At 60.6% G+C, this 53,104-nt stretch carries 59 protein-coding genes and 5 tRNA genes (2 of these 64 cut by a window edge); 45 read left to right on the forward strand and 19 right to left on the reverse strand.

Features of this window, described 5'->3' with window-relative positions:
* On the reverse strand, positions 1-2,937 hold the 5' portion of the coding sequence (gene rne / locus JGZ97_RS02880; protein WP_207061101.1) for a ribonuclease E. 12 nt of this gene lie to the left of the window's left edge; 2,937 of the gene's 2,949 nt are visible here — the first part of the coding sequence; its start codon is at positions 2,935-2,937; its stop codon lies off the left edge, out of view.
* A 562-nt stretch (positions 2,938-3,499) separates the two neighbouring features.
* Here rne and rluC point away from each other — a divergent pair.
* The 4 genes from rluC to thrH all read left to right on the forward strand — a co-directional run bounded on the left by rluC (position 3,500) and on the right by thrH (position 7,413).
* Positions 3,500-4,459, forward strand: coding sequence for a 23S rRNA pseudouridine(955/2504/2580) synthase RluC (gene rluC, locus JGZ97_RS02885; RefSeq protein ID WP_207061236.1), 960 nt, complete (start codon positions 3,500-3,502; stop codon positions 4,457-4,459).
* Between the two features lie 87 nt (positions 4,460-4,546).
* Complete coding sequence (locus JGZ97_RS02890; RefSeq protein WP_207061102.1) at positions 4,547-5,653, forward strand: DNA-binding protein; 1,107 nt, start codon at positions 4,547-4,549, stop codon at positions 5,651-5,653.
* 90 nt (positions 5,654-5,743) lie between these two features.
* Complete coding sequence (gene cysB / locus JGZ97_RS02895; RefSeq protein ID WP_207061103.1) at positions 5,744-6,718, forward strand: HTH-type transcriptional regulator CysB; 975 nt, start codon at positions 5,744-5,746, stop codon at positions 6,716-6,718.
* A gap of 74 nt (positions 6,719-6,792) precedes the next feature.
* Positions 6,793-7,413 (forward strand): bifunctional phosphoserine phosphatase/homoserine phosphotransferase ThrH, encoded by a 621-nt coding sequence (gene thrH / locus JGZ97_RS02900; RefSeq protein ID WP_207061104.1) that lies wholly within the window; start codon positions 6,793-6,795, stop codon positions 7,411-7,413.
* A gap of 74 nt (positions 7,414-7,487) precedes the next feature.
* Here the strand turns inward: thrH and mnmA are convergent, their stop codons facing one another.
* The gene (gene mnmA, locus JGZ97_RS02905; RefSeq protein ID WP_207061105.1) at positions 7,488-8,597 is read right to left on the reverse strand and encodes a tRNA 2-thiouridine(34) synthase MnmA; all 1,110 of its coding nucleotides are present in this window, start codon (positions 8,595-8,597) and stop codon (positions 7,488-7,490) included.
* A gap of 40 nt (positions 8,598-8,637) precedes the next feature.
* On the reverse strand, positions 8,638-9,102 hold the full coding sequence (locus tag JGZ97_RS02910) for an NUDIX hydrolase (protein ID WP_207061106.1): 465 nt from the start codon (positions 9,100-9,102) through the stop codon (positions 8,638-8,640).
* Positions 9,103-9,201: 99 nt separating this feature from the next.
* On the opposite strand from JGZ97_RS02910, the gene moaE reads away from it, so the two are divergent.
* The gene (moaE, locus tag JGZ97_RS02915) at positions 9,202-9,660 is read left to right on the forward strand and encodes a molybdopterin synthase catalytic subunit MoaE (protein WP_370583983.1); all 459 of its coding nucleotides are present in this window, start codon (positions 9,202-9,204) and stop codon (positions 9,658-9,660) included.
* 28 nt (positions 9,661-9,688) lie between these two features.
* Here the strand turns inward: moaE and JGZ97_RS02920 are convergent, their stop codons facing one another.
* On the reverse strand, positions 9,689-10,132 hold the full coding sequence (locus tag JGZ97_RS02920) for a hypothetical protein (RefSeq protein ID WP_207061107.1): 444 nt from the start codon (positions 10,130-10,132) through the stop codon (positions 9,689-9,691).
* 149 nt (positions 10,133-10,281) lie between these two features.
* Between JGZ97_RS02920 and rapA the strand changes: the two genes are divergently transcribed.
* The 4 genes from rapA (at position 10,282) to JGZ97_RS02940 (ending at position 14,486) form a co-directional block, all read left to right on the forward strand.
* A complete protein-coding gene (gene rapA / locus JGZ97_RS02925; RefSeq protein ID WP_207061108.1) occupies positions 10,282-13,119 on the forward strand; it encodes an RNA polymerase-associated protein RapA in 2,838 nt (945 codons plus the stop codon).
* A gap of 83 nt (positions 13,120-13,202) precedes the next feature.
* Positions 13,203-13,580 carry a group 1 truncated hemoglobin gene (locus tag JGZ97_RS02930; RefSeq protein WP_207061109.1) on the forward strand — a complete coding sequence of 126 codons (378 nt, stop codon included), beginning with the start codon at positions 13,203-13,205 and terminating at the stop codon, positions 13,578-13,580.
* Positions 13,567-13,956 carry a cupin domain-containing protein gene (locus JGZ97_RS02935; RefSeq protein ID WP_242521493.1) on the forward strand — a complete coding sequence of 130 codons (390 nt, stop codon included), beginning with the start codon at positions 13,567-13,569 and terminating at the stop codon, positions 13,954-13,956. The genes JGZ97_RS02930 and JGZ97_RS02935 overlap by 14 nt, the downstream gene beginning before the upstream one ends.
* On the forward strand, positions 13,956-14,486 hold the full coding sequence (locus JGZ97_RS02940; RefSeq protein WP_242521494.1) for a mechanosensitive ion channel domain-containing protein: 531 nt from the start codon (positions 13,956-13,958) through the stop codon (positions 14,484-14,486). The genes JGZ97_RS02935 and JGZ97_RS02940 overlap by 1 nt, the downstream gene beginning before the upstream one ends.
* 24 nt (positions 14,487-14,510) lie before the next feature.
* Here the strand turns inward: JGZ97_RS02940 and JGZ97_RS02945 are convergent, their stop codons facing one another.
* Positions 14,511-15,212, reverse strand: a complete 702-nt coding sequence (locus tag JGZ97_RS02945) for a response regulator (protein WP_207061111.1) — start codon at positions 15,210-15,212, stop codon at positions 14,511-14,513.
* 7 nt (positions 15,213-15,219) lie between these two features.
* Entirely contained in the window at positions 15,220-16,842 is a 1,623-nt protein-coding gene (locus tag JGZ97_RS02950) for a sensor histidine kinase (protein WP_207061112.1), read from the reverse strand.
* 188 nt (positions 16,843-17,030) lie between these two features.
* On the opposite strand from JGZ97_RS02950, the gene JGZ97_RS02955 reads away from it, so the two are divergent.
* The 3 genes from JGZ97_RS02955 to JGZ97_RS02965 all read left to right on the forward strand — a co-directional run bounded on the left by JGZ97_RS02955 (position 17,031) and on the right by JGZ97_RS02965 (position 20,129).
* Positions 17,031-18,020: a tripartite tricarboxylate transporter substrate binding protein gene (locus JGZ97_RS02955; RefSeq protein WP_207061113.1), complete on the forward strand. Its 990-nt coding sequence runs from the start codon at positions 17,031-17,033 to the stop codon at positions 18,018-18,020.
* Positions 18,021-18,110: 90 nt separating this feature from the next.
* Positions 18,111-18,584, forward strand: coding sequence for a tripartite tricarboxylate transporter TctB family protein (locus JGZ97_RS02960; RefSeq protein ID WP_207061114.1), 474 nt, complete (start codon positions 18,111-18,113; stop codon positions 18,582-18,584).
* A 3-nt stretch (positions 18,585-18,587) separates the two neighbouring features.
* Positions 18,588-20,129, forward strand: a complete 1,542-nt coding sequence (locus tag JGZ97_RS02965) for a tripartite tricarboxylate transporter permease (protein ID WP_207061115.1) — start codon at positions 18,588-18,590, stop codon at positions 20,127-20,129.
* Between the two features lie 228 nt (positions 20,130-20,357).
* On the opposite strand, the gene JGZ97_RS02970 is transcribed toward JGZ97_RS02965, so the two are convergent.
* On the reverse strand, positions 20,358-21,431 hold the full coding sequence (locus tag JGZ97_RS02970) for a 3-deoxy-7-phosphoheptulonate synthase (protein WP_207061116.1): 1,074 nt from the start codon (positions 21,429-21,431) through the stop codon (positions 20,358-20,360).
* A gap of 299 nt (positions 21,432-21,730) precedes the next feature.
* On the opposite strand from JGZ97_RS02970, the gene JGZ97_RS02975 reads away from it, so the two are divergent.
* The 3 genes from JGZ97_RS02975 (at position 21,731) to JGZ97_RS02985 (ending at position 24,878) form a co-directional block, all read left to right on the forward strand.
* Positions 21,731-22,252: a TIGR04211 family SH3 domain-containing protein gene (locus JGZ97_RS02975; RefSeq protein ID WP_207061117.1), complete on the forward strand. Its 522-nt coding sequence runs from the start codon at positions 21,731-21,733 to the stop codon at positions 22,250-22,252.
* A 130-nt stretch (positions 22,253-22,382) separates the two neighbouring features.
* Positions 22,383-24,173, forward strand: a complete 1,791-nt coding sequence (gene dsbD, locus JGZ97_RS02980) for a protein-disulfide reductase DsbD (protein ID WP_207061118.1) — start codon at positions 22,383-22,385, stop codon at positions 24,171-24,173.
* Between the two features lie 90 nt (positions 24,174-24,263).
* The gene (locus tag JGZ97_RS02985; RefSeq protein ID WP_207061119.1) at positions 24,264-24,878 is read left to right on the forward strand and encodes a hypothetical protein; all 615 of its coding nucleotides are present in this window, start codon (positions 24,264-24,266) and stop codon (positions 24,876-24,878) included.
* 76 nt (positions 24,879-24,954) lie between these two features.
* Here the strand turns inward: JGZ97_RS02985 and JGZ97_RS02990 are convergent, their stop codons facing one another.
* Complete coding sequence (locus tag JGZ97_RS02990; protein WP_207061120.1) at positions 24,955-25,500, reverse strand: hydrolase; 546 nt, start codon at positions 25,498-25,500, stop codon at positions 24,955-24,957.
* Between the two features lie 26 nt (positions 25,501-25,526).
* Positions 25,527-25,958: a MaoC family dehydratase gene (locus JGZ97_RS02995; protein ID WP_242521495.1), complete on the reverse strand. Its 432-nt coding sequence runs from the start codon at positions 25,956-25,958 to the stop codon at positions 25,527-25,529.
* A gap of 173 nt (positions 25,959-26,131) precedes the next feature.
* Between JGZ97_RS02995 and JGZ97_RS03000 the strand changes: the two genes are divergently transcribed.
* On the forward strand, positions 26,132-26,815 hold the full coding sequence (locus JGZ97_RS03000; protein WP_207061121.1) for an HAD-IA family hydrolase: 684 nt from the start codon (positions 26,132-26,134) through the stop codon (positions 26,813-26,815).
* 2 nt (positions 26,816-26,817) lie between these two features.
* Positions 26,818-27,840 (forward strand): signal peptide peptidase SppA, encoded by a 1,023-nt coding sequence (sppA, locus tag JGZ97_RS03005; protein ID WP_370583984.1) that lies wholly within the window; start codon positions 26,818-26,820, stop codon positions 27,838-27,840.
* Here sppA and JGZ97_RS03010 read toward each other — a convergent pair whose 3' ends face one another.
* Entirely contained in the window at positions 27,841-28,419 is a 579-nt protein-coding gene (locus JGZ97_RS03010; protein ID WP_207061122.1) for a nucleoside triphosphate pyrophosphatase, read from the reverse strand.
* A 120-nt stretch (positions 28,420-28,539) separates the two neighbouring features.
* Here JGZ97_RS03010 and JGZ97_RS03015 point away from each other — a divergent pair, with 120 nt between their 5' ends.
* The 16 genes from JGZ97_RS03015 (at position 28,540) to JGZ97_RS03090 (ending at position 40,595) form a co-directional block, all read left to right on the forward strand.
* Positions 28,540-29,058: a YceD family protein gene (locus tag JGZ97_RS03015; protein WP_207061123.1), complete on the forward strand. Its 519-nt coding sequence runs from the start codon at positions 28,540-28,542 to the stop codon at positions 29,056-29,058.
* A 20-nt stretch (positions 29,059-29,078) separates the two neighbouring features.
* Positions 29,079-29,258, forward strand: a complete 180-nt coding sequence (rpmF, locus tag JGZ97_RS03020) for a 50S ribosomal protein L32 (RefSeq protein WP_207061124.1) — start codon at positions 29,079-29,081, stop codon at positions 29,256-29,258.
* Between the two features lie 2 nt (positions 29,259-29,260).
* Positions 29,261-30,262, forward strand: coding sequence for a phosphate acyltransferase PlsX (gene plsX / locus JGZ97_RS03025; RefSeq protein WP_255537671.1), 1,002 nt, complete (start codon positions 29,261-29,263; stop codon positions 30,260-30,262).
* A gap of 98 nt (positions 30,263-30,360) precedes the next feature.
* Positions 30,361-31,293, forward strand: coding sequence for an ACP S-malonyltransferase (gene fabD, locus JGZ97_RS03030; RefSeq protein WP_207061125.1), 933 nt, complete (start codon positions 30,361-30,363; stop codon positions 31,291-31,293).
* Positions 31,294-31,324: 31 nt separating this feature from the next.
* On the forward strand, positions 31,325-32,068 hold the full coding sequence (fabG, locus tag JGZ97_RS03035; RefSeq protein WP_207061126.1) for a 3-oxoacyl-ACP reductase FabG: 744 nt from the start codon (positions 31,325-31,327) through the stop codon (positions 32,066-32,068).
* A gap of 175 nt (positions 32,069-32,243) precedes the next feature.
* Positions 32,244-32,477 carry an acyl carrier protein gene (acpP, locus tag JGZ97_RS03040; protein ID WP_207061127.1) on the forward strand — a complete coding sequence of 78 codons (234 nt, stop codon included), beginning with the start codon at positions 32,244-32,246 and terminating at the stop codon, positions 32,475-32,477.
* Positions 32,478-32,565: 88 nt separating this feature from the next.
* On the forward strand, positions 32,566-33,807 hold the full coding sequence (gene fabF, locus JGZ97_RS03045) for a beta-ketoacyl-ACP synthase II (protein WP_207061128.1): 1,242 nt from the start codon (positions 32,566-32,568) through the stop codon (positions 33,805-33,807).
* A gap of 29 nt (positions 33,808-33,836) precedes the next feature.
* Entirely contained in the window at positions 33,837-34,676 is an 840-nt protein-coding gene (gene pabC, locus JGZ97_RS03050) for an aminodeoxychorismate lyase (protein WP_207061129.1), read from the forward strand.
* On the forward strand, positions 34,670-35,719 hold the full coding sequence (gene mltG / locus JGZ97_RS03055) for an endolytic transglycosylase MltG (protein ID WP_207061130.1): 1,050 nt from the start codon (positions 34,670-34,672) through the stop codon (positions 35,717-35,719). Before pabC ends, mltG begins: the two co-directional genes overlap by 7 nt.
* Entirely contained in the window at positions 35,719-36,348 is a 630-nt protein-coding gene (tmk, locus tag JGZ97_RS03060; RefSeq protein ID WP_207061131.1) for a dTMP kinase, read from the forward strand. Before mltG ends, tmk begins: the two co-directional genes overlap by 1 nt.
* Positions 36,345-37,346 (forward strand): DNA polymerase III subunit delta', encoded by a 1,002-nt coding sequence (locus JGZ97_RS03065; RefSeq protein WP_207061132.1) that lies wholly within the window; start codon positions 36,345-36,347, stop codon positions 37,344-37,346. Before tmk ends, JGZ97_RS03065 begins: the two co-directional genes overlap by 4 nt.
* Positions 37,347-37,350: 4 nt before the next feature.
* Positions 37,351-37,713 carry a PilZ domain-containing protein gene (locus JGZ97_RS03070; RefSeq protein ID WP_207061242.1) on the forward strand — a complete coding sequence of 121 codons (363 nt, stop codon included), beginning with the start codon at positions 37,351-37,353 and terminating at the stop codon, positions 37,711-37,713.
* Between the two features lie 9 nt (positions 37,714-37,722).
* Positions 37,723-38,496 (forward strand): TatD family hydrolase, encoded by a 774-nt coding sequence (locus JGZ97_RS03075; RefSeq protein ID WP_207061133.1) that lies wholly within the window; start codon positions 37,723-37,725, stop codon positions 38,494-38,496.
* Positions 38,497-38,744: 248 nt separating this feature from the next.
* Positions 38,745-39,620, forward strand: a complete 876-nt coding sequence (locus JGZ97_RS03080) for a radical SAM protein (protein WP_242521497.1) — start codon at positions 38,745-38,747, stop codon at positions 39,618-39,620.
* The gene (locus JGZ97_RS03085; RefSeq protein WP_207061134.1) at positions 39,620-40,198 is read left to right on the forward strand and encodes a DUF1285 domain-containing protein; all 579 of its coding nucleotides are present in this window, start codon (positions 39,620-39,622) and stop codon (positions 40,196-40,198) included. The genes JGZ97_RS03080 and JGZ97_RS03085 overlap by 1 nt, the downstream gene beginning before the upstream one ends.
* Positions 40,185-40,595: a secondary thiamine-phosphate synthase enzyme YjbQ gene (locus tag JGZ97_RS03090; protein ID WP_207061135.1), complete on the forward strand. Its 411-nt coding sequence runs from the start codon at positions 40,185-40,187 to the stop codon at positions 40,593-40,595. Before JGZ97_RS03085 ends, JGZ97_RS03090 begins: the two co-directional genes overlap by 14 nt.
* Positions 40,596-40,601: 6 nt before the next feature.
* Here the strand turns inward: JGZ97_RS03090 and JGZ97_RS03095 are convergent, their stop codons facing one another.
* From JGZ97_RS03095 to JGZ97_RS03125, 7 genes are all read right to left on the reverse strand, one after another.
* A complete protein-coding gene (locus tag JGZ97_RS03095; protein WP_207061136.1) occupies positions 40,602-41,084 on the reverse strand; it encodes a chemotaxis protein CheW in 483 nt (160 codons plus the stop codon).
* Positions 41,066-41,896 carry a hydroxypyruvate isomerase family protein gene (locus JGZ97_RS03100; protein WP_207061137.1) on the reverse strand — a complete coding sequence of 277 codons (831 nt, stop codon included), beginning with the start codon at positions 41,894-41,896 and terminating at the stop codon, positions 41,066-41,068. The genes JGZ97_RS03095 and JGZ97_RS03100 overlap by 19 nt, the downstream gene beginning before the upstream one ends.
* Before the next feature lie 14 nt (positions 41,897-41,910).
* Entirely contained in the window at positions 41,911-42,246 is a 336-nt protein-coding gene (locus tag JGZ97_RS03105) for a TusE/DsrC/DsvC family sulfur relay protein (RefSeq protein WP_207061138.1), read from the reverse strand.
* Between the two features lie 19 nt (positions 42,247-42,265).
* Entirely contained in the window at positions 42,266-42,559 is a 294-nt protein-coding gene (gene tusB, locus JGZ97_RS03110; protein WP_207061139.1) for a sulfurtransferase complex subunit TusB, read from the reverse strand.
* Between the two features lie 2 nt (positions 42,560-42,561).
* Complete coding sequence (tusC, locus tag JGZ97_RS03115) at positions 42,562-42,930, reverse strand: sulfurtransferase complex subunit TusC (RefSeq protein WP_207061140.1); 369 nt, start codon at positions 42,928-42,930, stop codon at positions 42,562-42,564.
* Between the two features lies 1 nt (position 42,931).
* Positions 42,932-43,324 (reverse strand): sulfurtransferase complex subunit TusD, encoded by a 393-nt coding sequence (gene tusD, locus JGZ97_RS03120; RefSeq protein ID WP_207061141.1) that lies wholly within the window; start codon positions 43,322-43,324, stop codon positions 42,932-42,934.
* Between the two features lie 86 nt (positions 43,325-43,410).
* Positions 43,411-44,091 (reverse strand): Bax inhibitor-1/YccA family protein, encoded by a 681-nt coding sequence (locus tag JGZ97_RS03125; protein WP_207061142.1) that lies wholly within the window; start codon positions 44,089-44,091, stop codon positions 43,411-43,413.
* Positions 44,092-44,301: 210 nt separating this feature from the next.
* On the opposite strand from JGZ97_RS03125, the gene JGZ97_RS03130 reads away from it, so the two are divergent.
* The 4 genes from JGZ97_RS03130 (at position 44,302) to JGZ97_RS03145 (ending at position 48,023) form a co-directional block, all read left to right on the forward strand.
* Positions 44,302-45,072, forward strand: a complete 771-nt coding sequence (locus tag JGZ97_RS03130; RefSeq protein ID WP_207061143.1) for a pseudouridine synthase — start codon at positions 44,302-44,304, stop codon at positions 45,070-45,072.
* A complete protein-coding gene (gene mtnN, locus JGZ97_RS03135; protein ID WP_207061144.1) occupies positions 45,069-45,839 on the forward strand; it encodes a 5'-methylthioadenosine/S-adenosylhomocysteine nucleosidase in 771 nt (256 codons plus the stop codon). The genes JGZ97_RS03130 and mtnN overlap by 4 nt, the downstream gene beginning before the upstream one ends.
* Positions 45,840-45,949: 110 nt before the next feature.
* Positions 45,950-47,131: an alanine--glyoxylate aminotransferase family protein gene (locus tag JGZ97_RS03140; protein WP_242521498.1), complete on the forward strand. Its 1,182-nt coding sequence runs from the start codon at positions 45,950-45,952 to the stop codon at positions 47,129-47,131.
* 10 nt (positions 47,132-47,141) lie between these two features.
* Positions 47,142-48,023 carry an NAD(P)-dependent oxidoreductase gene (locus JGZ97_RS03145; RefSeq protein WP_207061145.1) on the forward strand — a complete coding sequence of 294 codons (882 nt, stop codon included), beginning with the start codon at positions 47,142-47,144 and terminating at the stop codon, positions 48,021-48,023.
* Between the two features lie 17 nt (positions 48,024-48,040).
* On the opposite strand, the gene JGZ97_RS03150 is transcribed toward JGZ97_RS03145, so the two are convergent.
* Together JGZ97_RS03150 and JGZ97_RS03155 are read right to left on the reverse strand one after the other, a co-directional pair.
* A complete protein-coding gene (locus tag JGZ97_RS03150) occupies positions 48,041-48,904 on the reverse strand; it encodes a DUF1853 family protein (protein ID WP_207061146.1) in 864 nt (287 codons plus the stop codon).
* 2 nt (positions 48,905-48,906) lie between these two features.
* Positions 48,907-49,704, reverse strand: coding sequence for a response regulator (locus JGZ97_RS03155; RefSeq protein ID WP_207061147.1), 798 nt, complete (start codon positions 49,702-49,704; stop codon positions 48,907-48,909).
* Between the two features lie 117 nt (positions 49,705-49,821).
* On the opposite strand from JGZ97_RS03155, the gene JGZ97_RS03160 reads away from it, so the two are divergent.
* The 8 genes from JGZ97_RS03160 to JGZ97_RS03195 all read left to right on the forward strand — a co-directional run.
* Positions 49,822-50,118: an excinuclease ABC subunit C gene (locus tag JGZ97_RS03160; RefSeq protein WP_207061148.1), complete on the forward strand. Its 297-nt coding sequence runs from the start codon at positions 49,822-49,824 to the stop codon at positions 50,116-50,118.
* A gap of 8 nt (positions 50,119-50,126) precedes the next feature.
* Positions 50,127-51,965 (forward strand): excinuclease ABC subunit UvrC, encoded by a 1,839-nt coding sequence (gene uvrC / locus JGZ97_RS03165; RefSeq protein WP_207061149.1) that lies wholly within the window; start codon positions 50,127-50,129, stop codon positions 51,963-51,965.
* A gap of 34 nt (positions 51,966-51,999) precedes the next feature.
* A complete protein-coding gene (pgsA, locus tag JGZ97_RS03170) occupies positions 52,000-52,551 on the forward strand; it encodes a CDP-diacylglycerol--glycerol-3-phosphate 3-phosphatidyltransferase (RefSeq protein WP_207061150.1) in 552 nt (183 codons plus the stop codon).
* Positions 52,552-52,673: 122 nt separating this feature from the next.
* Positions 52,674-52,749, forward strand: a tRNA-Gly gene (locus JGZ97_RS03175).
* Between the two features lie 28 nt (positions 52,750-52,777).
* Positions 52,778-52,851, forward strand: a tRNA-Cys gene (locus JGZ97_RS03180).
* A gap of 13 nt (positions 52,852-52,864) precedes the next feature.
* Positions 52,865-52,951, forward strand: a tRNA-Leu gene (locus JGZ97_RS03185).
* Between the two features lie 11 nt (positions 52,952-52,962).
* A tRNA-Gly gene (locus JGZ97_RS03190) sits at positions 52,963-53,038 on the forward strand.
* A 28-nt stretch (positions 53,039-53,066) separates the two neighbouring features.
* Positions 53,067-53,104 (forward strand) — tRNA-Cys (locus JGZ97_RS03195); it runs 36 nt beyond the window's last position.

The following is a 53,104-nucleotide window of genomic DNA, read 5'->3' on the forward strand; positions in this document are numbered from 1 at the left end:
GGGGTGGTTACGCTCTTCTTCTGTGGCAGAGGCATCCTCAGTAGCCGGCGCTATATCCTCGCTTTTGATCGCGGGTTTCGGTTCCGACGGTGCGGGTGCTTCGGTGGGCTTGTCGCCGGAGACCTCCTCGGCCGGCGAAGGCTCGCCGCTTGCTGCGGGCGGATTGGCTACGGAGTCTTCCGTGGCAGCGGCCTCCGCTTTGCGTCGAGCCTCCTCTTCGGCGCGCTTGCGACGACGTACCTCACGCGGGTCGTTGGGCGCGCGGCGACTGCGCCGCCGGGGCTTCTCTTCCGTTGCTTCGGCCGGCTCCGCAACAGGCTCGGGCGTGTGTTCCGTCGCGGCAGCGGTCTTGTCCGCCTCGGCCTCTGCGCTAGGTTCGGCGCGGGTGCCCTTAGGTTCCACTGCTTTGGTATCGGTTTCGCTCCCAGCTGTTTTTTCGGATTTCTGGTCCTGAGGCGCGGCCTTGGCTACAGGAGCCTCTGCTTCTGGCTGCTCTTTCTTGGGCTCTACCGCGCCCTTATCGACTGCTTCCGGCTCGACTGCTTCCGGCGCTGCTTTAGGCGTTTGCTCGCTTTGCGCACGATCGACCTCGACAGCCTTCGCAGCGTTGTTCGCTTGCGGGCTGGCAGATTCGGCCGCTGCCTGTACCTGCTCCAACTGGGGCTGTTCGTTAGACGCTGCCGGCGCATCCTGCTTGGCTGCATCTTCCGCAGCAATCTGCGCCTTTACTGCCTCCCGGCTTCCGCGCTCGCCGCTACGGCGACCGGCGCGGTCGCGACGGCGTTTGGCGCCCCGTGAGCGGCGGCTTGGCTTGTCTTCGGCAGCATTAGTTGTGTCGACGTCGTTGGTCGGCAGATTATCAGCAATTTCCTTGGCTTCGACCGGCTTGCGGCTGCCTTTTTGGGAGCTGCGTTCGCTTTGAGTGCTTTCGGGGCGATCGCCTCTCTGGTCTCGGTTGCTGTCACCGCTGCGGCTGCGGCGATTGCGACGGCTGCTCTTCTCCGTGTCGTCCTGGGGCTTCCCTGAGCGCTCGCTGCGTTCACCGGGGGCCTTGCGGCCGCTTTCTTGGCGCCGGCTGCCGTCCCGGCCACTGTTGCGCCGATCCCCTTCGCCCCTGCGGCGACGGTTGCGTCCGCGTCCGTCGTCGTCCCGCTGCTCGCTTTCGCGTTTTGCGGCCGGGGCGGGTTTGGTGTCGCGGGTCTCCTTGCGGGGTTGCGGCTGCTCCTCGTCACTACTGAAAAAGCTGGTGATGGCAGAGAGCAGGCGCTTGGTCAGCGCGGGCTCCTGGGGCTTGGCGCGCTCGGGTTGAGGGGCCGGGCGTTGGGCGGGGGAGGGGGCCGGCGTGCTGGGTGTCACCCCCTTGACGGCTGCTTCAGGGCGCTGGATGGGCGCCGGGGCGCTGAACTCCTCGGAGTCATCCTGAACATCGGGGGTCATTTCGTAGCTGGCGTCATTTCCGTTGGCCACGACGTTGTCGTCCCGCAGGCGGATCACCTCGTAGTGAGGGGTCTCCATGTTCGGGTTGGGGACCACGATGATTTCAACCTGGTGGCGCTGCTCGATTTCGCTGATGTTGGTGCGTTTCTCATTCAGCAGGAAGGTGGCCACGTTAACCGGCACGATGGTGCGGATCTGGGCGGTACGCTCCTTGGCGCTCTCTTCTTCCAGCAGGCGCATGATGGAGAGGGCCAGTGAGCCGACGTCGCGGATGGTGCCCTGGCCGTTACAGCGAGGACAGACGATTCCGCTGGTCTCCCCGAGGGAGGGGCGCAGCCGCTGGCGGGACATCTCCAGCAAGCCGAAGCGAGAGATACGGCCCAGCTGGACCCGGGCGCGATCCACCTTGAGGGCGTCGCGCATGCGGTTTTCAACTTCCCGCTGGTTGCGCACCGGCGTCATGTCGATGAAGTCGATGACAATCAGGCCGCCAATGTCGCGCAGGCGCAGCTGTCTTGCGATCTCCTCAGCGGCCTCCAGGTTGGTCTGGCGGGCAGTCTCCTCGATGTCGCCGCCCTTGGTGGCGCGCGCCGAGTTGATGTCGATGGAGACCAGCGCCTCGGTGGGATCGATGACGATGGAACCACCGGAGGGTAGCCGCACTTCCCGCTGGAAAGCGCTCTCGATTTGGGATTCGATCTGGAAGCGGTTGAAGAGCGGCGTGCTGTCCTCGTAGAGCTTGATCTTGTTCTGGTAGCCGGGCATGACGTGCTGAATGAAACTCAGCGCTTCTTGATGAACCTCGGGGTTGTCGATCAGAACCTCGCCGATATCCTGGCGCAGGTAATCGCGGATGGCGCGGATGATGACGTTGCTTTCCTGGTAGATCAGGAAAGGAGCGGGCTTGTTGGCGGCGTCCTTAATTGAGGTCCACAGCTGCTCCAGGTAATCCAGGTCCCACTGCAGCTCCTCGCTGGAGCGGCCGATGCCGGCGGTGCGTACTATCACGCCCATGCCGTCGGGTACCTTGACCTCGTTGAGCGCCTCGCGCAGCTGGTTGCGCTCTTCACCCTCGATACGGCGGGAAATCCCACCGGCGCGCGGGTTGTTGGGCATCAGTACCAAGTAACGCCCGGCCAAGCTGATAAAGGTTGTCAGGGCCGCGCCCTTGTTGCCGCGTTCCTCTTTGTCGACTTGGACGATGACCTCTTGGCCTTCGCGGATAACATCCTTGATGTTCACCCGGCCCTTGGTGTCGGTCTTGCTGAAATACTCCCGGGAGATTTCTTTGAGAGGCAGGAAGCCGTGCCGCTCGGCCCCGAAGTCAACGAAGGCGGCTTCGAGGCTGGGCTCAACCCGGGTGATTTTGCCAAGGTAAATATTGGCCTTTTTCTGTTCCCGGGCGCCGGATTCGATATCCAGGTCGTAGAGCCGCTGGCCATCGACCAGGGCTACGCGCAACTCTTCCTGTTGAGTTGCATTGATAAGCATTCTTTTCATAGGTGGTTATTCAGCTCAACTGTGAATAAACGCACCTCACTTCAGTCAACAGGTACCGAATTTACGAATCGATATGTTTATGCGTGCAGTCAGTTTTTCCCAGATTTCAATAGTCTAAGCATGGGGCGGCCAAGGCCGCGCGCTGTCTGGCGTTAAATAACCTCTCAGTGAAGGAATCAGCAACCGTCTCGGATAAGTCTCTCGTTTCAGACTAATATTCGCGGTGGGTCCGGCAGTTGGCCGGAGCGCCTACCATCCTCGGGTCGCCGTGCGTCTTCACCTGAACACAAGGCATAAATCAATTCACAATCGCGTTGCTGTAGGAGGCGCGACTTGCTTTAAGGTAACAGCCCGGAGGGCTATTACCGATGAACATGTCTGTCAGTGGGTAACCGGTATTTCCCCTGCGTGGCTCGGCAGGTTTGCGTTACAATGCTACCCGTTATCGCCGGGCTGGCTATCTCGGCCGAATTTTCAGGCCGGACCAAACCTATCAGGCGACGTCGCAATATAGCAGTTATTGCCCCCTCCAGCAAACTCAACGGAACCATATCCCATTAATATGACAGCAAAATCGGAAGCGCCCTCGGCTAAGGTCCAGTGGGTCGAAGTTACCGAGGATCAAGCGGGTCAGCGAATCGATAATTTTTTGATTACCCGTCTTAAAGGAGCCCCCAAAACACTGGTTTATCGTATCCTGCGCAAAGGCGAGGTGCGGGTAAACAAAGGCCGGGTAAAAGCTCCGTACCGGCTTGCGGTGGGCGATATGATCCGGATCCCGCCGGTGCGAACTAGCGAGTCGCCGGTCGTCGCCAAACCGAGCCTTGGCTTGAGTGAGGCCCTGGAGCGAGCCGTTTTGTTTGAGAACGATCAGTTGCTGGTCATCAATAAGCCCTCGGGGCTGGCGGTGCACGGTGGCAGTGGCGTCAACCTGGGGCTGATTGAGGCCTTGCGGCAGATGCGACCCCAGGCCAAGTTTTTGGAGCTTGTACATCGCCTAGACCGGGACACCTCCGGGTGCGTGATGGTAGCTAAGAAGCGCAGTGCGCTTAAGGCGTTGCATGAGGATCTGCGCCGCAACCGGGTGGATAAGATCTATCACGCCTTGGTGGCGGGGCGCTGGCCTAAGCGCAAGACCAAGGTCGAGGCTCCTTTGAAGAAAAACGAGCTCAAATCGGGGGAGCGAATCGTGCGGGTGCAGGCCGACGGCAAGGAATCCCGGACCGACTTTCGGGTGCTCGCACATTATGGCGAAACCTCCCTGGTGGAGGCAAAGCCCATTACCGGGCGAACCCATCAGATACGGGTGCATACGCAGTATGCCGGTCATCCAATCATTGGGGATGAAAAGTACGGCGATGAAGTCTTGAATCGCACGCTAAAATCCACCGGTGTGAGGCGCTTGTTTCTGCATGCGGCTGAGTTGCGTATCCGTCTTCCGGGCAGCGGCGAACGGCTCTGCGTGCGCGCATCTCTGGAAGAGGGGCTCGAGCGGGTATTAGAGGAATTGGCACGGGCTTAAGGTGCGGTTGTCGTTTTTGAGGTTTTTTGCGCTCTGTCATTCAGGGTGGCGAGAAAGGGAATTTGAGGCAAAGGGAGTTTGAGGCAAATGGGCACCCAGTTGACCCCCGAGTTGGTTCACGAGCTGGCTGACAGCCTGTTAAGGCAAGGTGTACAGCCGACCCCTGAGAACATGGTTCAACGATTTAATCTGGAACCCGCGGATACACTTCTCGAGCAAACACTGAATGCTTGGTGGCAGAGCCTTCGGGGACGAATGGTGCTCTCGCCTGCGGGGGCGGGGAGTCCGCCTGATGCGTTGAGCCGGGCCATGCAGATCCTTTGGCAGGACGCTGTGCGTGAGGCGTCGAGCCAGCTAAAGTCCGAGCGTGTTCACCTGGAAACTGCGCTCAGCGTTTTGAGCCAGGCGTCAGAGTCGGTGCCTGGGCCGAGTCAGCTGGATTATGAGACTCTTCAGGATGGGTACAAGCGCCAGCAGGTGATCAACGATGAAAATATAAGTCAGATCAAGGTGCTGGAGGCGGAAATATCGACCCTGAAAAATGTGCTTGCCAGTGAAGTCAGTCAGCGGAAACAGGCGGAAGAGAAGTTGCTCGATGCCCGCAACGACCTTAAGCGTGAGCTCAAACTGCAGGATGATGCGCGCCGTACGTTTGATAACCGGTTAAGGGATGAGCAGTACCGTGGCCAGGAGCTGGTCGCCAAGGCTGAGGCGGAAACTGCGCAGTACCGGCAGCACCTGGATAAGCTGCGCGATGAAACCGGCAAGAAGGAGGCTGCGCTTACCAAAAATCTGCATGACCTGCGTAGCGAGCTGGCTAAAAAAGAGGTGAAAATCGAGACGCTAAAGGGCCAGATCAAAGGATTGGAGGTGGAACTTAAGGTTATGCGTTCTGACACTGGCAGCCAGTCCCGGCAGATTACCCAGCTCAATACCAAGCTGCTGAGCGCCACCAACCAGGCCAAGAGGTTGGAGGAGAGGGTCAAGGAGCTGGAGGGTCAGTTGCGTCAGGAGCATCAGCGCCTGTCCCAGTGTAACGCCGATGCGTTGCGTAAGGAGTCTGAGTTGCGCAATGCGCTCAAGGAGCGGGAAGACGAGGCGGTTCGGGCCCTGGCCAAAGTGTCGGGATTGCAGAAAAAAAATGCCTCTCAGGAAGAGCAGATCCGTCGCCTTACCGCACAGCTGAGGGGGTAGGGCGCAGGGGCAATTTGCGCCACTGGGATTATCGTTTATTCTAAAAACGTATAGTTCTCCCCACTTTTATTCTTAACCTGAGCGGCGCCCATGAAGCTTCAGCAACTGCGTTATATCTGCGAAGTCGCTAAACACGACCTGAATGTTTCTGCCACGGCGCAGAGTCTGTTTACCTCTCAGCCCGGAATCAGCAAGCAAATTCGGTTATTGGAGGATGAGCTGGGTGTCGAGGTCTTCGCCCGTAGCGGTAAGCACCTGACCCGGGTCACCCAGGCAGGGGAATCCATTCTCGGCATCGCTGAGGACATCCTGCGCAAGGTGGAAACCATCAAGCAGGTCGCCCAGGAATTCAGCGATGAAAAGAAGGGGAGCCTGGCGGTGGCTACCACCCACACCCAGGCGCGCTACGCGCTGCCGCGGGTGATAGCCGGCTTTATCCGGGACTACCCGGAGGTGTCCCTGCACATGCACCAGGGTACGCCGGTGCAGATCTCGGAAATGGCGGCCGACGGAACCGTCGATTTCGCCATTGCCACCGAGGCGCTGGCGCACTTCAGCAACCTGACGATGATGCCCTGCTATCGCTGGAATCGTGCCATCGTGGTGCCCCGTGACCATCCGCTTACCCAGTCCAGCAAGTTAAAGCTGGCCGATGTGGCCCGCTTTCCGATCGTCACCTACGTGTTCGGCTTTACCGGGCGCTCCAAGCTGGACGAGGCGTTTTCCCACCAGGGGCTTGAGGCCAAGGTGGTGTTTACCGCGGTGGATTCTGACGTGATTAAAACCTACGTGCGTCTGGGGTTGGGGGTCGGGATTATCGCCAGTATGGCTTACGAGCCTGAGGCCGACAGCGATCTTGTCTGTCTTGACGCCTCCCACCTGTTCGAGCCCAGCACCACCAAGATTGGCTTTCGCCGCGGGACCTTCTTACGCGGCTACATGTACGACTTCATACAGGGGTTTGCGCCTCACTTGACGCCGGAGCTGGTGGATCAGGCCGTGGCCTGCTCCACCCGGGCCGAACTGGACGCGCTCTTCGCTGATATGGAGCTGCCGGTGCTCTGAGCCCGATTGCGCGCTCTGTTAAAGCAGGGTAGAGTCCGCTGCTGTTAACCGCAACAACAGTGAGGAGTATGCCTGTGGAAGTCGCCTGCCTTGACCTGGAGGGGGTGCTGGTCCCCGAGATTTGGATCGCTTTTGCCGAGGAAACCGGCATCGAAGAGTTGAAGGCAACGACCCGTGATATTCCCGATTATGACGAGTTGATGCAGCAGCGGTTGCGCATCCTTGATGAGCACGGCCTGACCCTGCCGGAAATTCAGCGCACCATCGCCAAACTCAGCCCGCTGGACGGGGCGCGGGACTTTATCGACTGGCTGCGCGAGCGCTTTCAGGTGGTGATTCTCTCAGACACCTTTTACGAGTTCTCGCAGCCTTTGATGCGCCAGCTGGGCTTTCCCACGCTGTTCTGTCACAAGCTCGAGGTGGAGGCCGAAAGCGGCCGCATCACCGGATATCAGCTGCGGCAGAAAAACCCCAAGCGCCAGTCGGTGCTGGCGTTTCAGTCGCTTTACTACCGGGTTATCGCCGCCGGCGACTCCTACAACGACACCACTATGCTGGCCGAAGCCGATGCGGGGATTCTGTTCCACGCCCCCGAAAACGTGATCCGGGAGTTTCCCCAGTTCCCTGCCGTGCACGATTTCGACGCGCTCAAGCGCGAATTTATCCGCGCCAGCGACCGCAACCTCAGTCTTTGAGCTAAGTTGACCGCCTGCGGGGCGCAGAAGAGGCCCTGCAGGCAGTTTTCGCGCAGATTGCGGGGGCACCGAAGTTACTGATCGGCGTCCAGACCCACGGTGGTTTCGATGACACCGCCCCCCAGGCAGCGCTCGCCGTCGTAGAACACCACCGATTGGCCGGGCGTGACGGCCCGCTGTGGCTCGTCGAACAGCACCCGGTAACCCTCGGCGCAGGCTTCCACGCGGCAGGGTTGGTCGGGCTGGCGGTAACGTGTCTTCGCCGTGCAGCGAAACGGCAGGGCGGGGCCTTCACCGTCGACCCAGTCCACTTGGCCGGCGGTCAGACTGCGACTGAAAAGCAGGGGGTGGTGTTTGCCCTGCACCGCGATCAGAATATTTCGTTCCAAGTCTTTACCGGCCACGTACCAGGGTTCGTCGGGAAAGTCGGCCAGGCCGCCGATGCCCAGCCCCTGGCGCTGACCGATGGTGTGGTACATCAGCCCCTGGTGCTGACCGATATCCACCCCCTCCGGGGTCTCGATCCGCCCCGGTTGGGCCGGCAGGTACTGCTGCAAGAAGTCGCGGAAACGGCGCTCGCCGATAAAACAGATACCGGTGCTGTCCTTCTTGTCGTGGGTGACGAGGTCGTGGGTCTCGGCCAGGCGCCGAACTTCCGGCTTTTCCAGCTCCCCGACCGGGAACAGGGTCTGGCGGATTTCGGCTTCCCCCACGGCGTGGAGGAAGTAACTCTGGTCCTTGTTGGCGTCCCGGCCGCGAAGCAGGAAGCTGCGCTCGGCTTGATCCTGGCGCCGCACGTAGTGGCCGGTGGCGATGTAATCGGCGCCGAGCAGGCGGGCGTAGTCGAGAAACGCCTTGAACTTGATCTCCTTGTTGCAGAGGATGTCTGGATTGGGGGTGCGCCCGGCCTTGTATTCACTGAGGAAGTGCTCAAACACGTTGTCCCAGTACTCGGCGGCAAAGTTGGCGGTGTGCAGGTGAATACCCAGCTTGTCGCAGACGGCCTGGGCGTCTGCCAGATCCTCCTTGGCGGTGCAGTACTCGGTGCCGTCGTCTTCGTCCCAGTTCTTCATGAACAGCCCTTCGACGTGGTAGCCCTGCTGTTGAAGCAGGAGGGCGGACACGGAAGAGTCGACGCCGCCGGACATGCCGACGATTACCTTGAGGGCGCTGTTATCTGTCATGGGGTACTCGGAGGTGGTGAAAAAAGGTCCGATTTTACCGTTACCGGACGGGTGATGCACCCCTGATCGGGTCGCGAAATAGGCTCAGCGGGTAGTGCCGGCCCGCCAGAAAATCCTCAATGCTCTGCAGCACCAGTGGGCTTCTCAGTCGCGGTTCGGCCTGGCGAATGGCATCGGGGGTGAGCCAGAGCGCCCTTTTCACCGGGGGATCTAGTGCTCTTTGTGGGTGGTGCCGAAGCGGCTGGGCGACAAAGCAGGTGCGCAGGTAGGTAACACCATTCGGGGCGCGGTAGGTGTAAATTCCCAGCACCGAGGTGGGTTCCACTTCCCAGCCCGTCTCCTCCAGTGTTTCCCGGCGCGCTGCGGTTATCAGGCTCTCATCGGGCTCCAGGTGCCCGGCGGGCTGGTTGAGTAGCAGCTGTCCCTTGATTTGCTCCTCGACCAGCAGGAACTCGCCGTCGCGCTCAATAACGCAGGCGACGGTGGCGTGGGGTGTCCAGCGCATGGTGGCTTCCGATGGCAGGTGAGTGATTCGGTCGGGGCTTGGGGATTCCGTTCTCCCCCTTGGTATACTGCTCCACGAAGCCTAACACGGAGAAGCGCGGTGAGCCTTATCAGTATTCGGGTGCAACCCGAAGATTTCGATCTCAATCAGCACTATCAGGCCCTGCGCGGAAAGGGTAACGGGGTGGGGGCCATCGTGACGTTTACCGGGCTGGTGCGCGACCTGCCGAACGGCGCGCTGGCGGCGATGGAACTTGAGCACTACCCGGGTATGACCGAAAAGTGCCTGCGGAACATCGCCGAGCAGGCGGTTGCCCGATGGGCGCTGCTGGGCGTCCACATTGTTCACCGGGTCGGCGCGCTCTCACCGGGTGACCAGATCGTGCTGGTGGCTACCGCCAGCGCCCACCGTCGGGACGCTTTTGCGGCGGCCGAATTCATCATGGATTACCTGAAAAAAGACGCGCCCTTCTGGAAAAAGGAGCGAACGGCCGCCGGTGAACACTGGGTGGAGCAGAAAGAGAGCGATCGTCGCGCCGCCGGGCGCTGGCAGCGTTGATACCAATACGAGAGCGCTGGAGTGCGGCTTAAGGACCGGCGAGGTCCTTGATCCGTTCATCGAGAATGCGCAGGTTGTCTTCCACCTGCCCCAGCCGCTGGCGCTGCTGCTGAAGTTGATATTGATAGTCCAGGTGCTGGCGTTGCCGCTGGGCCCGTTGTGCGTAATCTGCGCTGGTTGTGGCTTGGCTGGCGCCCGCCGACGGAGCGACCTGGCGTGCTGCCAGCTCGAGGTTGAGCAGCTGCTGCCTCAATTCGCGGCGCAGCTCGAGTAGCCGGCTACGGCGCTGCTGCAGAACCTGTAGCCTGGGATCGCCGGGGGCGCTCTGTGCCCCCGGTGCCGGCGTGTTGGCGCAGGGGGTGTCCTGGAAGGTGGCTACCCCTTGGATGTCGCAACGGTAGACGGTGGTGCCTGACGCGGCCTGGGCTGCCAGAGCGGTCGTGAGGATGAAGCAGCAGATCTGGCGTTTCACATTTCCCTCTTCAGTCCGGTCGTTATTTGTTTGCCCAGATTAGGCTAAAGCGCGGAAGAGTCCACATCCTAACACTGCCCGTGAGCAGAGTGGATTGAACCGGGCGGGAATGAGGGTATGATCCGCTCCTTTTGACCGACGGGGGACCCGTGTCGCAGGACGAACACTTTAGCATTGGGCAGCGTTGGATAAGCCATGGCGAAATCGACCTTGGGCTTGGGCGTGTCTGTGGCCTGGAATCTCGGCAGGTGCGCCTTGAGTTTCCGGCCGCCGGCGAGGTTCGCACCTACGGGCGGGCCGATGCGCCTCTCAGTCGGGTCCGCTACCAGACTGGAGACTGGATCCGCAACGAGCAGGGACTGGGTATGCGGGTTGAGTCAGTCACGCTCAAAGGCGGGTGTTGCTGTTACCGCGGGCAGGATGACGCCGGGAAGGTGCGGGTTTTCGATGAGGCTGACCTGGACAGTTCTGTCAGTTTTAACCGCCCCCAGGATCGGCTGCTCAACGGTCAGATCGACGCCGACAAGGCGTTCCGCCTTCGGCTTGAAACGCTGCAACAGCGCCACCGTCATCAGCGCTCGACCGGCTTTGGCCTTCTCGGGCCTCGCGTCAGCCTGTTGCCTCACCAGCTTTATGTCGCCGCCCAGGTCGCGCAGCGGCACGCTCCCCGCGTACTGCTCGCCGATGAAGTCGGTTTGGGCAAGACCATTGAAGCCGGCTTGATTCTCCATCATCAGCTGCTTAGCGGTCGGGCGCGTCGAGTGCTGGTACTGGTCCCCGACAGCTTGGTGCATCAATGGCTGGTGGAGATGTTGCGGCGCTTCAACCTCGCGTTTACCTTGCTTGATCACGAGCGCTGCCAGGCCCTTGCCGCAGCGGGGGAGGGAAACCCCTTTGAGACCGCCCAGCTGGTGATTTGCGCTCAATCCTTGTTGCTGGATGATCCCGCGCTGGGAGCCGCGGCCCGCGATGGACGCTGGGATCTGTTGGTTGTCGATGAGGCGCACCACCTGGGTTGGGAGTCCGGTTCGGTCAGCCCTGCCTACGTCCTGGTGGAAAGCCTCGCCGCTCAAACACCGGGCGTGCTGCTGCTGACGGCCACCCCGGAGCAGCTAGGCCGGTCGGGGCACTTTGCCCGGCTCCGTCTGCTCGACCCGGATCGATACCCTGATCTTGGGGCGTTTAAACAGGAGCAGGGCGGCTACGTCGCCATTCGCCAGCTGCTGGAGGTTGTTGAACGGCATCCGGGCATCCAGGCTCTGCGAGCCGACGGCGCGCTGATGAAGCGCCTGGAGCAGCGCCTGGGAGAGGAGTCCCTTGAGAGCGCGCTGCGGCAGGCACAGCCGCTGGAGGCGCTCAAGCAGGCGCTGCTGGATCGCTTCGGAACCGGTCGGGTGCTGTATCGGAACACGCGGGCGGCGGTGGGCGGTTTTGCCCCGCGCCACCTGCAGCCGCACCCGCTGGAGGCGCCGCCAGGCTACCGGGAAAGAGACGCCTTGGAACTGCTGATCAAGCCGGAGCGTTGCCTAGGTGACGGGTGGCTGAAAAAAGACCCCCGGGTGGCGTGGCTGGCCGCCTGGCTGCAAATCAATCCTGGGGAAAAAGTGTTGCTGATCTGTGCCGAGTGCACGACGGCGCGTGAGCTCGAAGGTTATCTTCGGCTCCGCCTTGGCGTGCGCAGCGCGGTGTTTCATCAGGCGATGAGCCTGGTCAACCGGGACCGGGCCGCCGCCTACTTTGCGCAGCACGAGGGTGGTGCACAGATCCTGGTCTGCTCGGAGATCGGCAGCGAAGGACGCAATTTTCAGTTTGCTCACCACTTGGTGCTCTTTGATCTGCCGCTGGATCCGGATCTGCTGGAACAGCGCATCGGTCGTCTGGATCGGGTCGGGCAGCGACACCCCATCCAGATCCACGTGCCCTATTACGTGGGCTCCGCTCAGGAGCGACTGTTTCACTGGTTACACCAGGGGCTGGACGCGTTCTTGACCGCCTGCGCCTCGGGGCAGGCCCTGTACGCACGTTTTGGAGAGCGCCTCAAAGCGACCCTGTTGCCATCCGGGCTGGCGCAGTTGGGGCCTTTGATCGAGGAGACAAGTGCCCACCACGCCCAGTTGGAGGCGCGCCTCGCCGAAGGGCGCGACCGGCTGCTGGAACTTAACTCCTGCCAGCCTGCGCCAGCCCGGGCCCTCATCGATGCGATCGCATCGGCTGCTCGCGAGGCAGAGCTGGCCGCTTACGCGGAGCGCTTGTTCGACCATTTTGGCATCGAGCAGGAGGATCAGGGCAACGGTGAGTGGATTCTGCAGCCAGGGGAGCGAATGTTTACCCAGGATTACCCCGGGTTGCCGCGGGAAGGGTGTCGTGCAACCACCGCAAGAGAGCAGGCGCTGCAGCGTGAAGACCTGGCGTTTCTCACCTGGGAGCACCCGATGATCTGGGGTGCCATGGAGGCGCTGCTGAGTGAGGACTACGGCAATGCTGCCCTGTGCACCCTGCATCTGCCGCCCTTGAAGCCCGGCGGGTTGCTGCTGGAGGCGGTTTTTGTGCTGCATTGCGCGGCGCCGAGGGCGCTCCAGATTGAGCGCTACCTGCCGTCGAGCAGCGTGCGGCTGGTGCTTGATGAGACCGGCAATCGCCTTGAGAAACTGCTCAGCGTGGAGCAGCTGAACGCCCGGGTTGAGCGGGTTCCCGGTGAAATGGCCCAGCAGATCGCTACCCAGGCCCGGCCGCGGCTGCAGAGCCTGCTTGAAAAGGCCGAAAGGCAGGCAGTTGACCTTGAACAGGCGCAGAAGAGCGCCGCTCTGGCCCAGGCTCGGGAACTCCAGGGGGGAGAGCTTCTGCGCTTGCAGACCCTGGCTCGCCACAACCCGGCGATCCGTGATGATGAAATCGCGCGTCAGAAGGAGTGGCTTCAAAGCCTTGAAAGCCATCTCGGGGACGCGAGCCTGCGGCTGGATGCGGTCCGGGTCGTCCTGGTGACCTGAACGCCTAAGACTAAGGCCACATAGTCAGGTGGGGAGGGGCGCGCTATACCCTATACGGTGATTTTTTAGGACCGGGTTTTGTTATGACTTCGCTGTATGAGCGGATGGGCGCCGAGGCGGGACTGGAGCGGGCGGTTGAGATTTTCTACCAGGCGGTACTGGCCGACCCCCTGTTGGCCCACTTCTTCGACGGTATCGACATGGAGCGCCAGCGCTATCATCAGCGGCTGTTTCTCCGCTACGCAACCGGTGGTGACGACCGCTACCAGGGGCAGGGGCTTGGCGCGGTCCACCGGCGCCTGGTGGAGGAGATGGGGCTCAATAACGTTCACTTTAACGCGGTCCTCAGCCATCTGGAGTCCACCCTGTTGCAGCACGGGCTGAACGACGAGGATGTGCAGGGGGTGCTGGCGCGCATCGAGGCGCTGCGCCCCGAGGTGCTGGGCTTTGACTACAGCTGATGCTGCGGTTAACAATCTGCCCCTGGAAATCGGAAATCTGTTTGCCGCCATCCCTGCGAACCTCGAGCAGGAGTTGACCGAGACCCTGGACTGTTCGGGACCCTTTCGGCTGGAGCGAATCGTTTCCCGCGGCCACGCCTCGGCGCCTGGCTTCTGGTATGACCAGGCGGAGAGCGAGTGGGTCTTGCTGCTCCAGGGGGAGGCGGCGCTGGCCTTTGCCGACGGCAGGGCTGAGGTGCGGCTGCAGGCGGGAGACTACCTGGAGATACCCGCCGGGCTCCGGCACCGGGTGGCCTGGACCAGCGACACCCCCGAGGCGGTTTGGCTGGCGGTGTTTTATCGCGGTGCTGAAGATCTTTCGCAGGAGGGGAGCTAATGGATCCCTTGATGGCGGTCCAGGCGCTGGCGACCCTCGGCGTCATCATCGCCTACCTGGTTCTTAATCAGCTCTCGCGCTCGCTTCTGGCCACGTCCGCGCGCAACAAGGGGGTGCCCTCCAAGCGCGCCCATTACGTGCAGGCCTGTTTTCGCTTCGGCTGGCTGTTTCTGGCGCTCGTCGCGGGCGCGTTGATCTGGAGCGTGGACTTTCGCGGACTGCTGGTTTTCGCGTCGTCGCTGTTTGCCGTGGTCGGCGTGGCGCTTTTTGCCCAATGGTCGCTGCTGAGCAACATCACCGCCAGTATCGTGATTTTTTTCAGTTTCCCCCACCGCATCGGCGACCCGGTGAAAATTCTCGACGGCGACAATACGGTTGTCGGGGTGATCGACGAGATATCCCTGTTCCAGGTCCAACTGATCAGCCCCGAGGGGGAGCGGATTTCCTACCCCAACAGCCTGATTCTGCAGCGGCCGGTGGTGCGCCTGAAGGAACTGCCGGCCCCTGCGGCAGGGGATGCTGGCCCCTGAGGGGGCGAATTTTTCCTGCTTACGCTATCCGTTATTGCCCTGGTAGCGGCGCTCAGGACGGCCGACACTGCCGTAGCTGACTTCTGCCAGTACTTCCTGCGTACCTACCAGGTATTCCAGGTAGCGCCGTGCCGTGGTGCGGCTGGCGCCTATCCGCTCACCCACGGTCTCGGCATTGAGGGGGCCGGCTTCTGCCTGCATCACCGCTCTGACCTTGTCCAGGGTGAGCCCGTCAATGCCTTTGGGCAGTCGGGCGGGTGAGGGTGGCTCTGGCTCGCCGGTTGCCCCTCGCTGGCGCGGCAGCAGCCGGTCGACATCGGTCTGGGCCAGGGAGTCCAGGGTCCGCAGTTTTTCCCGGTGCTGGGCATAGTGGCTGAGAGCGGTCTGCAGCCGCTCAAAGACCAGGGGTTTGAGAATGTAGTCAAAAACGCCGCCGCGCAGGGCCGCCTTGAGGGTGTCTACCTCGGTGGCGGCGGTGATCAGGATCACGTCGGTGGTGCTGTTGCTGGCCCGCAGGTTGCGCAGCAGGTCCAGCCCGGTGCCGGTGGGGAACTGGATGTCGAGCAGCAGCAGGTCGGGCTCCAGCACTTCCACCAGGTCCTCGGCCTCGGTCAGCCCATGGGCAACTCCCACCAGCTCGAAGCCTTCGATGCGCTGCAAGAAGCGCTGCTGGATCTCGGCAATGCGCGGATCATCTTCAGCAATGACAACCGTTATCTTTTCCATCTTGTTGTTATGTAATGCTTGTGTGTCGGTTTTTCGGTAGGTAAACGGTAAAGCGGCTGCCGCCGGGGGTGACAGGTTCCAAGGTGATTGTACCCCCGAGCTGCTGCAACAGCCGTTGTACCAGGTGCAGCCCCCAGCCGCGGCCGGTGGAGGATTTGCTGCTCACGCCCTTTTCAAAGATCCGCTCCTGCTCGCCCTCGGGAATGCCCGGCCCCTGGTCCTCCACCTCGAAAATCAAATCGTCCCCGAGGTCGGTCATGGACAGGCGCACCTCTCCCCCGGTGCCAGTCTGGGCCAGGGTCGCCTCCAGTGCGTTGTCGAGCAGATTGCCGAGGATACTGACCAGCTGTTCCCGGGGCAGCCGCTCGGGCAGCTCAGTCATGCGGCTCTCCGGATCGATTATCAGGTGCAGGCCCAGTTCCCGGGCGCGGTTGTATTTGCCCAGCAGGCACCCTGCCAGCACCGGGTCAGGCACGGCTTCCACCAGCAGGTGAATCAGGGCTTGCTGGCTCTGGGTTTCCTGGCCGATCAGGGCCAGGGCCTCCTGGTTGGCACCGATTTCGATGAGGCCCGCGATGGTGTGCAGCTTGTTGGAGTACTCGTGGGATTGGCTGCGCAGGCTGTCGGCATATTGCTGAATGCGGGTCAGCTGGCGGCTGACCAGGTCCAGCTCATCCTTGCGGCGAAAACTCGAGACGACACCGATGACGCGTTCGCCCTGGTGTATTGGAACCCGGTTGACGATTAAATTGCGGTCGGCCAGCCACACATCCTGGTCGAACTCGGGGGTTCCGCTGGTCAGCACCTCAAGCATGCGGCTGTCCGGCAGCACCGCTTCAATGGGGCGGCCACTGAGGTGGGTGTCGGGGGCCAGCCCCAGGGTCTCGACCGCAGTGCGGTTGAAGGTGGTGATAAGCCCCTCGGCGTTGATCGCGATAATTCCTTCGCGCACCGACTCCAGCGTGGCGTTGCGCTCCTCGAACAGGCGCCCGATTTGCTCCGGCTCCAGGCCGAAAATGGCCCGCTTGAAATGGTTGGCGAACCAGAGCGCGGTGACTACGCTCAGGATGAAGGCGGCGATGATCACCAGAATGAGGGTCGTACGGTAACGGTCAACGATGGCCTCAACCGTATCGAACAGAAAGCCCACGGAGACGATCCCGAGAATCGCGCCCTGCGCATCCAGAACCGGTGCCTTGCCGCGTACGGTGGCCCCCAGGCTGCCCTCGGCCCATTGCACGTAGGGCTCGCCGCGTAGCAGTACCGGCTCGTTGTAGTCGCCGTCGTCGTCGTGCATGGGCTTGCCGATGCGCTCGGGGGTGGGGTGAGCGAGGCGAATACCGTCACGGTCGCCGATAACCACGAAGCGGGCGGGAATGTTGGTGGCAAGGGCCCTGCTGATTGTCTGCAGGCGGGCGCTGTCGGCGGTCGCGACCCCCTCGATCACCTCGGGGCTGGCGGCGATAGTTTTCGCCACGTGCAGCGCCCGCTGGGCCATCTGCTCTTCCAGGGAGTTATCGAGGTAGTGGAGGGCGAAAAGTCCCAGCAAGCTGGTCTGTAACAGGGCCATCAGGCCCAGGATCAGGACCATGCGGCTCTTGAGTTTAAGTCGTCGCAGGGAAAGGGGCATGGTTCGGGGTTCTATCGATTCGGACCCAGTTTATTCGATCTCGCCTTCAAAGGCTTGTGAACAATATGAACTAAATCGCCACAATGTTTTAAAAGGCGTTTAAATTCACAAGCTTCTATCGAACGGTGGAGGTTGATTAATCTCACCCCTGTCGTAGGACTATAAGAACATAACGATGAGGATTTCCAATGATTAGTTCCCTATTGTCGCGCAAGCGTCCTGCTTTTCTGGCCGCCACCCTGGCGGGCTGTCTGACGGCCGGTGCGTCCCTTAGCGCCCAGGCGGTAGACTCTGTTCACTTTTTGATCCCCGGCGGTGCCGGTGGTGGCTGGGACGGAACGGCCCGTGGCACCGGTGAGGCCCTGTCCAAGTCCGGACTGGTTGACAGCGTTTCTTACGAGAACATGTCCGGCGGCGGTGGCGGCAAGGCAATTGCCCACCTGATTGAAGTGGCAGACCAGGCCGAAGACACCCTGATGGTCAACTCCACGCCCATCGTCATCCGCTCCCTGTCCAAGGTCTTTCCCCAGTCTTTCCGTGACCTGACCCCGGTGGCGGCGACCATTGGCGATTTCGGCGCCTTCGTGGTAGCAGCCGACTCCAAGTACCAGAGCTTTGAGCAGCTGGTCGCCGATTACCTGGACAACCCCCGTTCCGTGGGTGTGGCCGGCGGCTCGGCCCGCGGCAGCATGGATCACCTGGTAGCGGCGATGGCCTTCAAAGCGGCCGGCGGTGACCCGGTCCGGGTTAAGTACCTGGCTTACGACGCCGGCGGTAAGGCGATGGCGGGTCTGCTCTCCGGCGAGGCTCAGGTGCTCTCCACCGGCTTCAGCGAAGCCCTGGCGCTGGCCGAAGCGGGCGAAGTGCGGATTCTCGCCATGACCGGTGACGAGCGTTCGGCTGCCGCTCCCGAGGTTCCCACGCTGAAAGAGCTGGGTTACGACGCCAGCTTCGTGAACTGGCGCGGTTTCTTCGGCGCTCCGGGCCTGGCCGACGCCAAGGTGGCCGAGTACACCGAGATGCTGGAGAAAATGTACGATACTCCCGAGTGGGAAACCGTGCGCAGCCGCTACGGTTGGACTGAGATCTTCAAGCCCGACGCCCAGTTCGTTGCTTTCCTGGAGCAGCAGGAGAAGGAAGTGGGTGAGCTGATGCGCGAGCTCGGCTTCCTCAAGTAAGTTCTTTATCTCCCTCCGGTCCGGTGGTCGTTACGGCCGCCGGGCCTGTTCGTTCTTTAGGGCGGTGCCACGCTGCCCGAGGAGTCTTCCATGACCTTTACTAAGGACCATATCGGCGGTCTGGTTTTCCTGTGCCTGTCCGCCGCCTACGGTTACTACGCTGGCCAGATCCCCCTGTTGCCCGGGGACGAGTACGCTCCCTTTCACGCCCGTTCCCTGCCTAACGCGCTGGCCTTCATGGGCGGGGCGCTCTCTATCGCCCTGCTGGTGAGCGGGCGGCGTGATCGGGCGCATCGGCTGCAGCTCGGCGGCTATGACTTCTTTCTGGTGGGTGCACTGCTGGCCCTGGTGGCGCTTTTCGGTATCGCCTTAACCTGGCTTGGCTTTCTGGTTTCCACCGTATTGTTCTTAATCGGCGGTTACTGGCTGCTCGGCGAGCGCCGTATCCGGGTTCTGTTGCTGGCTTCGGTGCCTTTCGGTGTCGGCATCTGGTTTGTCTTGTCCCAGTTGCTGGATATCTATCTGGCGCCGGGACGGCTGTTTAGTTACCTGTTTGGAGGCTGATCCATGTTAGACGGAATCATGACCGGGCTGACCACGGCGGTGATGCCCTTCAACGTGATGATGGTGGTGGTCGGCTGCTTCGCGGGCACCTTTATCGGCATGCTGCCGGGGCTGGGCCCGATATCGGCGGTCGCGCTGATGATCCCCATTACTTACGGCCTGGACCCGGCGTCGGGTATCATTCTCATGGCCGGGGTCTATTATGGCGCCGTGTTTGGCGGCTCTACCTCATCCATTCTGATTAACGCCCCGGGCTGTGCCAGCACCGTGGCCTCCGCCTTCGACGGCTACCCGCTGGCCCAGCAGAAGCAGGCCGGCAAAGCCCTGGCCCTGGCGGCTTACTCCTCGTTTACCGGGGGCACCATTGGCGCCCTGATCCTGCTGTTCGCGGCCCCGGCCCTGGCCAGTGTTTCGCTGAGCTTCCAGTCCGGTGATTACTTCGCTCTGATGGTGCTGGGCCTGACCGCCGTGGCCGCGTTCTCCGGCCGGGGGCAGGTGCTTAAAGCACTGATCATGACGGTTTTCGGCCTGATGATCGCCACGGTCGGTACCGACATTACGTCGGGGGCGCCGCGGTATACCTTTGGCAGCATTGACCTGATTGACGGCATCAGCTTCCTGTTACTGGCAATGGCCACCTTCGCGCTGACCGAAGTGGTGATGACCGTGCTCAAGGGGCAGCACCGGGAGCCTGAGCCGGAAATGGACATGAAGTCCCTGGGAAGCATGAAATTGAGCCGGGAGGAGGTGAAAGAGGTTGCCCCCACGATCGCTCGCTCTTCGGTGTTTGGCTTTATCGTCGGCGTGCTGCCCGGTGCCGGCGCGACCATCGCCTCCTTCCTGGCCTATGGCTTTGAGCGCAACCTGGCCTCGGCCAAGGAGAGGCTGAAATTCGGCAAGGGCGCGCTGCGCGGGCTGGCGGCGCCGGAGTCGGCCAACAACGCCGCGTCCACGGGCTCCTTCGTGCCCCTGCTGACGCTGGGTATTCCGGGCTCCGGCACCACGGCCATCATGCTCGGTGCCTTGATCGCCTACGGTATTCAGCCTGGGCCGCGGCTGTTCGTGGACAACCCGGACGTGTTCTGGTCGGTGATCATCTCCATGTACTTCGGTAACCTGGTGCTGCTGATCCTCAACCTGCCGCTGATTCCCTATATTTCGCGGTTGCTGGTGATCCCTCGGCCGATCCTGATCCCGCTGATCCTGTTCTTCTCGATCACCGGGGTCTACCTGGTCAGCTTCAACACCTTTGATATCCAGATGATGGTGTTTATCACGGTGGCGGCGATCTTCCTCAAGCTGCTGGAATTTCCCATGGCGCCGATGCTGCTGGGCTTTATCCTGGGCGGCATCATGGAGAAAAACCTCAGTCGCGCGCTGACCCTGAGCGACGGCAGCCTCGCTTTCCTCTGGGAGCGGCCGTTGACGCTGACCATCATGGTGCTGGCAATTACCATGCTGCTGCTGCCGCTGTTCGGGCAGTTGCGCCGGCGGCTGTTCGCCGGCCGGGGGCCGGAGGTGGCCTCCAGCGAGGGTGAAGGCTAAGGCGCCCCTGGGCACGCAATCACCGTCGGCATCGGGTAACCGGGCCGGCGGTTTTTTTTGCCCGGAAGAAACGCCGAGGGGTGGCGTTGCACGACGGGTGGGCTGGCGGATGAAGGTTGGACACGGTGCCCGGCTGCAAGATCGCGGGGTATAGCTGGTGCGGTGCTTTGGGGAAGGGGGGAGGAGAGGGGAAGTAAGGGCCCCGGCGGGGCCCTCGGGTGGCCGCGTTTAGCGGGCGCGGTGGGGCAGTACGTCGCGCAGCTTGTCGGCCATTTCCCGCAGGCTTTTCTCTGTGGTGGGCCAGTCGATGCAGGCGTCGGTAATGGAGACGCCGTACTTGAGGTCGCCCAGGTTCGCCGGGATCGACTGATTGCCCCATTCCAAGTGGCTCTCGACCATCAGGCCGATGATCGACTCGTTGCCTTCGATGATCTGGTTGGCGACGTTCTCCATCACCAGCGGCTGCAGCGCCGGGTCCTTGTTGGAGTTGGCGTGGCTGCAGTCGATCATGATGTTGGTGCTCAGGCCGTTCTTTTCCAACGCTTTTTCGCACAAGGCGACGCTGACTGAATCGTAGTTGGGCTTGCCGCCCCCGCCGCGCAGCACCACGTGGCCGTATTGGTTGCCCTTGGTGCGGATCACCGACACCTGCCCAGCGCCGTTGATGCCGAGGAAGTTGTGGGGATGGCTGACCGACTGCAGGGCGTTGATTGCAACGGTCAGGCCACCGTCGGTACCGTTTTTGAAACCGACGGCGCAGGAAAGGCCGCTGGACATCTCCCGATGGGTCTGGGACTCGGTGGTGCGGGCGCCGATGGCGGACCAGGCGATCAAATCCTGCAGGTACTGGGGTGAGATCGGGTCCAGCGCCTCGGTGGAGAGCGGTAGTCCTTTGTCGGCCAGGTCGATCAGGAGCTGACGACCGATACGCAACCCTTTTTCGATCTGGAAGGAGTCGTTGAGGTCGGGATCGTTGATCAGTCCTTTCCAGCCCACGGTGGTGCGGGGTTTCTCGAAGTAGACCCGCATGACGATATAGAGTGTGTCTTTGAGCTCATCCGCCAGCGCCTTGAGTCGCTCGCCATACTCAAGTGCCGAGTCCACGTCGTGGATGGAGCAGGGGCCCACCACGACGAACAGCCGCTTATCCTTGCCGTCGAGAATGTCGCGAATCACCTGGCGCCCTTCAAGTACTGAGCGGCGTGCGGCGTCCGTCAGCGGGATGGCGCGCTTTAGCTCCTCGGGCGTGACCAGGATGGATTGGGATTCGACGTTAAGGTCGTCAACGCGGATATCGGTCATTGTGGCTTCCTACTGATTTGATGCGGTGGGCGGTGTCGCGGCCTTGACGGGACGCGCGCCACCCGGGCTGAGAGCACTTTCTAACATATTCCATCACCTTAAGGTATGGCTGGGGGTTAGACCATCGGGTGAGCCGCGAAAGGCGATGGGTAAACCGCTTAATCCCGGCCAGCGGGGCTGATATAATCGTGCGTTTAAGTTGGTCATAAGTTACTCAATTTATCCAAGGGAACGGTTCATAAAAAATGCGCAACCTATTGGTCTTTTTTACATTGTTTTGGTTTTTTGGCTCCGCGGCGATGGCACAGGACTACCATGTCAGCGATGAAGTGACGGTCTTTATGCACACCGGCCCCAGCAATCAGTACCGGATCAAGGCTCGAATCAGTAGCGGTACCGCGTTGCAGGTCCTGAATCGCAATAACAGCACTGATTACGTGCAGGTGCGCACTGATAACGGCACGGAGGGGTGGATCGAAGGGCGTTTCGTCAGCGAAGGGCCGAGCATTAAGAACCGCCTGCCCCGTCTGGAATCACAACTCGCGCAGAGCCGGGAAAAAGTGACCGAGCAGGCCCAGGCGCTGGAGCAGCTACAGGCCCAGCTGGAGGAGTCCACGGCCGCCAGCGCCGAGTCGGTGGCCGAGGTGGCGCAGCTTGAGAACGAAGTCGCCCGCCTGCAACTGGAGATTGACCGCATGGATGAGCGCAACCTGATGGGGTGGCTGATACGTGGGGGCGGAATCGCCCTGGCAGGCGTGGTACTAGGGCTGATTATTCCAAACCTGCCCAAGCGCCGGCGCCGCACCGACGAGTGGTTCTGAACTGAATTGCTGAAATTGGTTCCAATGTCCCAGTCATCATTGTGTCTAATCAGAGGCTGAAAGCTTGCCCGCGAACCTGATAAGCCACGGCTTGCTCCGTGTTCTAGTACTTGCTCTTGGGCTGTTGTTGATGAACGGCGCTCAGGCGTCGTTGTTCGACGACCTAGTTGGCAAGGGGGAGGGGCCGCTGCCGGTGGAAGAGGCCTACCAGCTGACGGGAGAGCCCGTGGGGGGCGGTGTCTACCGCTTAACCTGGAAGATCCACGAAGGCTACTACCTCTACCGGGACAAAATTAAGCTCAATGCCGGCCCCGACGTCGAGGTGGTAAAGGTGGTCAAGGGGGCGGCCAAGCTCAAGGATGATCCCCTCTTCGGCGAGGTTCATGTTTACTACGACAGCGCCGAGCTGCAGGTGGCCCTGCGCAGCCTGACCGGGGCGCCGGTCGACGGTACCCTTGAGGTGGAATACCAGGGCTGCTGGGAAGGGGGGGTCTGTTATCCTCCCGTGTCCAAACGCCTGCCGCTGTTTGATGTGCCCGTTGAAGCCGCCCCCCTGGCCGCCACGGTGGCGTCCTCTGCTCTCCAGGGTGGGGACGGGGGCGGGTTTTCGCTGTCCCTGACCGACCAGCAGCAGTACACGGCCAGTCTTGCTGCGGGCAACCTGCTGCTGACCGTTGGGCTCTTTCTGCTGGCGGGGCTGGCGCTTTCGCTGACCCCCTGCGTATTCCCCATGATTCCCATTCTCGCCAGCGTGATCGCCGGTCAGCAGGGACCGGTCAGTTCCGCCCGGGCGTTTGGGCTTTCGCTGGTTTATGTGCTCTCTATGGCGTTCACCTACACCCTGGCCGGCGTCTTTGCCGGGCTGTTTGGTGAAAACCTGCAGGCCGCGTTCCAGCAGCCCTGGATCATTGTTACCTTCAGCCTGGTGTTTGTGCTTCTGGCCGGGGCGATGTTCGGTTTTTTCGAGCTGCAGATGCCGCAATCCGTGCAGAATGCGCTTAACCGTGTCAGTCGCAGCCAGCGGGGTGGGCAGCTGACGGGGGTGGCGGTGATGGGTTTTCTCTCTGCCCTGATTGTCGGCCCCTGTGTTGCAGCCCCTCTGGCAGGTGCGTTGATTTACATCGGCCAGACCGGGGATCCTCTGCTGGGCGGTGTTGCATTGTTTGCGCTCAGTATGGGTATGGGGTTGCCGCTGATTCTGATCGGAACCTCGGCCGGGCGTCTGCTGCCTCGCGCCGGTCAGTGGATGAACCAGGTGAAATGGGGCTTTGGCATCGTTTTGCTGCTGATGGCCGTTTGGATGCTGGACCGGGTGGTGCCTGCCGTGGTGACCATGGTGTTGACCGGGGCGGTGCTGGTCTACACCGCTATCTACCTGCGGGCGCTGGACATGCTCCCGGAGGCAGCTGGCGGCTGGAGCCGCTTTGGTAAGGCTTCGGGGATTTTGCTGCTCTTGTACGGCAGTGCGCTGCTGCTGGGGGCTGCCGCGGGGAATCGCAGCATGCTTGCTCCGCTGGAAGGCGTGGTGGCGAGTCCTGCGATAACCGCCGAGAAGGGGCAGGCCGTCGCCTTTTCCAAGGTGACCTCTGTGGCGGAGCTGGAGCCGATACTGGCCAGCGCTGAGCAGGCTGGGCGGCCGGTCATGCTGGATTTCTACGCGGATTGGTGCGTTTCCTGTAAGGAGTTGGAGGTGTTTACCTTTGCTGATGCGACGGTACGCCGGGAAATGGGACGCTTTGTTCTGGTCAAGGTGGATGTGACGGCCAACGATGATCAGTCAAAGGCGCTCTACCAACGTTATGGCATTATCGGCCCTCCGGCGTTGGTGTTCTATGACCCCCGGGGTAAGCGGCTTGATGGGCACATGCTGGTGGGCGTGCCCAGCCCTGAGGCGTTCGCCGCGCACCTGCAGAAAATATGACGCTAGCGCGGTTTTCCCTATAACTCAGCTGGTTGTATCTCGGCCTATACTGGTACACAGGAGCTAAACCCAGCCAGCGGAGTCTGTGCGATGAATGGAAATCTTCGTGATTTTTTCGCCTTGCAGGATGTTTGCCGTGGGCCAGGTGACGAGGGGAGTCCGTTCAAGGCGGTGGCGCCAACGCGGTTCTACGCGCTCTCTAGTGCTCTCCTGGTTGCGGCAGGAACCTACCTCCTCGCCGTGATCTTCTCCAGCGTTGCTGCCAGCGTGTTTGACCTGCGTACAGCGGAGCTGATCGTCCAGGTTAACTTTGTTGCGTTCTGGGTCGTCACGCTCGCAATTCTGATAGCTCCCTTTTTTCATTTGCAGCGTTATCGGGTGAAGGTGCAGGGCCGTGTCGGGCGCCTGTTTCATTACCAGGAGGCGATGGTCATTCTTGCGGGAATGTTATTTCTTAATATTCCGCTGATGTTTCTTGCTCACGCACTCTCTCTTTACGAATCCCTGGGCCATTTCACCGCATTGGGTGATGAGGCACGCCGCTATCTCTCCTCGGCAATGCCGTTTTATGCATTGCCGACGATAAAAGACGTAGTTGTCTGTGCCGGGTTCGGTGGGGTGTTGCTCGTGATAAAGGGGTGGGTCTTTAAGCGGGTGGCGAAGCGTTTTATCCAGGATAAGCGGTTTCGAGCGGCCCGAGGGTAGGGAGCCGAGGCGGTGGTGGCTGGATGCAAATGTAAAAAAGGGCGGCCGTGGGCCGCCCTTTTTGCTGGAACCGCGCCTAGCGCAGGTAGTTCATGCTGATGGTCTTGAATGTCTCGGTGCCGGATTTTTCCATCCACTCGAAAGCGACCATTTCCCGCGATACGATCTGCAGCCCGCACTGCCTCATCCGCTCCAGCGCCAGTGACTTGTCTTCGGGGCTGCGCGAAGCCACGGCGTCGGCCACCACGAAGACCTCCTTGCCTTGCGCGTTGAGTTCAAGTGCGGTTTGCAGAACGCAGACATGCGCTTCCATGCCGACGATGATCACCTGCTCTCGCCCGCTGGCGTCAATTTTGTCGCGGCAGCCCGCATCGGCGGCGCAGGAAAAGTGGGTCTTGCTCATCTTGCCAGCAGCGGGGATCAGGGCGTTGATGGGCTCAACCGTGCCTCCCAGGCCCTGGGGGTATTGCTCCGAGGTAAGGACGGGTACGCCGATGATGTCGGCCACCTCCAGCAGCCACCGGCAATTCTCAATCAGGGTTTGGTGCCCGTGGACGGCGGGCACCAGCTTTTCCTGAATGTCCACCACCAGCAGGCAGGATCGTTTGGCGTTGATTAGCATGGCCGGCTCCTTGCTTTTTCGTTGGCTCAGTTCTCTCGTGAGTCCACCATGATGGTGGCGGCGCCGTCAGCCACTACTTTGCCGGCGACGGTGCAGGTTGTGCGCAGCTTGACGCGACGGCGCTTGGCGTCGATCTCCTCGACGGTTGCCGTGGCTGTCACGGTTTCGCCGAACTTGACCGGGGCCTTGAATTTAAGGTTCTGGTCGAGATAGATGGCGCCCGGCCCGGGGAGGCGGGTGCCCAGTACGGCTGAGATGAGACCGGCGCTGAACATGCCGTGGACAATGCGCTCTTTGAACAGCGTCTCGGCGGCGAATTCAGCGTTGATATGTACCGGGTTGTTGTCCCCTGTGATGCCTGCAAAGGTATAGACGTCCGATTCTGATACAGTTTTGGCGAAGGAGGCGGACATGCCGACTTCCAGATCCTCAAGGTAATAACCGTGCAGGTCGCTCATGATTGTCGATCTCCTTGGTACGACGGGAATGAAAGGCGAGTAGGATACCGCAACGCAACACGGCTACCAACTGTCGATCTAAGGCCGGCATTGAGGCGCGTGGTGTGTACCGGCTTGAAAAAAACGCTGTTATCCCTCACTAATGGGTACAAACAGACCGCGGGAGGGTTTTCTTGTACCAGCTTCTGATTTTTGACTGGGACGGCACGCTGATCGATTCAGCCGGGCGCATCGTCTCGAGCATGCAGCGGGCAGCAAGCGCGCAGGGGCTCGCGCCCCGGGGCGATGCCGCGATTCGCAATATTATAGGCCTTGGCTTGCCCGAGGCGCTTGATGCGCTTTATCCCGGAATTGAGGGGGAGGAGGTTGAGGCGATGCGCGAGCGTTACTCTCGCTATTACTTGGCTGAGGATGAACCCCCCGCATCGCTCTTTACCGGAGTTGAAGCCGGTTTGGGCCGTTTGCGCGACTCGGGTTACACCCTCGCGGTGGCAACCGGTAAAAGCCGCCGGGGGTTGGTCCAGGTGTTTGAGGAGACGGGGCTGGGGGAGCTTTTTCATTTGAGCCGTTGTGCTGACGAGACGCGTTCCAAGCCTCATCCCATGATGCTGGAGGAGATTCTCGCCGAAACCGGGCACCCTGTTGAAAGCGCCCTGATGATCGGAGATACGGAGTATGACCTGGAGATGGCGTCCCGTGCCGGGATGGCGTCGGTGGGGGTTAGTTATGGCGTGCATGAGCAGCAGCGTCTGCTGCGTCATGCGCCGCAAACGGTAATCCATAGGTTTGCTGAACTGGAAACCTGGCTTGAGGGTCAAAAAAATCAAATTCAACCGCAAGCAGTAGGCGAGGATTAAGTGTGAGCGATAATCTCTGGGGCGAAAAAACTGACCAGGATGCGGGCGCCGAAGGCAAGCCGGCAGGCACCGGTGACGAGGCGCGGGACAAGAGCCGCGAGTGGCAGTTGATTGAAAAACTGGTGATGGGGCTCGGGGCCGAGCAGCGCAGGGCGCGGCGCTGGGGGATCTTCTTTAAATCCCTGACCTTCATTTATCTGTTCGCGGCACTGTTTCTTCTGGTCCCCGGTAGTTTGTTCGATAAGGTAGAACCTCATGGCGACGGGCACACGGCGCTGGTGGAGGTGCAGGGCACCATTGCCCAGGATGAGGACGCCAGTGCGGATCGGATAAGCGGCGCCTTGCGCCGGGCTTTCAAGGATGAGGGGACCCGGGGGGTTATCGTTCGTATTAACAGTCCAGGGGGGAGTCCGGTCCAGGCGGGTTATGTCTATGACGAGATCCGGCGCCTCAAGGCTGAATATCCTCAGGTGCCGGTGTACAGCGTTATAGCCGATATCGGTGCGTCTGGCGGCTACTACATCGCCGCAGCCGCAGACGAAATTTACGCCGACAAGGCGAGCCTGGTCGGCTCCATCGGGGTTGTTTCCTCGAGTTTCGGGTTTGTCGATATGCTTGAAAAACTGGGGGTGGAGCGGCGCCTGATGACTGCCGGTGAGCACAAGGCTTTTCTGGACCCCTTTGTGCCGCTGAAAGCTTCGGAAAAAGAGTTCTGGAGCAGTGTGCTGGAAACCACCCACGCCCAGTTTATCGAGCAGGTAAAACGGGGGCGGGGAGAGCGCCTGAAGGACGACGCTGAGCTGTTCAGTGGGTTGGTATGGACCGGCGAGCAGGCCCTGGAACTGGGGCTGGTTGACGGTCTTGGCAGCGCCGGATACGTCGCTCGAGAAGTGGTGGGCGCCGAGGAGATCGTCAATTTTACTCCGGCCAAAAGCACCTTGGAGCGTCTGACCGAACAGCTGGGTGTAAGTATCGCCCGCACCCTCAGTATGGAACTGGGGCTGGGCGGTAGCGTATTGCGATGATCAGGGCGTTGTGATGCCCTCGTTTTCCAGGAAGCGTATCAGGCGGATCAGCGGCAGGCCGATCAGCGTGTTTGGATCGGCCCCCTCCAGTCGCTCAAAAAGGCTGATGCCCAGTCCTTCAGACTTGAAGCTGCCTGCGCACTGGTAGGGGGTGTCGGCTCGGAGGTAACGCTCAATCTGGGCGTTATTCAATGAGCGAAAGTGAACCTGGAAGGGTTCCGCCCCGGTTTGAAGGTGGCCGCTTTGGCTGTTCAGCAGGACAAGCCCGGTCAGAAAGGTGACCGTTTTCCCGCTGCAGCGCTCAAGCTGCTCGCGGGCCCGGTCGTGACAGCCGGGTTTTCCGATGATCTGGCCCTCGAGCTCCGCCACCTGATCTGAAGCGATGATCAGGTGGCTGCTGAACGTATTTGCCGCTGCCTGCGCCTTCTCGGTCGCAAGTCGCTCAACCAGTGCCCGGGGTGTTTCCCCAGCAAAGGGGGTTTCGTCAATCGCCGGATCGGTGCATTCGAAAGGGTGCTTGAGTTTCTCGAGCAGCGCTTTTCTAAACGGCGAACTGGAGGCAAGAACGAGCGAGGGCATGTTAAAATGAGCTCCTGGCAGTGGTTGGCGCTTTGATGCCTCCATGGTAGCCGTTTTTATTCCCTTTTTAATACCAGTGCCCTTTACATAAACGGCAATGGTCCCTATTATGGCGCGCTTATGTCGAAGGCCCCTTTACCGAATAAAATTGACCCTCGACGTTCTGCCGAGCAAGGGCTCTCCTATGAGGGTTCGCTGGCGCTGCAACAGATGGTGCGGCTGGCCAGTTATCTGGTAGGCGACGAGGGGGCTGTAGATGTCAGCCTCTCCTTTGGCAAGGACGAAGAAGGTATTCGTTATGTAAAAGGGGAGGCCGAAGGTACGGTTCGGATGCTTTGTCAGCGTTGTCTGGAGCCGGTGCGAATCGAGCTGAAGGCTCAGCTCAACCTGGGGATGGTAAGTAGCGAGGAGGCAGCTAGCAAGCTTCCCCGGCGTTATGATCCTCTGGTGACTCAAGGTGATCCCCAGGAGCTCTATCGGGCGCTTGAGGATGAGCTGATCCTGAGCCTGCCGCTGATCGCCCATCACGACGATTGCGAGGTGAAAACCGAGTATCGTGATCCCGATGCCAAGCCGGAAGACGACGACAAGGTCAATCCATTCAGTGTACTGGCCCAGTTAAAGGGCGATAAACATTAGATTTCAGGAGCTGCTCAGTCATGGCTGTTCAACAGAACAAAGTAACCCGTTCACGTCGCGGTCAGCGTCGCTCTCACGATGCGCTTTCCGCTTCCACCCTTTCTCAGGACGCCACCACCGGTGAGATCCATCGTCGTCACCACGTGACTGCAGATGGTTTCTACCGCGGCCGTCAAGTGGTTTCCAAAGACGCCGAATAAGCTTGGTTGCAACCTGCACCCTAGCAATCGACGCAATGAGTGGGGACTTCGGTCCCCACATCATTGTTCCCGCCTCGCTTGATTTTCTCTCCCGTTATCCCGATACCGCGCTCGAATTGGTCGGGGATCTTGATCAGATAACGCCCTATCTTCCCGGGTCTCATCCGCGTCTCGCGCTGCTCCAGGCCGATACCGTGGTGGGTATGGATGAAAAACCGTCAACGGCCTTGCGCCAGCGTCGGGATTCCTCTCTTTATCGTGTTATTGAGCGGGTGGCTCAAGGTCAGGCTCAGGCCTGTGTCAGCGCTGGCAATACTGGCGCCATGATGGCTATGGGGCGTTACCTGCTGCACACCCATCCGGGCATCGATCGGCCCGCTATCGCCTCTGCTATTCCTACCCGCGATAGGCATTGTTACATGCTTGACTTGGGCGCGAACGTGGATTGCAGTGCCGACCACCTTTTTCAGTTTGCCCTGATGGGGTCTGTGCTGGTGGAAGCGCTGGAAGGCATGCCTCGTCCTCGCGTTGCTTTGCTCAACGTGGGCGAAGAGGAGATCAAGGGTAACGAGCAGGTCAAGCTGGCTTCGCGTCTGTTGCGCGAGCATCATGAGCTTAATTACGTGGGCTATATCGAGGGTGATGGCATTTATCAGGGCTATGCTGATGTGGTGGTCTGCGATGGCTTTGTCGGCAATATTGCGCTGAAAAGCAGTGAGGGTTTGGCCCGGCTGATGGGGCGCTCCCTGGATGGGGCGTTTCGGCAAACTTTTTACCGCAGGGTGGTTGGCTGGCTGGCACGTCCGGTGCTGGCAGAGCTGCGCTCGCTGATGGATCCGTCCCGTCGCAACGGGGCGAGCCTGCTTGGCTTGCAGGGAATCGTGGTCAAGAGTCATGGCTCGGCGAACCGGGCCTGCTTCGGTCATGCCATTGCTCAGGCGCGGGCGGAAGTGTTGCAGGGGGTGCCGCGCATGTTGAATGAGCGGTTGGCGGCGGCGGTCTGAAGCGGCCGCGTTTTAATTGTTATCGATTCAGGTAAGATACGCGTACCCGCGGCGCTTGATGGGTTGCCGCTTGAACGTGTAGAGGTTACGAGGAAGGCATGAACCAGTCCTTAGCTTTCGTTTTTCCCGGTCAGGGGTCTCAGCATTTGGGTATGCTGGCGGAGCTCGCTGAGCAGTTCGGCGTGATCCAGCAGACGTTCGCAGATGCGTCTGACGCGCTTGGCTATGATCTCTGGGCGCTGACCCAGGAGGGGCCCGAAGAGGCGCTCAATAGTACCGAGAAGACGCAGCCGGCGTTGCTGACGGCGGGTGTCGCTCTCTGGCGGCTCTGGAAGGAACAGGGGGGCGACCAGCCTGCGTTGATGGCGGGCCATAGTCTGGGCGAGTACACGGCGCTGACCTGCGCCGGGGCGCTGGCGCTGAAAGATGCGGTGGTGTTGGTGAAGCAGCGCGGCGAGTTTATGCAGGCAGCGGTGCCGGCGGGTCAGGGCGGAATGGCCGCCGTGCTCGGTCTGGACGACGCCAAGGTTGAGGAAGCGTGTCGACAGGCTGCTCAGGGCGCCGTAGTTTCCGCGGTTAACTACAACTCGCCCGGGCAAGTGGTTATCGCGGGGGCGGCTGATGCCGTGGCCCGTGCAGTCGCAGAATGCAAGGCGGCAGGGGCTAAGCGGGCTGTGGAGTTGCCGGTTAGCGTTCCTTCTCACTGCGAATTGATGAAGCCTGCTGCGGAGCAGCTCAAGGCGGCACTTGATGCAGTAGAGATGAAGATGCCGGAGGTTACCGTTATCCAGAATGTGGCGGCGCGTCCGGCTCAGGATCTGGCGGAGCTGCGTAGCAATTTGGTCGAGCAGCTCTACCGCCCGGTTCTCTGGACGGGCTCCGTGCAGGCCATGGCCGAGCGCGGGGCTGAGGTGCTTGTTGAATGCGGCCCTGGCAAAGTGTTGTCGGGTCTGAACAAGCGGATTCAGCGCAGTCTGACGGTGATGGCGATCAATGATCCCGCCGGTCTTGAGAAAGCGCTGGGGCGCTGAGGCTGCAAGGTGATAGCAAACGGAGTTTTAAATGAGTATTGAAGACAAAGTTGCCCTCGTGACCGGCGCCACCCGAGGAATTGGCAAGGCCATCGCTCTTGAGCTCGGTAGCCGAGGCGCTACTGTCGTGGGGACTGCTACCAGTGAATCAGGAGCTGCCAGTATTGAGGCCAGCCTGAAAGAAGCTGGAGTTAAGGGGGCGGGGTTGGTGTTGGATGTGGCTGATCCTGCGTCCGTCGAATCCGTGCTGGCCGAGGTGCAGAGTCGCTTCGGTGTTGTGACGATCGTTGTGAACAATGCCGGTATCACTCGCGACAATATCCTGATGCGAATGAAAGATGACGAGTGGGATCAGGTGCTTAACACCAATCTGAGCTCCATCTACCGGGTGGCCAAAGGCTGTCTGCGTGGTATGACCAAGGCGCGTTGGGGGCGGATTATCAACGTAAGTTCCGTGGTTGCTTCCATGGGTAATGCCGGGCAGTCGAACTACGCAGCCGCCAAGGCGGGTATCGAAGGCTTTAGCCGGGCGCTGGCCCGGGAGGTAGCCTCACGTAATATCACGGTTAACTCCGTGGCGCCGGGCTTTATTGACACCGATATGACCAGCGGGCTTGCGGACGAGCACAAGGATAAGTTGCGTGCGCAGATCCCGCTTAACCGTCTGGGTGCCCCCGAAGAGGTGGCTGCCGTGGTTGGGTTTCTGGCCAGCCAAGAGGGTGGCTATGTCACCGGCGAGACTATCCATGTGAACGGCGGCATGTATATGGGCTGATGACCCTTTCCAATTTTGGAAAAGTGGGAATTGTTTTTTTGCCGAATATGTTGATAATGTCCCCTTCAGTCGCCCGGGGCGGCGGAGGGGATCAAGGTTTCCCCAGTAGTGTTGAATAACTCGAGCTTTGCACTAACATTGCTGGAAAAATTGTTCATAACAAGTAGGAAGAACTATGAGTACTATCGAAGAGCGCGTTAAGAAAATTGTTGCTGAGCAACTGGGCGTTAAAGAGGAAGAGGTAACTAAAGAGGCTTCCTTCGTCGAAGATCTGGGCGCTGACTCTCTGGATACCGTCGAACTGGTCATGGCTCTGGAAGAGGAATTTGAGACTGAAATTCCCGACGAAGAAGCCGAGAAGATCACTACTGTTGCTCTGGCGATCGAGTACATCGAAGCCAACCAGTAAGTTACGCTGCTAAAAAGCTTACGAAAAGCCGCCGCTATGTCAGATAGGGCGGCTTTTCTTTGTTTTATTTCTTTGTTGGAGGTTTGCTATGTCTCGGAGAAGAGTGGTGGTTACTGGCCTGGGTGCCCTGACCCCGGTAGGTAACACAGTCAAAGAGACGTGGGACAACATTGTTAACGGGCGCAGCGGCATCGCGCCCCTGGAGAACTTTGACGCCTCTGCCTTCAATACAAGGTTCGGCGGAGCGGTAAAGAATTTTGACCCCAGCGCCTACATGAATGTCAAAGAGGCCCGCAAGATGGACCTCTTTATTCAGTACGGCATGGCCGCCGGCATCCAGGCGATGGAAGATGCCGGGCTTGAGGTCAGCGAAGAGCGGGCCGGGCGGTACGGTGTGGCAGTAGGCTCGGGAATCGGCGGGTTGCCGATGATCGAGAAACAGCACGACGTACTCAATGCCAGCGGGCCGCGCCGGGTCTCTCCTTTCTTTGTTCCAGGCAGCATCATTAATATGATCTCCGGCAACCTCTCAATCCGTTACGGGATGAAGGGGCCTAATATCGCCATCACCACGGCCTGTACCACGGGTACGCACAATATCGGCTCGGCGGCTCGCATGATCGCTTACGGTGATGCGGATGTGATGCTGGCGGGCGGCGCAGAAATGGCGACCACCCCGCTGGGGCTGGGCGGTTTCTCCGCGGCCCGGGCGCTCTCTACCCGCAACGATGATCCCCAGGCGGCCAGCCGTCCCTGGGATAGAGACCGTGACGGCTTCGTGCTGAGTGACGGCGCCGGGGTGCTGGTGCTCGAAGAGCTGGAACATGCTAAAGCACGGGGCGCAAAAATTTACGCCGAGCTTTGTGGCTTCGGCATGAGCGGCGACGCCTACCACATGACCGCGCCGCCGGAAGACGGCAGCGGTGCGGCGGCCTCCATGGCCAACGCGGTGCGTGATGCCGGGATCAACCCCGATCAGATCGATTACATCAATGCCCATGGTACTTCCACGCCGGCCGGGGATATCGCCGAGTCCAATGCGGCTAAGCGGGTGATGGGCAGCGCCGCTAAGAAGGTTCGCATGAGCTCGACCAAGTCCATGATCGGTCACCTGCTCGGGGCGGCCGGTGCGGTAGAAGCGGTCTTTTCAGTACTGGCGATCCGGGATCAGGTTGCACCTCCCACTATTAATCTGGATAACCCCAGTGAAGGCTGTGATCTTGATTACGTGGCCCACAGTGCCCAAGAGATCAAGATCGATGTCGCACTCTCCAACTCCTTCGGTTTTGGCGGTACCAACGGTACCCTTTTGTTCAAGAAATTCGTCTGATCTTCGCGGGCCTCAGGCCCGCGTTTGTTATGCTGTCGCCTCTCACTCTCGTCAATGGACTCGCCTGCGCTCATGGCTCTGTTCTGGATCGTGGCTTTGCCTACGGGGACGGGCTATTCGAGACGCTGGCGGTAGATCAGCGCAGCCCCCTTCGACTCGACCGCCACCTGGCTCGCCTGCGCGAGGGAGCACGCCGATTGCGGATCCCCCTAGATGACCAGCTGGAGGCGGTGATCAGCGATGAGTTGCGCTCACTTTGCGAGGCTTTCGAAGCCCCGCAAGCGGTTGCCAAAATCATTCTTACCCGGGGTGAAGGGGGGCGTGGATACCGGCCGCCGACGGGTGTCCAGCCTGGCCGGATTGTTCGCCTGAGTGAGCGGCCTGTATTCCCCCGGAGCCACGAGGAAACCGGGATCGAGTTGTTCTTGTGTGAAACGCGTCTTGGCATCAATCCGGCGCTGGCCGGAATAAAGCACCTGAACCGGCTGGAGCAGGTGCTGGCCCGCTCTGAGTGGGAAGATGAATACCCGGAGGGACTGGTTCGCGATATCGAGGGGCGCATCGTCGAGGGCACCATGAGTAATCTCTTCCTCCTGAAGAATGGCGAACTCCTGACTCCTCGCCTGCACCGGTGTGGCGTCGCCGGGACGGTAAGGGCGTTAATTATTGAGTCCGCTCAGAAGCACGGAATCGCCGTCCGCGAAACCGATCTGTGGCTAAAAGACCTTGAAGAGGCCGACGCCATGGCGGTGACTAACAGTCTTATCGGCTACTGGCCGGTCAATGCTTTCCAGGGGCGCCGGTATACCATCGCGCCATGGCAAAGGCTGCTGGCGCCCTGGCTTAAAGAGGGCGTGAAACAATGCTAAGGCGCCTGTTGTTGCTCGTTCCCATCATGCTGGTCGTGGCTGTGCTGGCTCTGCTGGTGGGTAAGCAGAAGGTCTTGGATTTCGGCGAGCGCCCGCTGGCGTTGGAACAGGAACAGACCTACCAGGTCAGGCCCGGGTCGTCATTTGGTACCATGGTGCGGGAGCTGGAAGCGCTGGGGGTCGTTGATCAGCCGCAGCTGTTTCGCCTTTACGCCCGCCTGGACGGGAATGCCAACCGGATCCACGCCGGCGAATACAGGCTGCAGCCTGGCATGACCCATGGTGAACTTTTTCAAAACCTGGTTGCGGGCGCCGTTATTCAACGGCAACTGACCTTTGTTGAAGGTCTCCGGGTGGTGGATTTTCTGGTTGAGCTCGCCGCGGCCGAAGGGGTGGAACAGACCGAAGGTGGTCTTACCCCGTCGCGGGTTGCCGAGTTGTTGGCGCTTGATGGTGATAACCCGGAAGGCTGGATTTACCCCGACACCTACGCCTATACCCGCGGCACCCAGGATATCGAGATACTGCGTCGCGCCTACCGGCGTATGCAGGAGGAGCTGGCAGAGGCTTGGGATGGGAGGGAGAAGGGGCTGCCCCTGAAGTCTCCCTACGAGGCACTTATTCTGGCTTCGATCGTGGAAAAGGAGACGGCGGTCGCTGAGGAGCGCCCGGCCATTGCCGGTGTTTTTGTGCGGCGGCTGCAAAAGGGAATGCGGCTACAGACCGATCCGACGGTGATTTACGGCATGGGGGAGGCCTATAACGGCAATATTACCCGGTCTGACCTGCGCCGCCGAACGCCTTACAACACCTATCGCATCGACGGACTGCCGCCCACTCCCATCGCCAGCCCGGGGCGGGCCGCGCTCGATGCGGTATTGCACCCGGCGCCGGGCGATGCACTCTATTTTGTCGCCAAGGGAAACGGGTATCATCAATTCTCGGCCTCCCTGGCCGAGCATAACCGCGCCGTTCGGCGCTATCAGCAGCAGGCGCGGCGGTCGGATTACCGCTCGGTGCCGACGGACAAGAACGGGAATTAATGCACCAGCTAACGGGTAAGTTCATCACTCTCGAAGGGTGTGAGGGCGTCGGTAAAAGTACCAACCTGGATTTCATCCGTCGTTACCTTGAAGAAGCCGGGGTCACCTTCATCAACACCCGTGAACCGGGCGGAACGCCGCTGGCGGAGGAGATTCGTGACCTGCTGTTGCGGGAACGGGATGAGCGCGTTGATGAGAGCGCTGAACTGCTGCTGATGTTCGCGGCCCGTGCCCAGCACCTCAACAGCCTGATCCTGCCCGCGTTGCGGGAAGGAACCTGGGTCCTGTGCGATCGTTTTACCGACGCGACTTACGCCTACCAAGGGGGTGGTCGTCAGCTGGCCCGGGAGCGTATCGCCCAGTTGGAGCAGTTGGTGCAACGGGAGTTGCGTCCTGATCTGACCCTGTTGCTCGATGTTCCCGTGGAGGTGGGGCTGAGCCGCGCCCGCAACCGCGGTGACCTCGATCGTTTCGAACTGGAGGAGGTTGCCTTCTTCGAGCGGGTGCGTCAGGCGTACCTGAAGCGAGCACGGCAGGAACCCGAGCGCTTTAGGGTGGTTGACGCTGGTCGCCCGCTGGAGCAGGTGCAGGAACAGATTCGCAACATTCTTGACGAGTTCGTGCAATGAATGCAGAGCCTGCCAACGTTCTTCCCTGGCAAAACGCCCTATGGGAAAAGCTCACCGCCTTGCACCGTGACCAGCGGCTCCCTCATGCGCTTCTTCTCAGTGGCGCACCGGGAGTGGGCAAACGCCAGTTTGCCAGCGCGTTGGCCCGGTATCTGCTTTGCCAGACCCCCGGTGCCGGTGCCTGCGGGCATTGTAAAAGCTGTCAGCTCTACGACCGGGGAACCCACCCCGACGCAGTTTGGGTCACTCCGGAGGAGACGGGTAAGGCCATCCGCATCGACCAGATCCGTGAGCTTAACCATTTTCTCTCCGAGGCGGCGCAACAAGGCGGCTATCGAGTATCGGTGATCTATCCCGCCGAGGAGATGAACATCAATGCAGCTAACGCGCTGCTCAAGGCGTTGGAAGAGCCGGGAGAGCGTACTCTTTTTGTCCTGGTGAGCGAGATCCCCGGGCGCATGCTGGCCACCATTCGCAGTCGCTGTCAGCTCTATCCAGTGGAGCTTCCGCCCGAAAATCAGGCGTTGGGGTGGTTGCAGGACCAGGTGGAGGATGCGCAGACCTGCCGCCTGTTGCTGGGGCTTGCGGGCGGTGCGCCGGTACGAGCCCTGGAACTTCACCAGCGGGACGGGCTCGAGCAACGCCGTCAGTGGCTAAAGGCCCTGGCGCAGGTGGCTTCCGGTAAACTGGGTGCGGTGGATCTCGCCGCCACCTGGATGAAGCTGGAGCTGGTCGAATTGCTCGACTGGTGGCTCGCCTTCATGGCGGATTTGATCCGTCACCAGCAGGCCGGGGAGGCGGTTACACTTGCCAACCTGGATGCGCGCAGTTTGGTCCCGAAGTTTGCGGCGCGCGCCAGTGGCGCCCGTCTATTTGATTTCAGGGACAAAATACAGGACTATCGGTTGCAGCTGCTGAGTAAAGCCAACCCCAATAAGCAGTTGTTGTTGGAAGACCTGTTGTTACAATGGTCTTTGCTTTTCAGAAACGAGCGTTAGCAGGATTTTGCACCCGATGGCTCCCAGCCCACGCGTCAGCCACGGTATTCTCTCCCTGGTGATCAAGTCCAAGGACGAGCTCTACCGCAGTTACATGCCCCACATCAAAAACGGCGGTATCTTCGTGCCTACCCTTCGGGATTATCACCTGGGGGAAGAGGTTTTCATGCTGTTGGACTTGATGGAAGAGCCGGATAAGATCCCGGTGACCGGCAAGGTGGTGTGGGTAACCCCCCGTGGCGCCCAAGGCGGCAAAAAGGCCGGTATTGGCATCCAGCTGAGCGCGGAGGACAACACCGTGGTTAGTAAAATCGAGACCTATCTCGCCGGGGCGTTGGGATCGGGACGCCTGACCCACACCATGTAATCCAACGCCATGCTTGTTGATTCCCACTGTCATCTGGATCGACTCGATCTGAGTCCCTACGACGGCGCCCTGGAGCCGGTAATTGAAAACGCCCGCGAGGCCGGCGTGGAGCGTATGCTGTGTGTCGGCACCGACCTTTCCCGCTGGGCCACCATGATGGCGCTGATCGCCCCTTACGAGTCAGTATCGGCCAGCGCTGGCGTACACCCCATGAGCAAGGAGGTGGCGACGCTGGATGTGGAAGGTCTTGAGCGGGCCGTGGCAGACCCGCGCGTGGTGGCCGTCGGCGAGACCGGCCTGGACTACCATTACACGCCGGATACCGCCAACGCCCAGCGAGCGGCGTTTCGCACCCACCTGGAGTTGGCGGCGCGTTACCGCAAGCCGGTAATCATTCATACCCGTAACGCCCAGGAAGACACGCTCGCGTTACTGCGCGACCCCGGGCATGGAGGGGCGGGCGGCGTTCTGCACTGCTTCACCGAGAGCTGGGAGATGGCGCGTCAGGCCCTGGATCTGGGCTACCATATTTCCTTCTCCGGCATCATTACTTTCCGTAACGCCGCTTCCCTGAGGGAGGTGGTCAAGCAGGTGCCCCTGGACAGGATGCTGGTGGAAACCGATGCGCCTTACCTGACCCCGGTGCCTTTTCGCGGCCGTTCCAACGAACCCTGCTATACCCGCCAGGTGGCCGAGTGCGTCGCTGACGTCAAGGGCCTGAGCTATGATGAGGTGGCCGAGGCGACGACGCGAAATTTCGACCAGCTCTTCGCATTACGCTGACCCGGCGCGCTTTTTCATTTTCGGGCCCCTGCCCGCGGAATTAAGATTCGGCAGACCTGGGGCCGGGAGGGTTTGCGCCCCTCTCCGGCAGCTGATTTGCTGCTGTTCGGGCCCGAGGGGTCCACTCCGGTTCTTGGGCGAGTAAGGCGGCATCACCGCCCGTTAAAGCATCACTTTGTTTGAGGCGCTACCGTCGTTGCAAGAGAATCAGAGGCTGAGTGCCGATGCCTTTGGGAGACGTCCATACCATGCAATACATCGAACCCCTGTACAGACCACCCAGCGAAGCCAAATCTTTAATACTCCAAATTACCAACGGATGCAGCTACAACAAGTGCACCTTCTGCCACATGTACCGTGACCCTCAGAAAAAATTCAGGGTGAAGCCAGAGGCGGAGGTGCGCAATGAAATCGCACTTGCGGCACGATACCAGCCAGACCGCATCTTTCTGGCCGATGGCGACGCGATGACACTCTCCTTTCGCCGCCTTCAGGCCGTGTTGCAGGCCATTAAAGAGCAGATGCCGAATGTGCGCCGCGTTTCTGCCTACTGCTTACCCAGAAACCTTAAAAACAAAACGATTGAAGAGCTGGCGGAGTTAAAGAAGCTGGGGCTGGAGCTCGTCTACGTCGGTGTTGAATCGGGGGATGACGAAGTGCTCCGGCGGGTGCGTAAAGGGGAGGATTACCGGTCGACCCTTGACGCGCTGGCCAAGCTCAAGGGCGCCGGCATCAAGGTTTCGGCCATGGTGCTGACGGGGCTGGGCGGAAAGCAATTTTCCAAACAGCATGCGATCAATTCGGCGCGCCTGGTGTCCGAGGCGCAGCCCGAGTACCTGTCGACCCTGGTGCTGATGCTGCCGCAGGGGGACGCACTGGTGCAGGAAGACTACGATGGTCAGTTCGAGCCGCTGTCTCAGCGGGCGTTGCTCGAAGAGAATCTCTTGTTCCTGGAGCACCTGGAGCTTAATAAAACCATCTTCAGAAGCGATCACGCGTCTAACTATCTGGTACTCAAGGGCGTGCTGGGTAAGGACAAAGAGCGGATGATAGGGCAGGTAAAACAAGCCCTTTGCGGCGAGGGCAGCGTTCAGCTGCGCCCCGAGTGGGCGAGGGGGCTCTGATGAAACGCGACGCTCTTGACGACATTGAGCAGCTGGCCGGCAACACCGTCAAGAGTGGGCGGCCGCCGGTGCATGAGTGGAATCCGCCCCTCAGTGGCGACATTTCTATCCGCATTGCGGCAGACGGGCGCTGGTATCACCAGGGATCACCGATCCAGCGTGAGCAGCTGGTCAAGCTTTTCGCCTCCATTTTAAGGCGCGAGGGGAACGAATATTTCCTGGTGACCCCGGTGGAAAAGTGGCGGCTGGAGGTTGAGGATGTGCCTTTTCAGGTGGTCGCCATGGAGGTGCAGGGCAGCGGCACGGAGCAGTGCCTGCAGTTCTTTACTGACATGGGGGATGAGGTGGTTGCCGGCGATGCCCACCCGCTACGGGTGGAGACCCTCGGCGATGGCGAACCGCGTCCCTACCTGATGATTCGCGACGGGCTGGAAGGACGGCTGGTGCGTCCCGTTTTCTACCGGCTGGCGGAGCTGGCGCGGGAATCGAGCCGTGAGGGTCGGCCGGTATGGGTGGTGCAGAGCGCCGGACGTGAATTCGTTGTGGGCCAGGTGGGAGATTCCGATGAGTCGGGTTAAGCAGTTGACGGTGGCTACCCGTGGCCAGGGGTTGGTGGAGTTTACGCCGGACGTGATGCGCTGCGTTGCCGAAGCGGGAGTAGAGGAGGGGCTTTGCACGCTCTTTATCTGCCATACCAGCGCCAGTCTGTGTATCCAGGAAAATGCAGACCCGACTGCCCGAGAGGACCTTGAACGCTGGCTATGCCGGTTGGTTCCAGAGCAAGATCGGCTCTATACCCACACCCTGGAGGGAGCGGATGACATGCCCGCCCATATCAAGGCGGCGCTGACTGCCACCAGTCTTAGCATTCCCATAAGCAACGGGCGAATGGTGCTGGGTACCTGGCAGGGAATCTACTGCTGGGAGCACCGCCACGGTAGCCACCGGCGTCGGGTGGCGGTGCATATCGGCTAAAAGGGATCAGGGTTCGCCGCTGCTGTCGTCGTCGATCATGCGGTTGAGGTCCAGCAGGATGATCAGGGATTCGTCGTGATAGCTAACGCCCTGGATGAACTTGGTGCTCTCCTCGGTGCCGACGTTGGGGGCGCGCTCGACCTGGGACTGCTTCAGGTAGATAACCTCGGCGACCGAGTCGACCAGCATACCGACGGTTTGGTCTTCAAGCTCAATCACGATAATGCGGCTGTCGTCGGTATTGGCGTCGGCCCGAGCGATACCGAAGAGGGTGCGGGTATCAACCACCGGAATGACGTTGCCGCGCAGGTTGATAATGCCCAGAATGTAGTGTTGAGCGCCGGGAACGGGCGCAATTTCGCTCAGTCGTAAGACTTCCTTGACCTGCATAACGTTGACGCCATACAGCTCCCCTGCCAGCTCAAAGGTCGCCCATTGCAGCTGCTCGTCGTTGTTTTCCTGCTCCGCGCTCAGTTGCTCGGTTGCCATGACTCTCGGTTCCTAGACAGATGAGGATGATTGGATCGCAGGCCAGGGGCCAGCCAGTCCAGACTTTGTTGCGTGCCGCTCCGGGGTAGGTACTCCAGACCAACCCAGCCAGTATACCCCAAAGCGTCCAATTGACTGAACAGGCGGGGAAAATCCAGAGTTCCGGTGCCTGGTTCGTGGCGTCCCGGGACATCGGCGATCTGGATATGAGCGGTGTGCGGCAAGACGCTTTTAAGCTGTTTGAACAGGTCTGTTTCCATGATCTGCATATGGTAAACGTCGTACTGCAAAGCGAGGTTCGGGGCATCAACCTGCACCAGAAGCTCGATCACGGTGTCAGTGCGATGCAACAGGAAACCGGGGATATCCTGGGTGTTGATCGCTTCTACCAGCACGGTGACACCCTGGGGCGCGCACTGGGCGGCAGCATAGGCCAGGTTTTCCTTCAGGCAGTCCAGGGCTGCCCGGGGGCTTAAACCGCAAGGTGGGATGCCGGCCAGACAGTTGATCTGCCGGCAGCCCGTTGCCTCTGCGTAACTCAGGGCCTGCGCTACCCCGGCTTGAAACTCGGCCTGGCGGAGCGGGTCGCAAGCGATGCCGCGTTCGCCGCGGCTCCAGTCACCAGCGGGAAAGTTGATCAGCACCAGTTCAAGTTGGTGTTGGCGCAGCCGGTCGGCGAGCAGGGCGGGGGGCATCTGGTAGGGAAACTGGATCTCCACCGCGTCGAACCCGGCCGTCGCAGCAGCGCTAAAACGCTGTGGCCATGGATGTTCGGTAAACAGCAGGCTGAGGTTGGGGCAAAAGCGCGGCATGGCTAAAAAAGAGGTCAGAGACAGTTGGTGGGTTTGGGCAGCCCGGCGATTTTGCTGGCAACCTTGGCGGGGCTGCCGGGAAAGAGGCGAAGCAGGTGCAGGCTGCTGCCTTTTTCTCTGCCGAGCTTGATCCCAGCCTGCTTGACCAGTATTCGCATCGCCGGCGAAACTTTGTACTCTTTATAAAAAGAACGCAGTAAATCTATGATTTCCCAGTGCTCGTCCCCGAGATCTATTTGTTCTCTGCGGGCAAGCTCGACCGCAACCTGACGGCTCCACTGGTGGAGGTCGCGAAGAAAACCTTCCCGATCCAGCTCGACCGTTGCGCCTTCAACTTCAATCTTATTCATGGTCTAAAAGTGCTCAGGATCAAAACCAGCTCTGTGACTTGGCGTAGGCCAGAGTAAGTTCGACAAAGCCGTGATCGTCGGTGGGTTTAACCGAAGCGTGGAGCTGGTCCAGGATGCCCCTGGCGCGGCAGTCGGCCTCGAGGGCGTAAACCGGAATGGCAGGGGCGAGGGATGCCAGGCCCCGGGGAGTATCGAGTGCAGCATACACCCCGTCTTCGATCAGCAGCAGCGCATCTTCCGGAGAGATGATGCGCAGGCAGCTGTTCAGGCAGTCGCTTTGAAACGGAGACTTGTTGACGATATGCAAAATCACAGTCAGAAACTCAGCAGGTGGGCGTTGTTTACGAAGAGATCACGCAGTGCGTGCCCCCCGACGGGCGTCGCCGGAAGGGTCAGGCTTTCGGGGCTGATGGCCCGCAGGTTAAGCGAATCCAGCTCAACGTAAACCCTGTCCACATCGTACATGGGCAACACCGCCAGCATGGTGGCGAGGTTTTTGGCGTCAATCGCGGATCCATCCTGGTTGGGAGTTAGCTGAAAGACGCCATCGTCCATAAACAGCAAACTCACCGGCTGCTCGAAGGCTGCGGCGGTAAGGACCGCATCCAGGGCTTCCCGGGCGAGCTGGCCCTGGTAGGGGCCGTGGCGTACCACCACCAGCAGGCTTTTGTCGGCTTCTTGCATGTTACCCCCCGAAGGTGATCACCCGGTCGCTGTTCAGTGTGGCGTCAGTCAGCTGGCCAAGGCCGGAGAGCGTAAACCCCGGCGCCAGGTTGCAGGCTTCTTTTTCGTGGCGCCTGGCCTCGTCAGCGTCCAGGACCCCCCTTCGCAAGGCGGCTGCGATGCAGACCACCAGGTCCAGCTCCCGGGCCTGTCCCAGCTGTTGCCAGCGGCTAAGCAGATCGTTTTCGTCCTGCGGAGGCGCCGCCAGGGCGGTGGCGGTATGGACGGCTTCGCCATAGAAAAACACCCGGGTGATTTCGTGGCCCAGTTCCAGGGCAGCGCTGACGTAGCGATAGGCGCTGGCCGCTGCGCCTGAACCTGTGGGTGAGCCGTAAACAACAACAGCGATTTTCATAGCCGTGTTCCCAAGTAAAAAAAGCCCCCGCGGTCCGGGGACGGCGGGGGCGATTTTAACCCAACTTTCTGGTCGTTGCTGTTGCTTTAGTCGTCGCTCATTACGCCAACCAGGTGTAGCAGGTGCACCAGCAGGTTGTAGATGTTGAGGTACAGGCCCACCGTGGCCATCACGTAGTTGCTGTAGACGCCGTTGACGATATTGCTGGTGTCATAGAGGATGAAGCCTGCCATCAGCAGCACGACCAGGGAGGAGAAGGCCAGGCTCAGGCCGGAGATTTGGATGCCGAAAAAGGGCAATACCAGCAGTACCACCATGGCGATCAGGGCCACCATCATACCGGCGGCGAGGAACCCGCCCATGAAGCTGAAGTCCTTGCGAGTGGTCAGCACGTAGGCACTCAGTCCCAGGAAGGTGAGGGCGGTCATGCTCATGGCTGTCATCACGATCTGGCCGCCGTTGGGTAGCGCCAGGTAGTGGTTTAGCAGCGGTCCCAGGCCAAAGCCCATCAGGCCGGTGAAGAGAAAGGTCAGGGGCAGGGCCCAGACGCTGTTCTGCATCCGGTTAAGGATGAAAATCATCACGAAGCTGGCGATCACGCTACCCAGGTAAACGATGAAGGGCGGGTTGATCGCCATGGAAATGCCGGCGGTGACGGCGCTGAAGACCAGCGTCATCGCCAACAGCATGTAGGTGTTGCGGATCAGCTTGTTGGTATTGAGCGCCTCGTGACTGGTACGAGTTGCGGCAACCTGTGCGTTTCTCATAGTTAAACCCTAATCTTCTCTTTCAGTTTTAGGTGGTTATGGTGATTTGTCGGAAGTGTAGACCGCCTGAATGCGAATTAGTTGCTTTTATAACAGCCTTGCACCGGGGAAGCCAGTCTCGCGCCGGCTTCGGTTGACTTGCCGGGGGGCGCGCTTAACATAGGCCCCTTCATTTCGTGCCAGTCGGTGCGATCAGAGTATTTCAGAGCCATGAGCGAACTGCGGATTTTATACCGGGACCGGGATTTCATCGCCATCGACAAGCCGTCGGGGCTGCTGGTGCACCGGAGCGAAATCGACCGGCGTGAGACCCGGTTCGTGCTGCAGATGCTTCGTGATCAGATTGGGCAGCGGGTTTATCCGGTGCACCGGCTGGATAAACCCACGTCGGGCGTGCTTCTGTTTGGCCTCTATCCCGAGGCCGCCGGTCGCATGCAGCAGGTATTTCGCGAGCGCCGAGTCAGCAAATCCTACCTGGCGGTGGTGCGCGGTTACCTTGAGGCTGCAGGAGAGATCGATTATTCCCTGAGCGACAAGCGTGAGCGCGAAGAGAAACGGCGACCGGAAGACGTGCGACCACCTCAGCCGGCCGTTACCCGCTACCAAGGCCTTGCCCGGGCGGAAATACCGGTGCCGCTTGGACGCTACGCCAGCTGTCGTTATTCGCTGGTTGCGCTTTACCCGCAAACCGGGCGCAAGCATCAGCTGCGACGCCATATGAATCACATCGCCCACCCCATTGTCGGCGACACCCGCTACGGTGAAGGGGGGCATAATCGGCTGTTTCGCCAGCGCTTCGACCTGAACCGGCTGTTGCTTTTTGCCACCGGCCTGAGCTTCTGGCACCCCTTTATTGAGCAGCGGGTGGAAATTCGCGCCGGTCTGCCAAGTGCGATGGCGCCCCTGTTCGAAGACTTTGGCTGGTCGCTCCCCGAGCTGCTGCCCGCAACCCCTGCTTTTATCCAAGAGACGACGCTATGACGCAATCTTCACCGGACTTTCAACGCACACTCTCCCGGCTGGACCGTCCGCCGGTAGTCGGCATTATCGGCGCCATGGAAGAGGAGGTCACTTTCCTGCGCGAGCAGCTTGAAGAGCGGGAAGACTTTGAACTGGCGGGGTATGAATTCCACAGGGGGCGTCTGGCCGGCCAGCCGGTGGTGCTGCTCAAATCCGGCATCGGCAAGGTGAATGCCGCTATCGGAACCACCATCATGCTGGAACGGTACGCTCCTGATTGCATCATCAACACCGGCTCGGCCGGCGGCTTCGCCCAGGAGCTTGAAATCGGTGACGTGGTGATTTCATCGGAAGTGCGGCAGCACGACTTTGACCTGACTGTGTTCGGCTACGAGCCGGGGCAGGTTCCTCAGATGCCCCCGGCATTCCTCCCGGACCCCTTCCTTGTCGGGGTGGCGGAGCACAGTATCGCCACCGTTGAGGGGGTGAAAACCGTGAAAGGGCTGATTGCCACCGGCGATGCGTTCATGGACTGCCCCGAGAAAGTAGCCGCAACCCGGGCCCGCTTTCCGACCATGCTGGCGGCAGAAATGGAGGCCGGTGCGATCGCGCAGACCTGCCACCGTTTCGGCGTGCCCTTCATTATTTTTCGGGCGCTGTCTGATATCGCGGGCAAGGAGTCCTCGGTGTCCTTCAAGGAGTTCCTGTCCCAGGCCGGGGTTCATTCCGCGCGAATGGTCATCGAGATGACTCGCGAAATCGGGCTGGCGGCGGCAGCCAAGGACTGAGCGCCGCTTCGCTGCCGGTCTTAAACGAATAAAAACAAACTATTTGGGAATGGGTGTTGAGCGGCGGGCGGGTTACGCTCGCTTCACCCAACTACAGGAAACCGCTTACTATGATTCACTCGTTTTACCCTCCTCAGCGCACCCTGATGGGGCCGGGTCCCTCCGACGTCAGCCCCCGGGTGCTGGCTGCCATGGCCCGGCCGACCATTGGTCACCTCGATCCCGAATTCGTCCGCATGATGGACGAGGTCAAACAACTACTCCAGTACGCTTTTAAGACCCGTAACGCGCTTACGCTGCCGGTCTCTGCCCCGGGCTCTGCGGGTATGGAAGCATGCTTTGTGAACCTGGTGGAGCCGGGTGACAAGGTGATTGTCTGCGAGAACGGTGTGTTCGGCGGACGTATGCGGGAGAATGTCGAGCGCTTTGGCGGTGAGGTTATTTCGGTGGTTGACGAGTGGGGGCAGCCGGTCGATCTCGAGAAGGTCCGGGCGGCGTTTGAGGCCCATCCGGACGTTCGGCTGCTCGCCTTTATCCACGCCGAGACCTCCACCGGGGTGCGCTCCGACGCCGCATCGCTGGCCGCCATAGCCCGCGAATTCGGCGCATTGACCATCATGGATGCGGTTACCAGCCTCGGGGGCATCGAAGTGGATGTAGACGGCTGGGGAATCGATGCGGTCTATTCCGGCACCCAGAAGTGCCTCTCTTGTCCTCCCGGCATTTCGCCGGTGAGCTTCAGCGATCGCGCGGTTCAAAAGGTCCAGCAACGCCGCGCCTCGGTGCCCAGCTGGTTTCTCGATAAGAAACTGGTGATGGGGTACTGGGGAGAAGGGGCCAGGCGCACCTATCACCATACCGCGCCGGTCAATGCGCTTTACGCGCTGCATGAGGCGCTGCTGATTCTACAGGAGGAGGGCCTGGAAACCGCCTGGGCTCGTCATCGCCACCACCACGAAGCGCTCAAGGCTGGGTTGGAAGCCATGGGGCTCGCCCTCTTTGTGGCTGGGCCCTGGCGCCTGCCGCAACTTAACACCGTGGTGATACCCGAAGGCGTCGATGAGGCGCGCGTGCGGAGTCGGCTGCTGACTCGTCACAGCCTGGAAATTGGCGCCGGGCTTGGCGTGCTCCAGGGCAAGGTTTGGCGGATTGGACTGATGGGGCATGCCTGCAACGCACACAACGTGCTGCACTGTCTGAACAGTCTGGAAACCGCTCTGATTGCTGAGGGCGTGGACCTCCCCCGCGGCGCTGCCGCTATAGCTGCCTCGGCGGCGTTGGCTGAAGCATAGGAGAACAAAAATGAGCAACAAGCGCGTGGCCTTTATTGGCCTTGGAGTCATGGGCTACCCCATGGCAGGACACCTGCAGAAAGCCGGGTATGACGTCTGCGTCTATAACCGCACCCAGGCCAAGGCGGCTGCCTGGGTCGAGGCCCATGGTGGCCGTCGTGCCGACACGCCGGCCCAGGCCTGTGCGGGGGCGCAGATGGCGTTTTGCTGCGTGGGGAACGATGATGATCTGCGCGAGGTGGTGCTGGGGCCTGAGGGTATGCTGGCGGGGCTTGAGGGCAATACCGTGCTGGTGGATCACACCACCGCCTCGGCCGAGGTGGCGCGCGAACTGTATGCGCAAGCGGCCGGGCAGGGGGTGGCCTTTCTCGATGCGCCGGTCTCCGGTGGTCAGGCCGGCGCTGAAAACGGCGTCTTGACGGTGATGGTCGGTGGGCAAACCGAGGCGTTTGAGAAGGCGCGTCCGGTGATCGGTAGCTTTGCCCGCTCGGTCAAACTGATGGGGGAGAGTGGTGCCGGCCAGCTCACCAAAATGGTCAATCAAATATGTATTGGCGGCCTGGTACAGGCCCTGGCGGAAGGGCTTCACTTCGCAACCCGCGCGGGGTTGGACCCAAAGGCGGTGGTCGAGGTGATCTCCAAGGGGGCGGCCCAGTCCTGGCAGATGGAAAACCGCTACGAAAGCATGGTCGATAACCATTTTGATTACGGCTTCGCGGTCGACTGGATGCGCAAGGACCTGGGGATTGTGCTCGATGAGTCTCGCCGCAACGGCGCCCAGCTGCCGGTCACGGCGTTGGTCGATCAGTTTTATGCCGATGTCCAGGAGATGGGCGGCGGGCGCTGGGATACATCCAGTCTTTATAAGCGCTTCGAGCACAAAAAGTCCTGACCTGCGGGACTTCTCTGTCAGGCGAGTCGGGGCCAATGCCGGGGCATGACCATGCCCCGGTCTGCCTCCTGCCAGTGGTCGGCTACCGGCACCATGCGTGCGAGCATCGCGGGGTGATCCGGGGATAGGGGCGCGGACAGGTCGCGGCTGGCAATAAAGTCTTTCGAGCTTAAGGCTCTTACCGGGCTCAGCCAGCGGTCGCGGGGCACTATCTGGAAGTGCGCTGTGGCGGGTAGCACTGTTACCTCGTCATGGTAGAGCCACCATCCTGTCCAGCTTTTCGCGACGGGCGCTTTATCGCTGTGGGTGAAACCGGAAAGGGGTATGAAGCGGCAGCCGCGGATCCAGCCTATTCGCTGCGTGACGGCACCTCTGTGCCAGCTTTTTCGGAACGCTTCGGTTTCGCTGAGCGGCAGCTGGTGGTTCGCCATGCGGTGGGCCTTTCGCCCCAGGCTGTCGGTTGGATCGGTGCCAAGCCATTCACCATCGAATTCTAAAAAGAACTTAAAAGCAACCTCTAGGTGTATGAAAAAGTTGAATTTATCTAGGCGGTAGATAAAGTCCGCTTCACCGAGAGTGGTGCCGCCTTCGCGCACTGCAACCCCGCGGTAGGCTTCGGCGACTGCTGGATGTGTGTCGAGGAGAAAGAGCAGTAACTGTTCATGGTAAAGCCCCAGTCGTCGAGTCGAGCTGCTTGCAAGGTGGGCCTCGAGCGCCTGGGGGGAGTGGTCCAGTGTTTGGAAGTACGCCTTCAGCTCATCCGGTGCCAGACCGGGGGCGTGGGGGCTGCCTTGAGCCCAGAGGGGCGGGCAGAGTAGCGCCCAGGCGAGGTCGCGGACAGCGGGGTGGGTCAGGCTAGCGAACCAACCTGACGGGTGCATGGTCAGTCTCCCAGCAGGGACTTGATTAGGGCCTTCATCTCCTCGGGGCTGAAGGGTTTGTTGCAGATCGCATTCACCCCTGCTTGCTGCACGCCGCTGAGACGGGTTTCGTTCTGCTCCGATGTGATCAGCAGGATCGGCACCGAGGGCTGGTTGGAGTGGGTGCGGATGTGCTGGGTCAGCTCCTCGCCGTCCATCTCGGGCATGTTGAAGTCGGTGAAGATGAGGTCGAACTCGTTTTCCTCAATGGCTTCCAGTGCTTGCGTACCGTTCTCAGCCAGTACCACCTGGGTGATGCCGACGCTTTCGAGGGCGCGGCTGATGTGCTTGCGCGAAAACTCGCTGTCATCGACCACCAGCACCTGCAGGGAGTCTACGTCGTAGGCGCTGAGCTCAATCTCGGAAGGGTCGACGAAGTGGAGGGTGGCGTTGAGCGCCTTTTCCAAGTCGTCGTGTTTAAAGGGCTTGGGGAGAATCGCCACCGAGCCGGCCTGGCGGATGGGGTCAAGCCGGTGTACGCGGCGCTCGCTGGAGACCAGCATGAAAGGGATCTCCTCCAGGTGCGAGTCAGACCGCATCTGGCCGATCAGCTGGACCCCGTCGCCATCATCCAGGTACATGGCACTGATTACGAGATCGGGCGAGTAGCGGCGCATGAAATCGAGCGCGGTCTCGATGGTGTCAGCGCAGTCCACCTGGCGGCAGCCCGCTTCCGCCAGCTCTTGGGTGATGACCTTTTGCTGAAATACCGAGGGTTCGACGATCAAGATCGCCAGTTCGCTTACGCTGATCCGAGACATAGAAAGGCCTTGGCTAAGTCTTTGTGTAGCTTGAGGGTTTGAACATGAGTCGAAGCCTCTATGATGGCGGTATGTGTTAATATGTGTCAATCGCCAACGGCAACAGGACTCCTTCTCATGAACGAACGTGAGCGTGAACGGCTGGCCGCCCAGGACCGCGATCCGGTTGTTTCCGATACCGATATTAACCGCATCCTGGTCAACGGGGCCCGGATCTCCCTGAGCAAGCTCAAGCGCGCCAAGACCTTCGACGCCCGTCTCTACTACTACGCCGAAATTGGCGTGTATTTCGAAGTGTCCTTGTCGCGGGGGGCGGGCATCACCGACGAAACCCGCGCCTTGCTGGAAGACATCCATGTGCAGGCCACCCATCTGCACATGCAGAAGAGCAAAAACGTTAAACTCGAACGCTGAAGTTGTCGATGCCTGCGGTAGAGCCCCCTTCTTTTGACAGCAAGGCCTTTCTGGCCGGGGTCAGTCAGCGCCCGGGGGTTTATCAGATGCTGGATGAGACCGGGGGCGTGCTTTACGTCGGCAAGGCCAAGAACCTCAAGAACCGCCTCAGCAGCTACTTTCGCGACAGCGGCCTGCCCATCAAGACCCGTGCGCTGGTGGCGCGGATTCGCGACGTTCAGGTCACCATCACCAATAGCGAAACCGAGGCGCTGCTGCTTGAGCACAATCTGATCAAGCGCGAGCGTCCTCCCTACAACATCCTGCTGCGTGACGACAAAAGCTACCCCTATATTTTTGTTTCCGACGCCGAAAGGTTTCCTGCGCTCCAGTTTCAGCGGGGCGGGCGGCGGCGCAAGGGCCGCTACTTCGGACCTTTCCCCAGCAGCGGTGCGGTGCGCGAAAGCCTGAACCTGCTGCAGAAGGTGTTCCGCATCCGTCAGTGCGACGAGGCTTTTTTTCGCAATCGCAGCCGACCCTGCCTGCAGTTCCAGATTGATCGCTGCAGCGGTCCCTGTACCGGCGAGATCAGCCCACAGGCGTACGCCGAGGATGTGCGTCATGCGATGATGTTTCTGGAGGGGCGCAGTCAGACGCTGCGCGACGAGCTGGCCCAGCAGATGGACGCCGCCGCCAAAGCGTTGGATTTCGAAAAGGCCGCCGTCCTGCGCGATCAAATCACCAGCTTGCAGCAGGTGCAGGAGCAGCAACACGTGAGCGGTCTGAGTGGCGACGCGGACATCCTGGCCTGCTGCCAGAAAGCGGGTTTTGCCTGTATTCACCAGATTTTCGTCAAAGGGGGGCGGATCATCGGCAGTAAAACCCATTACCCGAAACTGGCCCTGGAGGTGAGCGAGGCCGACCTGCTGGCCGGGTTCCTCGGGCAGTACTACCTGCAGAGCGAGGCGCGCCCGGTTCCGCCCCAGATCGTGCTCAGCCACGAGCCCGCGGCATCCGAATCACTCAGGGAGGCCATGGTTCAGGCTCGGGGGCGGCAGGTTGCTTTTCTGACCCGGGTCCGGGGACAGCGCCGTGGATGGCTGCAGCTGGCGCAGACCAACGCGCAGCAGCAGCTCGACAGCTACATCGGCAACCGGCAGAACATGCACCGGCGTTTCGTGGCGCTGCAGGATGCACTGGGGCTTGACGCTCCGCCTCGGCGGCTTGAGTGCTTTGATATCAGCCACAGTTCCGGCGAAGCGCCGGTCGCCTCCTGCGTGGTTTTTGACACCCAGGGGCCGCGCAAAACGGATTACCGCCGATTCAACGTTGATGGGGTCACTCCCGGTGACGACTACGCCGCCATGCGGACGGCGTTGCGCCGACGCTACACGCGACTGAAGAAAGGGGAGGGGCAACTGCCTGATATACTGGTCATTGATGGTGGCAAAGGACAGCTGACCCAAGCCGAGCAGGTGTTCGAAGAGTTACAGGTGGATGACGTCTTGCTGCTGGGAATTGCCAAGGGCGTTACCCGCAAGCCGGGGCTGGAGACCCTGATCATGGGAGGGGATCACCGCGAAGAGGTGCTGACAGCGGACAGCGGTGCGCTGCACCTGTTGCAGCATATTCGGGATGAGGCGCACCGCTTCGCAGTTGCCGGTCACCGTCAGCGCCGTGCGAAGAAACGCGGAAGTTCGCTGCTGGAGTCCATCCCTGGGGTAGGTCCCAAGCGCCGGCAGGCGCTGCTGAAGCACTTTGGAGGCTGGCAGGAAATCGGCCGGGCGAGTATTGAAGAAATCGCAAAAGTCTCTACCATTAGCCGCTCGATGGCGGAGGAGATCTACGCCCACCTTCACCAAGAGTGACGGTCGCCCACCCTAAACCTGGTCGCTGATTTCAATGAACATCCCGAACCTACTGACCGCCCTGCGAATAGCACTGATACCCTGCGTACTGGGTATCTATTACCTCCCGTACGGCTGGTCCAGTATGGCGGCTGCCGGCGTTTTTCTGCTGGCTGCACTGACCGACTGGGTGGACGGTTACCTGGCGCGCCGCCTGAATCAGACCACGGCCCTGGGGGCCTTTCTGGACCCTGTGGCTGACAAGCTCATCGTCGCGGTGGCCTTGGTGTTGCTGGTGGAAACCTATGCCGAGCCTTACCTGACGTTGCCGGCCGTGGTGATTATCGGCCGTGAGATCGTCATCTCCGCATTGCGCGAATGGATGGCTGAATTGGGCAAGCGGGCGAGTGTAGCCGTGTCTGCGGTGGGTAAAGTGAAGACCGTCCTGCAGATGACGGCCATCGTTATTTTGCTGGCGGTGCCTCCCCACTCGCTCCTTGCAGAGGTAGGCGTGGCGACCCTCTACGGGGCGGCGGTGCTGACGCTCTGGTCCATGTGGATGTACCTGCGGGCGGCTTGGCCGGAACTTGTCGAGAAGCCGGAGTGAGCGCTTTTCGTCTCTTTGAAAGACGCTGAAATCGGTTGATTTCAAACCGCTTCGATCTCTGTTGACATGGCAGGGCAGCTCTCTATAATACGCACCACCTGAGCGACAGCTCGGGGTTTTGGGCGGGAATAGCTCAGTTGGTAGAGCGCAACCTTGCCAAGGTTGAGGTCGCCGGTTCGAACCCGGTTTCCCGCTCCAACTCTCTTCGTGCACTGAGTGCCGTTGAGGCTGGATGGCAGAGTGGTTATGCAGCGGACTGCAACTCCGTGTACGCCGGTTCGATTCCGACTCCAGCCTCCATGTTCTCCCATTTGCCTGGATGGTGGAATTGGTAGACACCGGAGACTTAAAATCTCCTGACCTTCGGGTCGTGCCGGTTCAAGTCCGGCTCCAGGCACCACTAGCAGCAGAGCGGGAATAGCTCAGTTGGTAGAGCGCAACCTTGCCAAGGTTGAGGTCGCCGGTTCGAACCCGGTTTCCCGCTCCAACTCTCCTGTTTGCCGGTGGCCCATCCAGGCTGGATGGCAGAGTGGTTATGCAGCGGACTGCAACT

The sequence above is a fragment of the Motiliproteus sp. SC1-56 genome (assembly GCF_017309075.1).
Classification (GTDB): domain Bacteria; phylum Pseudomonadota; class Gammaproteobacteria; order Pseudomonadales; family Balneatricaceae; genus Motiliproteus.

What these genes read in the sequence shown, in the direction of transcription:
- rluC (WP_207061236.1), top strand. Translation starts at nt 3,500, where the DNA reads ATGACAGCAAAATCGGAAGCGCCCTCGGCTAAGGTCCAGTGGGTCGAA.
- JGZ97_RS02890 (WP_207061102.1), top strand. Translation starts at nt 4,547, where the DNA reads ATGGGCACCCAGTTGACCCCCGAGTTGGTTCACGAGCTGGCTGACAGC.
- cysB (WP_207061103.1), top strand. Translation starts at nt 5,744, where the DNA reads ATGAAGCTTCAGCAACTGCGTTATATCTGCGAAGTCGCTAAACACGAC.
- mnmA (WP_207061105.1), bottom strand. Translation starts at nt 8,597, where the DNA reads ATGACAGATAACAGCGCCCTCAAGGTAATCGTCGGCATGTCCGGCGGC.
- JGZ97_RS02910 (WP_207061106.1), bottom strand. Translation starts at nt 9,102, where the DNA reads ATGCGCTGGACACCCCACGCCACCGTCGCCTGCGTTATTGAGCGCGAC.
- JGZ97_RS02930 (WP_207061109.1), top strand. Translation starts at nt 13,203, where the DNA reads ATGACTTCGCTGTATGAGCGGATGGGCGCCGAGGCGGGACTGGAGCGG.
- JGZ97_RS02940 (WP_242521494.1), top strand. Translation starts at nt 13,956, where the DNA reads ATGGATCCCTTGATGGCGGTCCAGGCGCTGGCGACCCTCGGCGTCATC.
- JGZ97_RS02945 (WP_207061111.1), bottom strand. Translation starts at nt 15,212, where the DNA reads ATGGAAAAGATAACGGTTGTCATTGCTGAAGATGATCCGCGCATTGCC.
- JGZ97_RS02950 (WP_207061112.1), bottom strand. Translation starts at nt 16,842, where the DNA reads ATGCCCCTTTCCCTGCGACGACTTAAACTCAAGAGCCGCATGGTCCTG.
- JGZ97_RS02955 (WP_207061113.1), top strand. Translation starts at nt 17,031, where the DNA reads ATGATTAGTTCCCTATTGTCGCGCAAGCGTCCTGCTTTTCTGGCCGCC.
- JGZ97_RS02960 (WP_207061114.1), top strand. Translation starts at nt 18,111, where the DNA reads ATGACCTTTACTAAGGACCATATCGGCGGTCTGGTTTTCCTGTGCCTG.
- JGZ97_RS02965 (WP_207061115.1), top strand. Translation starts at nt 18,588, where the DNA reads ATGTTAGACGGAATCATGACCGGGCTGACCACGGCGGTGATGCCCTTC.
- JGZ97_RS02970 (WP_207061116.1), bottom strand. Translation starts at nt 21,431, where the DNA reads ATGACCGATATCCGCGTTGACGACCTTAACGTCGAATCCCAATCCATC.
- JGZ97_RS02975 (WP_207061117.1), top strand. Translation starts at nt 21,731, where the DNA reads ATGGCACAGGACTACCATGTCAGCGATGAAGTGACGGTCTTTATGCAC.
- dsbD (WP_207061118.1), top strand. Translation starts at nt 22,383, where the DNA reads ATGAACGGCGCTCAGGCGTCGTTGTTCGACGACCTAGTTGGCAAGGGG.
- JGZ97_RS02985 (WP_207061119.1), top strand. Translation starts at nt 24,264, where the DNA reads ATGAATGGAAATCTTCGTGATTTTTTCGCCTTGCAGGATGTTTGCCGT.
- JGZ97_RS02990 (WP_207061120.1), bottom strand. Translation starts at nt 25,500, where the DNA reads ATGCTAATCAACGCCAAACGATCCTGCCTGCTGGTGGTGGACATTCAG.
- JGZ97_RS02995 (WP_242521495.1), bottom strand. Translation starts at nt 25,958, where the DNA reads ATGAGCGACCTGCACGGTTATTACCTTGAGGATCTGGAAGTCGGCATG.
- JGZ97_RS03010 (WP_207061122.1), bottom strand. Translation starts at nt 28,419, where the DNA reads ATGCCCTCGCTCGTTCTTGCCTCCAGTTCGCCGTTTAGAAAAGCGCTG.
- JGZ97_RS03015 (WP_207061123.1), top strand. Translation starts at nt 28,540, where the DNA reads ATGTCGAAGGCCCCTTTACCGAATAAAATTGACCCTCGACGTTCTGCC.
- rpmF (WP_207061124.1), top strand. Translation starts at nt 29,079, where the DNA reads ATGGCTGTTCAACAGAACAAAGTAACCCGTTCACGTCGCGGTCAGCGT.
- fabD (WP_207061125.1), top strand. Translation starts at nt 30,361, where the DNA reads ATGAACCAGTCCTTAGCTTTCGTTTTTCCCGGTCAGGGGTCTCAGCAT.
- fabG (WP_207061126.1), top strand. Translation starts at nt 31,325, where the DNA reads ATGAGTATTGAAGACAAAGTTGCCCTCGTGACCGGCGCCACCCGAGGA.
- acpP (WP_207061127.1), top strand. Translation starts at nt 32,244, where the DNA reads ATGAGTACTATCGAAGAGCGCGTTAAGAAAATTGTTGCTGAGCAACTG.
- fabF (WP_207061128.1), top strand. Translation starts at nt 32,566, where the DNA reads ATGTCTCGGAGAAGAGTGGTGGTTACTGGCCTGGGTGCCCTGACCCCG.
- pabC (WP_207061129.1), top strand. Translation starts at nt 33,837, where the DNA reads ATGCTGTCGCCTCTCACTCTCGTCAATGGACTCGCCTGCGCTCATGGC.
- mltG (WP_207061130.1), top strand. Translation starts at nt 34,670, where the DNA reads ATGCTAAGGCGCCTGTTGTTGCTCGTTCCCATCATGCTGGTCGTGGCT.
- tmk (WP_207061131.1), top strand. Translation starts at nt 35,719, where the DNA reads ATGCACCAGCTAACGGGTAAGTTCATCACTCTCGAAGGGTGTGAGGGC.
- JGZ97_RS03065 (WP_207061132.1), top strand. Translation starts at nt 36,345, where the DNA reads ATGAATGCAGAGCCTGCCAACGTTCTTCCCTGGCAAAACGCCCTATGG.
- JGZ97_RS03075 (WP_207061133.1), top strand. Translation starts at nt 37,723, where the DNA reads ATGCTTGTTGATTCCCACTGTCATCTGGATCGACTCGATCTGAGTCCC.
- JGZ97_RS03080 (WP_242521497.1), top strand. Translation starts at nt 38,745, where the DNA reads ATGCAATACATCGAACCCCTGTACAGACCACCCAGCGAAGCCAAATCT.
- JGZ97_RS03085 (WP_207061134.1), top strand. Translation starts at nt 39,620, where the DNA reads ATGAAACGCGACGCTCTTGACGACATTGAGCAGCTGGCCGGCAACACC.
- JGZ97_RS03090 (WP_207061135.1), top strand. Translation starts at nt 40,185, where the DNA reads ATGAGTCGGGTTAAGCAGTTGACGGTGGCTACCCGTGGCCAGGGGTTG.
- JGZ97_RS03095 (WP_207061136.1), bottom strand. Translation starts at nt 41,084, where the DNA reads ATGGCAACCGAGCAACTGAGCGCGGAGCAGGAAAACAACGACGAGCAG.
- JGZ97_RS03100 (WP_207061137.1), bottom strand. Translation starts at nt 41,896, where the DNA reads ATGCCGCGCTTTTGCCCCAACCTCAGCCTGCTGTTTACCGAACATCCA.
- JGZ97_RS03105 (WP_207061138.1), bottom strand. Translation starts at nt 42,246, where the DNA reads ATGAATAAGATTGAAGTTGAAGGCGCAACGGTCGAGCTGGATCGGGAA.
- tusC (WP_207061140.1), bottom strand. Translation starts at nt 42,930, where the DNA reads ATGCAAGAAGCCGACAAAAGCCTGCTGGTGGTGGTACGCCACGGCCCC.
- tusD (WP_207061141.1), bottom strand. Translation starts at nt 43,324, where the DNA reads ATGAAAATCGCTGTTGTTGTTTACGGCTCACCCACAGGTTCAGGCGCA.
- JGZ97_RS03125 (WP_207061142.1), bottom strand. Translation starts at nt 44,091, where the DNA reads ATGAGAAACGCACAGGTTGCCGCAACTCGTACCAGTCACGAGGCGCTC.
- JGZ97_RS03130 (WP_207061143.1), top strand. Translation starts at nt 44,302, where the DNA reads ATGAGCGAACTGCGGATTTTATACCGGGACCGGGATTTCATCGCCATC.
- mtnN (WP_207061144.1), top strand. Translation starts at nt 45,069, where the DNA reads ATGACGCAATCTTCACCGGACTTTCAACGCACACTCTCCCGGCTGGAC.
- JGZ97_RS03140 (WP_242521498.1), top strand. Translation starts at nt 45,950, where the DNA reads ATGATTCACTCGTTTTACCCTCCTCAGCGCACCCTGATGGGGCCGGGT.
- JGZ97_RS03145 (WP_207061145.1), top strand. Translation starts at nt 47,142, where the DNA reads ATGAGCAACAAGCGCGTGGCCTTTATTGGCCTTGGAGTCATGGGCTAC.
- JGZ97_RS03150 (WP_207061146.1), bottom strand. Translation starts at nt 48,904, where the DNA reads ATGCACCCGTCAGGTTGGTTCGCTAGCCTGACCCACCCCGCTGTCCGC.
- JGZ97_RS03155 (WP_207061147.1), bottom strand. Translation starts at nt 49,704, where the DNA reads ATGTCTCGGATCAGCGTAAGCGAACTGGCGATCTTGATCGTCGAACCC.
- JGZ97_RS03160 (WP_207061148.1), top strand. Translation starts at nt 49,822, where the DNA reads ATGAACGAACGTGAGCGTGAACGGCTGGCCGCCCAGGACCGCGATCCG.
- uvrC (WP_207061149.1), top strand. Translation starts at nt 50,127, where the DNA reads ATGCCTGCGGTAGAGCCCCCTTCTTTTGACAGCAAGGCCTTTCTGGCC.
- pgsA (WP_207061150.1), top strand. Translation starts at nt 52,000, where the DNA reads ATGAACATCCCGAACCTACTGACCGCCCTGCGAATAGCACTGATACCC.